General features: G+C 36.0%; 48 protein-coding genes (1 of these 48 only partly in view). 30 read left to right on the forward strand and 18 right to left on the reverse strand.

Annotated elements, in window-relative coordinates:
- Window positions 1–394 (forward strand): M20/M25/M40 family metallo-hydrolase (locus A5819_RS06875; protein WP_139843553.1); only part of this gene is annotated, 394 nt, incomplete at its 5' end.
- Between the two features lie 269 nt (window positions 395–663).
- Here A5819_RS06875 and A5819_RS06880 read toward each other — a convergent pair.
- The 3 genes from A5819_RS06880 to amaP are packed head-to-tail and all read right to left on the reverse strand — an operon-like array spanning window position 664 to window position 1,998.
- On the reverse strand, window positions 664–1,200 hold the full coding sequence (locus A5819_RS06880) for an Asp23/Gls24 family envelope stress response protein (protein ID WP_086282443.1): 537 nt from the start codon (window positions 1,198–1,200) through the stop codon (window positions 664–666).
- A gap of 38 nt (window positions 1,201–1,238) precedes the next feature.
- Window positions 1,239–1,436 carry a DUF2273 domain-containing protein gene (locus A5819_RS06885; RefSeq protein ID WP_086282445.1) on the reverse strand — a complete coding sequence of 66 codons (198 nt, stop codon included), beginning with the start codon at window positions 1,434–1,436 and terminating at the stop codon, window positions 1,239–1,241.
- Window positions 1,437–1,446: 10 nt separating this feature from the next.
- Window positions 1,447–1,998 carry an alkaline shock response membrane anchor protein AmaP gene (gene amaP, locus A5819_RS06890; RefSeq protein ID WP_086282447.1) on the reverse strand — a complete coding sequence of 184 codons (552 nt, stop codon included), beginning with the start codon at window positions 1,996–1,998 and terminating at the stop codon, window positions 1,447–1,449.
- A gap of 450 nt (window positions 1,999–2,448) precedes the next feature.
- On the opposite strand from amaP, the gene A5819_RS19990 reads away from it, so the two are divergent.
- Window positions 2,449–7,713 (forward strand): S8 family serine peptidase, encoded by a 5,265-nt coding sequence (locus A5819_RS19990; RefSeq protein ID WP_176271379.1) that lies wholly within the window; start codon window positions 2,449–2,451, stop codon window positions 7,711–7,713.
- Between the two features lie 836 nt (window positions 7,714–8,549).
- Here the strand turns inward: A5819_RS19990 and A5819_RS06900 are convergent.
- Window positions 8,550–8,912 carry a helix-turn-helix domain-containing protein gene (locus A5819_RS06900; RefSeq protein ID WP_086277854.1) on the reverse strand — a complete coding sequence of 121 codons (363 nt, stop codon included), beginning with the start codon at window positions 8,910–8,912 and terminating at the stop codon, window positions 8,550–8,552.
- 97 nt (window positions 8,913–9,009) lie between these two features.
- On the opposite strand from A5819_RS06900, the gene A5819_RS06905 reads away from it, so the two are divergent.
- The 3 genes from A5819_RS06905 (at window position 9,010) to A5819_RS20070 (ending at window position 10,494) form a co-directional block, all read left to right on the forward strand.
- Window positions 9,010–9,393 carry a hypothetical protein gene (locus A5819_RS06905; RefSeq protein WP_086277856.1) on the forward strand — a complete coding sequence of 128 codons (384 nt, stop codon included), beginning with the start codon at window positions 9,010–9,012 and terminating at the stop codon, window positions 9,391–9,393.
- Window positions 9,394–9,433: 40 nt separating this feature from the next.
- On the forward strand, window positions 9,434–9,775 hold the full coding sequence (locus A5819_RS06910; protein ID WP_086277858.1) for a YrdB family protein: 342 nt from the start codon (window positions 9,434–9,436) through the stop codon (window positions 9,773–9,775).
- A 635-nt stretch (window positions 9,776–10,410) separates the two neighbouring features.
- Window positions 10,411–10,494, forward strand: coding sequence for a putative holin-like toxin (locus tag A5819_RS20070; RefSeq protein WP_369596910.1), 84 nt, complete (start codon window positions 10,411–10,413; stop codon window positions 10,492–10,494).
- Window positions 10,495–10,716: 222 nt separating this feature from the next.
- On the opposite strand, the gene A5819_RS06915 is transcribed toward A5819_RS20070, so the two are convergent.
- From A5819_RS06915 to A5819_RS06930, 4 genes are all read right to left on the reverse strand, one after another.
- Window positions 10,717–11,091: a type II toxin-antitoxin system PemK/MazF family toxin gene (locus A5819_RS06915; protein WP_086277860.1), complete on the reverse strand. Its 375-nt coding sequence runs from the start codon at window positions 11,089–11,091 to the stop codon at window positions 10,717–10,719.
- The gene (locus A5819_RS06920) at window positions 11,091–11,309 is read right to left on the reverse strand and encodes a type II toxin-antitoxin system PemI/MazE family antitoxin (RefSeq protein ID WP_086277862.1); all 219 of its coding nucleotides are present in this window, start codon (window positions 11,307–11,309) and stop codon (window positions 11,091–11,093) included. The genes A5819_RS06915 and A5819_RS06920 overlap by 1 nt, the downstream gene beginning before the upstream one ends.
- A gap of 237 nt (window positions 11,310–11,546) precedes the next feature.
- Entirely contained in the window at window positions 11,547–11,933 is a 387-nt protein-coding gene (locus A5819_RS06925; protein WP_086277863.1) for a type II toxin-antitoxin system HicB family antitoxin, read from the reverse strand.
- 175 nt (window positions 11,934–12,108) lie between these two features.
- The gene (locus A5819_RS06930) at window positions 12,109–12,756 is read right to left on the reverse strand and encodes a FusB/FusC family EF-G-binding protein (protein WP_086277865.1); all 648 of its coding nucleotides are present in this window, start codon (window positions 12,754–12,756) and stop codon (window positions 12,109–12,111) included.
- Between the two features lie 486 nt (window positions 12,757–13,242).
- Here A5819_RS06930 and glmU point away from each other — a divergent pair, with 486 nt between their 5' ends.
- Entirely contained in the window at window positions 13,243–14,625 is a 1,383-nt protein-coding gene (glmU, locus tag A5819_RS06935) for a bifunctional UDP-N-acetylglucosamine diphosphorylase/glucosamine-1-phosphate N-acetyltransferase GlmU (RefSeq protein ID WP_086277867.1), read from the forward strand.
- A gap of 42 nt (window positions 14,626–14,667) precedes the next feature.
- On the opposite strand, the gene A5819_RS06940 is transcribed toward glmU, so the two are convergent.
- Window positions 14,668–18,426, reverse strand: coding sequence for a 5'-nucleotidase C-terminal domain-containing protein (locus tag A5819_RS06940; protein WP_086277869.1), 3,759 nt, complete (start codon window positions 18,424–18,426; stop codon window positions 14,668–14,670).
- 437 nt (window positions 18,427–18,863) lie between these two features.
- On the opposite strand from A5819_RS06940, the gene A5819_RS06945 reads away from it, so the two are divergent.
- From A5819_RS06945 to A5819_RS06955, 3 genes are all read left to right on the forward strand, one after another.
- Window positions 18,864–19,835, forward strand: a complete 972-nt coding sequence (locus A5819_RS06945; RefSeq protein WP_086277870.1) for a ribose-phosphate diphosphokinase — start codon at window positions 18,864–18,866, stop codon at window positions 19,833–19,835.
- A 420-nt stretch (window positions 19,836–20,255) separates the two neighbouring features.
- A complete protein-coding gene (rsxC, locus tag A5819_RS06950) occupies window positions 20,256–21,545 on the forward strand; it encodes an electron transport complex subunit RsxC (RefSeq protein WP_086277872.1) in 1,290 nt (429 codons plus the stop codon).
- Window positions 21,545–22,501 (forward strand): RnfABCDGE type electron transport complex subunit D, encoded by a 957-nt coding sequence (locus tag A5819_RS06955; RefSeq protein ID WP_254907233.1) that lies wholly within the window; start codon window positions 21,545–21,547, stop codon window positions 22,499–22,501. The genes rsxC and A5819_RS06955 overlap by 1 nt, the downstream gene beginning before the upstream one ends.
- Before the next feature lie 209 nt (window positions 22,502–22,710).
- Here the strand turns inward: A5819_RS06955 and A5819_RS18925 are convergent, their stop codons facing one another.
- The 3 genes from A5819_RS18925 to A5819_RS06965 form a co-directional block, all read right to left on the reverse strand.
- Window positions 22,711–22,809, reverse strand: coding sequence for a type I toxin-antitoxin system Fst family toxin (locus tag A5819_RS18925; protein WP_369596903.1), 99 nt, complete (start codon window positions 22,807–22,809; stop codon window positions 22,711–22,713).
- Window positions 22,810–22,988: 179 nt separating this feature from the next.
- Entirely contained in the window at window positions 22,989–24,335 is a 1,347-nt protein-coding gene (gene celB, locus A5819_RS06960; RefSeq protein WP_086277876.1) for a PTS cellobiose transporter subunit IIC, read from the reverse strand.
- 15 nt (window positions 24,336–24,350) lie between these two features.
- Window positions 24,351–25,742: a glycoside hydrolase family 1 protein gene (locus tag A5819_RS06965; RefSeq protein WP_086277878.1), complete on the reverse strand. Its 1,392-nt coding sequence runs from the start codon at window positions 25,740–25,742 to the stop codon at window positions 24,351–24,353.
- Window positions 25,743–26,384: 642 nt separating this feature from the next.
- Between A5819_RS06965 and A5819_RS06970 the strand changes: the two genes are divergently transcribed.
- Window positions 26,385–27,848 (forward strand): MucBP domain-containing protein, encoded by a 1,464-nt coding sequence (locus A5819_RS06970; RefSeq protein WP_086277881.1) that lies wholly within the window; start codon window positions 26,385–26,387, stop codon window positions 27,846–27,848.
- A gap of 1,120 nt (window positions 27,849–28,968) precedes the next feature.
- The gene (locus A5819_RS06975) at window positions 28,969–30,327 is read left to right on the forward strand and encodes a MucBP domain-containing protein (RefSeq protein ID WP_086277883.1); all 1,359 of its coding nucleotides are present in this window, start codon (window positions 28,969–28,971) and stop codon (window positions 30,325–30,327) included.
- A gap of 1,237 nt (window positions 30,328–31,564) precedes the next feature.
- Here the strand turns inward: A5819_RS06975 and A5819_RS06980 are convergent.
- Window positions 31,565–32,338: a DeoR family transcriptional regulator gene (locus A5819_RS06980; RefSeq protein WP_086277884.1), complete on the reverse strand. Its 774-nt coding sequence runs from the start codon at window positions 32,336–32,338 to the stop codon at window positions 31,565–31,567.
- A gap of 183 nt (window positions 32,339–32,521) precedes the next feature.
- On the opposite strand from A5819_RS06980, the gene A5819_RS06985 reads away from it, so the two are divergent.
- The 10 genes from A5819_RS06985 (at window position 32,522) to nagA (ending at window position 42,443) form a co-directional block, all read left to right on the forward strand.
- Complete coding sequence (locus A5819_RS06985) at window positions 32,522–34,876, forward strand: helix-turn-helix domain-containing protein (RefSeq protein ID WP_086277886.1); 2,355 nt, start codon at window positions 32,522–32,524, stop codon at window positions 34,874–34,876.
- Window positions 34,877–34,903: 27 nt separating this feature from the next.
- On the forward strand, window positions 34,904–35,167 hold the full coding sequence (locus A5819_RS06990; protein WP_086277888.1) for a hypothetical protein: 264 nt from the start codon (window positions 34,904–34,906) through the stop codon (window positions 35,165–35,167).
- A 189-nt stretch (window positions 35,168–35,356) separates the two neighbouring features.
- Window positions 35,357–36,559, forward strand: coding sequence for an MFS transporter (locus A5819_RS06995; RefSeq protein ID WP_086277890.1), 1,203 nt, complete (start codon window positions 35,357–35,359; stop codon window positions 36,557–36,559).
- Window positions 36,559–37,218: an L-serine ammonia-lyase, iron-sulfur-dependent subunit beta gene (sdaAB, locus tag A5819_RS07000; RefSeq protein WP_086277891.1), complete on the forward strand. Its 660-nt coding sequence runs from the start codon at window positions 36,559–36,561 to the stop codon at window positions 37,216–37,218. The genes A5819_RS06995 and sdaAB overlap by 1 nt, the downstream gene beginning before the upstream one ends.
- A 19-nt stretch (window positions 37,219–37,237) precedes the next feature.
- The gene (gene sdaAA, locus A5819_RS07005) at window positions 37,238–38,113 is read left to right on the forward strand and encodes an L-serine ammonia-lyase, iron-sulfur-dependent, subunit alpha (protein ID WP_086277893.1); all 876 of its coding nucleotides are present in this window, start codon (window positions 37,238–37,240) and stop codon (window positions 38,111–38,113) included.
- Between the two features lie 47 nt (window positions 38,114–38,160).
- Entirely contained in the window at window positions 38,161–39,591 is a 1,431-nt protein-coding gene (locus A5819_RS07010; protein WP_086277895.1) for an amidohydrolase, read from the forward strand.
- Window positions 39,592–39,732: 141 nt separating this feature from the next.
- Window positions 39,733–40,221, forward strand: coding sequence for a hypothetical protein (locus A5819_RS07015; protein ID WP_254907234.1), 489 nt, complete (start codon window positions 39,733–39,735; stop codon window positions 40,219–40,221).
- A gap of 316 nt (window positions 40,222–40,537) precedes the next feature.
- Window positions 40,538–41,308, forward strand: coding sequence for a DeoR/GlpR family DNA-binding transcription regulator (locus tag A5819_RS07020; RefSeq protein WP_086277897.1), 771 nt, complete (start codon window positions 40,538–40,540; stop codon window positions 41,306–41,308).
- Window positions 41,305–41,751, forward strand: a complete 447-nt coding sequence (locus A5819_RS19720) for an amidohydrolase family protein (RefSeq protein WP_254907235.1) — start codon at window positions 41,305–41,307, stop codon at window positions 41,749–41,751. The genes A5819_RS07020 and A5819_RS19720 overlap by 4 nt, the downstream gene beginning before the upstream one ends.
- A complete protein-coding gene (gene nagA, locus A5819_RS19725) occupies window positions 41,730–42,443 on the forward strand; it encodes an N-acetylglucosamine-6-phosphate deacetylase (protein WP_254907236.1) in 714 nt (237 codons plus the stop codon). Before A5819_RS19720 ends, nagA begins: the two co-directional genes overlap by 22 nt.
- A 353-nt stretch (window positions 42,444–42,796) precedes the next feature.
- Here the strand turns inward: nagA and A5819_RS07030 are convergent, their stop codons facing one another.
- A complete protein-coding gene (locus A5819_RS07030; protein ID WP_086277899.1) occupies window positions 42,797–43,600 on the reverse strand; it encodes a MerR family transcriptional regulator in 804 nt (267 codons plus the stop codon).
- A 131-nt stretch (window positions 43,601–43,731) separates the two neighbouring features.
- On the opposite strand from A5819_RS07030, the gene A5819_RS07035 reads away from it, so the two are divergent.
- Window positions 43,732–44,250: a ClbS/DfsB family four-helix bundle protein gene (locus A5819_RS07035; protein WP_086277901.1), complete on the forward strand. Its 519-nt coding sequence runs from the start codon at window positions 43,732–43,734 to the stop codon at window positions 44,248–44,250.
- Between the two features lie 177 nt (window positions 44,251–44,427).
- Here the strand turns inward: A5819_RS07035 and pgmB are convergent, their stop codons facing one another.
- Together pgmB and A5819_RS07045 are read right to left on the reverse strand one after the other, a co-directional pair.
- The gene (gene pgmB / locus A5819_RS07040) at window positions 44,428–45,078 is read right to left on the reverse strand and encodes a beta-phosphoglucomutase (RefSeq protein ID WP_086277903.1); all 651 of its coding nucleotides are present in this window, start codon (window positions 45,076–45,078) and stop codon (window positions 44,428–44,430) included.
- Window positions 45,079–45,099: 21 nt separating this feature from the next.
- Window positions 45,100–47,808 carry a glycoside hydrolase family 65 protein gene (locus tag A5819_RS07045; protein ID WP_086277905.1) on the reverse strand — a complete coding sequence of 903 codons (2,709 nt, stop codon included), beginning with the start codon at window positions 47,806–47,808 and terminating at the stop codon, window positions 45,100–45,102.
- Window positions 47,809–48,014: 206 nt separating this feature from the next.
- Between A5819_RS07045 and treR the strand changes: the two genes are divergently transcribed.
- The 3 genes from treR to A5819_RS07060 are packed head-to-tail and all read left to right on the forward strand — an operon-like array spanning window position 48,015 to window position 49,996.
- Complete coding sequence (gene treR, locus A5819_RS07050) at window positions 48,015–48,728, forward strand: trehalose operon repressor (RefSeq protein ID WP_086277907.1); 714 nt, start codon at window positions 48,015–48,017, stop codon at window positions 48,726–48,728.
- Window positions 48,729–48,762: 34 nt separating this feature from the next.
- Window positions 48,763–49,548, forward strand: a complete 786-nt coding sequence (locus tag A5819_RS07055; protein WP_086277908.1) for a sulfite exporter TauE/SafE family protein — start codon at window positions 48,763–48,765, stop codon at window positions 49,546–49,548.
- Window positions 49,549–49,564: 16 nt separating this feature from the next.
- Window positions 49,565–49,996 (forward strand): GNAT family N-acetyltransferase, encoded by a 432-nt coding sequence (locus A5819_RS07060; protein WP_086277910.1) that lies wholly within the window; start codon window positions 49,565–49,567, stop codon window positions 49,994–49,996.
- 499 nt (window positions 49,997–50,495) lie between these two features.
- Here the strand turns inward: A5819_RS07060 and mscL are convergent, their stop codons facing one another.
- On the reverse strand, window positions 50,496–50,945 hold the full coding sequence (gene mscL, locus A5819_RS07070; RefSeq protein WP_086277914.1) for a large conductance mechanosensitive channel protein MscL: 450 nt from the start codon (window positions 50,943–50,945) through the stop codon (window positions 50,496–50,498).
- Window positions 50,946–51,149: 204 nt separating this feature from the next.
- Between mscL and A5819_RS07075 the strand changes: the two genes are divergently transcribed.
- The 5 genes from A5819_RS07075 (at window position 51,150) to A5819_RS07095 (ending at window position 56,533) form a co-directional block, all read left to right on the forward strand.
- Window positions 51,150–52,418: a pitrilysin family protein gene (locus tag A5819_RS07075; RefSeq protein ID WP_086279664.1), complete on the forward strand. Its 1,269-nt coding sequence runs from the start codon at window positions 51,150–51,152 to the stop codon at window positions 52,416–52,418.
- Entirely contained in the window at window positions 52,411–53,703 is a 1,293-nt protein-coding gene (locus A5819_RS07080) for a pitrilysin family protein (protein ID WP_086277917.1), read from the forward strand. The genes A5819_RS07075 and A5819_RS07080 overlap by 8 nt, the downstream gene beginning before the upstream one ends.
- A 365-nt stretch (window positions 53,704–54,068) precedes the next feature.
- Window positions 54,069–55,004: a helix-turn-helix domain-containing protein gene (locus A5819_RS07085; protein ID WP_086277920.1), complete on the forward strand. Its 936-nt coding sequence runs from the start codon at window positions 54,069–54,071 to the stop codon at window positions 55,002–55,004.
- Window positions 55,005–55,201: 197 nt separating this feature from the next.
- The gene (gene pgsA / locus A5819_RS07090) at window positions 55,202–55,780 is read left to right on the forward strand and encodes a CDP-diacylglycerol--glycerol-3-phosphate 3-phosphatidyltransferase (protein ID WP_086279665.1); all 579 of its coding nucleotides are present in this window, start codon (window positions 55,202–55,204) and stop codon (window positions 55,778–55,780) included.
- A 288-nt stretch (window positions 55,781–56,068) separates the two neighbouring features.
- A complete protein-coding gene (locus tag A5819_RS07095; RefSeq protein WP_086277923.1) occupies window positions 56,069–56,533 on the forward strand; it encodes a hypothetical protein in 465 nt (154 codons plus the stop codon).
- A 293-nt stretch (window positions 56,534–56,826) separates the two neighbouring features.
- Here the strand turns inward: A5819_RS07095 and A5819_RS07100 are convergent, their stop codons facing one another.
- Window positions 56,827–57,671 carry the 3' portion of a DUF1958 domain-containing protein gene (locus A5819_RS07100; protein WP_086277925.1) on the reverse strand. 580 nt of this gene lie beyond the right edge of the window, so only the last 845 of its 1,425 coding nucleotides appear in the window; its start codon lies off the right edge, out of view — the gene reads right to left on this strand; it ends in the stop codon at window positions 56,827–56,829.

Below are 57,671 nucleotides of genomic sequence, written 5' to 3' on the forward strand. Positions count from 1 at the left end.
ACAAGGAAATATCAGAACGATTCCTGGCTATGATAATGATGTTGTAATCAAAAAAATGAACGAACTGATCGATGAATTAAACCAAAAAGACACCTACCATTTAACGTTAAGTATCGAAGCAAATAAAATTTCTGTGAAAAGCGAAAAAGATTCTGATATCGCAAAAATCGCCCAACAAGTAGCGAAAAAACGAGTGAACGTGGATATTCCAATGGTCGGTGTTTCTGGTACAACAGATGCTGCTGAATTTACCAAAGGCAAACAAGCTTTCCCAGTAATTATCTTTGGACCAGGTAATGAAACGCCTCACCAAGTAGATGAGTATGTGGATGTGGATAATTATTTGGAAATGGTGGATATTTATAAAGAAATGGCTACGAGTTATTTAGTGTAATGGATATTTGAATCGTATTAAAAGTATCGTAGTTCCCCTTTTTTCAGTGGTAAATTGAATTTTAAAATCAGAAATTAACTAATGTTGTATTAATAAATATAAATTTCTTGAGTTTTAAATGAATTAGATAATAGATAGCTTCTGCTTTGGAATTAAGTAATTAAACTAAAACCCGTACAATGCATTTTATGCATTATACGGGTTTTAGAAATTTATCAAAGGCTCTGCCTTTTTTTACTGATTAGTAGTATTATTTAAGTTTTGCAAACTTATTGAACCCTTGCTTCTGTTGCATCTTTTGCTTTTGCTACACCGTTATTTGCCATTTTTTTTGCTTTTTCTGTTTGTTCACTTGTGAAATTGCTTATTGATTCTGTCGCATCACTTAATCGATCTTGAACAGTTGTTGAATCTTCTTCATATTGTTCTTTTGATTTTACGTCTGTTACAGTTACATTCACTTCTACTACTTTAAGAGAAGTCATTTTTTCAACTTCTCTAGAAATAACCTCTTTAATTTTTTCATACAACGCTGCGATATCTCTACCGTATTCAGTTACAACATCTAAATCAACTGCCACTTGTTTTTTCCCTACTTCAACATCGATCCCAGTAGTGACGTCTTCTCTATTAACAAGCTTGTTAGCAACGTTTGAGAAAAAACCGCCTTCCACTGTCAATAATCCATCGACTGATTCTAACGCAATCCCGATTATTTTTTGGATTACTTTATCATCATAAGTAAGTTCACCCTTAATACCATTTACACTTGCTTCTTCTTTTTTTGGTAGATTTTTGTTATCCATATCTTCAAATCCCTTCTTTTAGTTAATTATTTATAGTTTTACTTTCTTTTATTAGAAAGAAAGATATCTATCCATCCATGCGCAGTAGCATACCATCCCACAAAACCGCCAAGAATAACAAACACGATAATTAGAACGGTTTTAAAGAAACCTAAAGTCAACATTAATAGTGCAATCAATAAACCTGCTAGTGCACCGATTATAGGTCCTTTATGTGTTTCCCATACCTCATTCATATATTTCCTCCTATTTTACACGTTGAACATTTTCTGCTCGAGGCTTTTCAAATTTAATTTTGATTGAAATTTTTACGCCTGTTCCAATCAAATCATGTAGTTGATTTTCTAACTTTTTACTCCATTCGTCAGTTTTACCATATAAATCTGAAACTATTTGAAAATCACCTTTAACTTTTATCTTTATCTTTTTTTGACTCATTGTTGCTTTCACATTTGGATTTTTCATCAATTTCTCTGCTGTCAATGACTCAGAGACGAATCCTTCTACCGCTTTTTGACTGATTTTTAAATGACCATCTGATTTTGTAAATGAAAATTGACTCATTCTTTTTGGATAAAATAATGTAATTAATACTAAAACGAAAAAGATAATCAAAGTAGCTACTGCAAGATAGAATGCAATTATAGGTAACCAAGTACCAACTAATGGGTAGTCATCCAGACTTAAAAAGTAAAATGGTATAGATATATATGTTTGATAAGAAACGACGGCTGAAAAAGATAAATACATAAGTAGCAAAAGTAAAAACGTAATAAATGTTTTTTTTAATTTACTCAAAGTGAACCTCCTGTCAGTTATTGTATGAATTCAACTATACATTTAAAATAACAGCTTTGTTTCTATTTTGTCAAAGACTATGCACTTAAGTTACCATATATCTAATTAGTCTAGTTAAGTTAGATGTAGATTAGCTTAGTTTAAATAAGCAAACTTATGATGAAGGCCCATATTTAATTTGATAATAAGATAAGATGTGCATAATAGATTTATCATTTCAATCATAATTCAATCATCAATTTTGTCTAGTTACATGAAAATATTGATTTTACGTTGTAAGCAATAATAGTTCGTTACGAATGTCTTTTTTATTTCTCCTAAAAACTGCTGAATAAAATGAAGCTTCAAGTTTTTATAAAAAAAGTCTTTATAAAGTTGAAAATAAATGACATTTGAATTAGAATTGAATTGTATTATTATTTGAAAATGATGAAAAAGGAGGGGTTAGGAATGATGAAGTTTGGTTATGTTAGAAAAAGGAAAAGTAGTAGCCTGTTTTTACTAACTATTTTATTATTATCTATCGGGCTGAATATCTATGGAACAATTGCTTTTGCTGATAAAGATACACCCGCACAGCAAAATATTGGTTATGATAAGTTAATAGAGGCTCATAAAAAAAGTGAAGCGACTGTAAATGATCTAAGTAAAAAAGCGTTTGAAGAGAATGTCAAAGCCCAATTAACAAGTAGAGGATTTGACACAACTGGATTTGAAGAAAATACTTTTGACGGAAATCAAGAAATTCGGTTAATTGTGCAACTTGAAAAAGCTGCGGCAGTTGAAGAACTACCTGATCCCACAGGAAGCAAAGCGTCCGTTCAATCAATTGAACAAGCGACAGAGGATGTTATTGAAAATCAATCGACAGTAAAAAAGAAAATCGAAGCTTTAACGGGGAATAAAAGTGATCGAGCTTTTGGTTACTTGATCAATGGTTTTTCAATTGATGCGAAATATAAAGATGTTGATACGATAAAATCTATTCATGGAGTTGCCTCTGTTTCGGCTGCAAAGGTCTATCATCCAACCTCAATCGATTCAAATCAGCTGGCAAACGTTCAGCAAGTATGGGAAAACTACAAATTAAAAGGGGAAGGAATGGTTATCTCTATCATTGACTCAGGTGTTGATCCTACACATAAAGACTTACGTTTATCCGAAGAAACTAAAGAAAAAATTTCCCTACAAGTAGGAGGACAAAGCGCAAAAAAATTGGGGTATGGACAAGCCTTTACTAGAAAAGTTCCTTATGGTCACAATTATGCCGATAATAATGAGGATATTATTGATACAAATCCTGGAACGGGCATGCATGGGATGCACGTTGCAGGGATTGTTGCCGCAAATGGTATTGGAGAGGATCCTGCTAAAGCAGTATTAGGTGTTGCACCAGAAGCACAAATACTTGCAATGAAAGTCTTTCCAAATAATACGAGGGTTGCAACAGCCTTAGACGATGATGTAATTGCGGCGATTGAGGATTCAGTAAAACTAGGAGCTGATGTCTTAAACATGAGTTTAGGTTCTGTTTCAGGTGCCGTGGACCCAGATTCTCCAGAACAATTAGTCATACGACAGGCTGCTGAAGCAGGTGTGTTGTCTGTGATTTCGGCAGGGAATAGTAGTATTAGTACTACGGACAATACGAATGTTGATCCACAAAATAAATTAGGAACAATAGACACAGGAACACTTGGTTCACCAGGTGTTACGAAAGAAGCTTTAACTGTTGCTTCTGCAGAAAATACGTATATTACAAGTGGTGGCTTGCTGGTTCAACTAGTTGATACAAACGGGACGAAGCAGCCCTATCACATGGAGACCTCAACATCACCTTCTGGTGCAATCGTCTTTTCTAATCCAACAACTGAAAGTACAGACCTACTAAAACAAACAACCGACTTAATCGATGTTGGAATCGGAGCAGAAAGTGACTATCAATCGAAAGATGTTCAAGGAAAAATAGCATTAATTCAACGTGGGGCAATCAATTTTTCAGAAAAACAACGTAAAGCCAAGGAACATGGAGCAATTGCTGCATTTATTTATAACAACGTTTCAAATAGTCCTCCTATGGGAATGCAAATCGAGGATCTTAACTATTTAACTTTAAGTTTAACAAAAGAAGATGGGGAAGCACTTGTTAAACTAGCGAAAGATAATAAGAATCAACGATTTAGTTTTGATAGCGGTGAGTTTCAATTTGCAAATCCCAAAACAGGTAAAATGTCTGATTTTTCTTCATGGGGATTAACACCCAATTTGGAATTTAAGCCAGAAATATCAGCTCCTGGAGGGAATATTTACTCGACAGTTAATAACAATCAATATAAAACGATGAGTGGAACGTCAATGTCTGCTCCATTTGTTGCTGGTTCCCAAGCACTTATTTATCAGGCCTTGAAAAATGGAAAAACCTCGCTGTCTGGAACAGACTTAACCCGTTTTGCAAAATTATCTGTGATGAATACTGCATTACCAATGTTGGATAAAAATCATAATGAAGTGATTATTTCACCACGTCGCCAAGGTGCTGGGCAAATAAAAGTGGACAAAGCAATCGAAAATACGACGTCCTTGACTGATGCAGTTGATGGTGATGGTGCACTGGCACTAAAACAAGTTGGTCAGGAAACCACGATTTCTGTTAAACTGAAAAATAATGGAAATAAAGAAGCCACATACCAATTTACGGACTTTGGCGGTGTTTATACAGAAGCACAAACCAGTACTGCTGAGGTCTATGAAACCAAAATAAAAGATGCGAAAATGCTAGCGAGTCAGAATAAAGTAACGATACAACCAGGTCAAACACAAACGATTCAGCTCAAATTAAGCTTACCCAATTCGTTGTCGAAACAACAATTTGTAGAAGGCTACATCGGATTTACAAGTGATACTCAACCAGATTTAACCATGCCATTTGTTGGATTTTATGGGGATTATAGTTTAGCATCTGTGATTGATGCACCAATCTATGATGCAGCGTCAATTCAAGGATTTGGTTTTTTTACAGATAAGAACAATACTTTCTTAGGTTTGAAAAATAATACGATTAATCCTGATTTAGTTGCTATTTCTCCTAATAAAGATGGTCGTAAAGATGAAGCAAAACCAACCTTAAACTTTTTACGAAATGCTAAAAGTGTTACGTATGAAATTGTAGATGCCGATAAAAAAGTAATTCGACGTTTGGCTGAGGAAAAAGGAATTCGTAAAGACACATTTAATTCTAGCATGGGGCGTTTTACGTCTCATACGATTACAAGTGCTAATTGGGATGGCACCACATTTAATTTGAAAACTGGAAAAAATGAAGTCGTACCAGATGGACAATATCAAATGAAAGTAGTCGCTAAGGCCGATATTGCTGATGCGAAACCTCAAGAAATGTATCTGCCAATAAAAGTCGATACTGTCGAACCAACGATTGAGCAAATAGCCTTCGATAATGCTAATCCAACACCAAAATTAAATGTAAATCTGACTGATGAATTAAGTGGTGTAGATTTAAGAGCAGTCACTGTTTCTGTTAACGGAAGAATCGAAACGTATGATCTTAGCAATCAAACATCAGGACCTATTTCGATTCCGCTAGTCGCATCTCAGCAACCGAGCGAAGGTCAGAATCAAGTCGAACTGCTGATTACGGATTATGCAGGAAATTATGCTTATCGAAATCAGTTGATACAACAAGGGACAAAGGCTGGGTTAGTCCTTTTCAATCTATTTGAAGATCAAGTGATTACAAGCAATACCGCTAATTTTTCAATCACGAATCAAACCTTGTTGATCAATGGTTCATATCCTCAGGAATTATTCGTTAACGGAGTTAAAGCGACAAAAAATGAACAGTTATTTGAAGTAGTTGTTCCTGTGACAAATGACACTAAAACGATTGTCTTTTCTACGGATAGTGAGGGTCAAACTATTATTAAAGAAGTTCCAATCACTGTATATAGCAAATTGCCTGAGTTATCCATTACGGATCCCATAGAAGAAAATAGTATAACGAATCAATCGATATATACCTTGAATGGAACAACAGGTAAAACAACGAAAAAACTAGAAATAGAGCAAACAAGTAGCAGTCAAAAAGTTGATTTGACATCTCTAATTCAAGCAGATGGTCACTTTAAAACAGATATAGAATTGGTTCATGGTCAAAATTTAATTTCGATTTATGCGACAGATGAGTATGGGAATCAAACCGTAGAAGAACGAATTATTACAACCTCAAGCTACCAGCAAAGAGAGATTCTTGTATTAGAAAATATTAATATAAGTAATATCACTATCGTTGGTGTGGGCAACCCTGATTATGATTCAGCGGCAGAAACTTATACAATCAAAGGTCGTTTGCGTGAAAAGGTCGATCATTTTACAATCAACAAACAAGAGGTTTCTTATGATCCCGATACATTGACCTTTAGTTTCCCTATCAAGCTAAAACAAGGAAAGCAAAGTCTAGCCTTTTATGTCCAATCAGACCAAAAAAATAATGGAAATCCTTTTGTCAATGAAGGATACTATGTGGTCGTTGATACAGTTTTGCCAACCTTGCAGATGGATAACTTGACAATAGATGAAAAAGGGAACTATTCAGTCTATACGAATGAAAATCCGTTTCATTTAAAAGGCTCAATTTCAGATAATTTTTCAGGGTACAAACTCTTTGTAAACAATGAAAACATTTATTCGGATGTCAATTACAATACGTTTGATGAGAAATTTTTTGAGGGTAAACCAGCAGCTGCATTTGATTATGAAGTCCCTGTAACAGAGGGAGAGAATCACCTACAAGTTGGATTAACAGATAGTATTGGAAATACAACAAGTAAAGCTGTTTCAGTCTTTTATAGCAATCAAGCACCAAAAGTACCCATTGTCACGGCAAATAATCAAACTGTAACAAATCAATCCGTTAAACTAAAAGCTACTGCCGAACCGAAGACCACAATCTATTATAGTTTTGATACTGAACGTTATGAGCGTTATACAGATGAAATAGCTGTTGTAACAAATCAAAAAGTATACTTTTATGCAGTAGACCAGTATGGCAACAAGTCCGACATAACAACTTATGAAGTAAATAATATTCAAAGTAGTATTGCGGCGAAACCGATTATAACCATTAATGCTAAAACACGGAGTCAGAACGCGACACTTCCTGTACAAGTTACAATTACGTATGACAAAGAATTGACAGAAGAACAAAATCGTTATACCCATCTTCGTTATAGTCTGGATAAAGGTGTCAGTTATCAATCGTATACAGTGCCATTTGAGCAAGCAAAAGCAACCGAAATCTGGGCTCAAAGCTACGATGATGCTGGGAATGAGAGCGAGATCGTCAAAGCAGTTATATCATTTCCAAAACCAGAAGAACCAACAGATTCTACAGAAAATACTCAACCAGATAAGTCGTCGACAGAGACATCGGGTAGTACTAAGCAATCTGATGGAAGCAACAGCTCGGAGCAATTACAACAAACGGGAACATCATCAGGGAATCCGTCAGCTGTTCAAGGTGAGATAAACTCTTCAGTTAAAAGCTATGGAATAACAGATCAAACTAAAAAAGAACGTAGTACTTATCCTAAAACAGGAGAAGCTCAGAAGAATGCAATAAGGCTCATTGGCTTTGCACTTGTTCTTCTAGTATGTGGATATTACTTCAGAAGAAAATTGAAGAATAACAAAATTTATTAAGAGTATAGGAGGAGAAATCAGAAACTTGAAGCGATGATTAAAGTAACATTTTTAGTGCTTATATATCACAGAGACTAAAACGTTATTTATTTTATGAACAAGAAAAAACAAACAGCTGTTTATCATGTGATAGTAGAAAAATGGTTGGAAGTTTCTGAACGATAAACAGCTATTTGAAATCTGCAGGTTCTGCAGGCCTGCGGATTTTTTACACAACGACCCTATATCCGCCATATGGATCATTGTTAATAATGATGAATTCAAAATCGAATACGATAGTTGCCATTCAAATGAATGAAAATGTAGAGACATATTGCTCGGTTTTTGCACGCATTGACTGGGCTGCCTGTTTGAATGAATGACAACTAGCTGGTAGGATTCGACTCTAAACCCATCAACTAGCAAGCACAATTGGTAGAATGTAAATACGCAAAAAACGTATTTATAAAGGAGAACAAAGTACTTGCTAGTTATAAAAAGAGCGAAAAAATACGGCATTAGCGACTAAACTAATACCGTGCAAAAGTGCAATAAATAACCACCAACTGCTTCAACCCACTCAAATCTGTAAAAAGTACTAGTATTTCTTACAAAAATTGAGTAAAATGAAAGAGTCGATATGAAAATATTGACTAGGGCAACTTATATTATTAGTTTACGCTGATAATATGAGGCTCTGTATGAGGATGTCCGTCCTTTTGCAGAGTGCCTTTTTATTTTGTTTTTCGCTCTAATAAGCAACTTCCATAAAACAACTTTTAATAATAAAAATTTAAACTTGGTGAAAATGAGCTTTTACAAGAAAGATAGCCTCCCGGGATAAGAAGGCTATCTTTTTATTTTCGTATTATTTCAAAAACATCTCTATTTTCCTCACACCAATTTCCAAATACTTCATAAACAGGCAGAAGACTTCTTCCGAGACCTGTAAGTAAATATTCTACTCTAGGCACATTTTCATTGTATTCTATTCTTGAAATTAGCCTGTCCTTCTCTAGGTGTTTAAGTTGGGCTGATAATGTCTTATGGCTAACCTCAGGCATTTTTCTTTTCAGCTGTCCATATCTAATGTTAGGATTTCCGCTCAAGTGATAAATAATTTGTATTTTCCATTTACCACCTATCATGGTTAATAATTTTTCTATATTTTTAAAACCATAATCTTCAACAGTGCATCTATTTTCTTTTTCTGATTTCAAATCTCAACCTCCACTGGGTACTTACTTTTTTGTGCGTAATTGTGCTATCCATCTTAATATTATATACTCAAACTAGTTAATAATGAAGGAGAATACGATGACAGAAGTACTTAGTATAATAATTGCAATCAGTTTTTTTCTCAATGCTTTGCTTCATCTACTATTAATATTTGGTTTTCCTTTTGGTGAATATGTACTAGGTGGAAAAAATATTGTGCTACCATTCAAAATGAGAATTATCAGCTTTATATTTTTGGTTATCTGGACGATTGTCGGTATTAGTTATCTTAACTATAGTCAATTAATTTATATCCAGGTATTTAATCGATTTGACAGAAGCTTAATTATCTTAACGACTGTATTCCTTTTCTTCACCATTTTTTCTAATGGGTTATTAACGAAAAGTAAGAAAGAACGTAAAATAATGACACCATTTAGTCTTGTGGCTTTTGTGCTTAGCTGTATAATATTGTTCTTGTAGTTTCTAATGATGAAATACATAATCAAAAAAGGAGAACGTAATGTATTTAATTAAATATACTAATATAGCAATTGCTTTTCTAATAGAAGTAGCTGCTATATTTATTTTAGGATATTGGGGGTTCACTCTTCAGTCTAGTAAAATTATTCGTGTTACAGTTGTTTTACTAGCACCAATATTGATGATTATTATTTGGAGTATTTGGTGCGCACCATCTTCAAACTATCGCCTTGAGGGATTATGGCTCGTGATATTAAAATGTTTGCTCTTTGGAATTGTAGCATGCTGCTTATTTACTATGAAACAATCTTCTATAGCAATCATTTTTGTTACTATCGTTGCCATTAACCTTGTGCTTAGTAGCTATTTTGGAACGCTTTGATATTACTATTGTATATGAATTATGCTCAATCAGATATTTTGTTTTAGCAAATATGTTATAATTACCTGATGTTAAACACAAAAAAATGATATTAGTCAGCTACTAATACCATGAAGCGTTCGTTAAATAACCATTCACTATTATTATTGAGTAAGCAAAAAAGAATGGAAATCCATTTTTACTTTTAGTAGAATAAAGATAGTCAGTAAGATATTATTGACGAGGCAACTTGTATTATTAGTTTACGCTGATAATACAGGGCTCTGTTTGGAAGATTACCGTCTTCTGGCAGGGCGCCTTTTTTTATTTTATGTTGTAAATTTATTCTAACTTAAAGCAGTTAGAATAGTCAATAGAATTTTTTTGAACAATTTAAACAGTCAAATTTTGGCTAAAAAAATGGACAAGTTTGACAAAAGTAGTGGAATTTTGAACATTTTACTTGTATTAATGACTGTCTGAATTATCGCCCAATAATGGTTCATTTTGCCATCGAAAATCACGATTAAGTATTATAAATACTTGCTATTATGATATAATAATTAATGCAGAGAAGTGAAAAGATGATTGGCTAAATCTCTTGGAAAATGGTGATGCCTGATGATTAATGGCTGTGTCTCTGGAAAGGAATAGAGTTGTCAGGATATGAAGCATTAACACTTGCGATTAGTTTTGCAATGTTAGAAGTTGCCATATTGAAATTTAATCAAAAAAAATAAACCATTTCTTTAACTTTAGCAGGTTAAAATGGTTTACTTTTACCGTTTAATCTATAGCCGCCAGCTTTTTACTGGTACTATCTACACCAGAGAGGTATGTTAGCGCATATCTCTCTTTTCATTGTCATTATAACACGATTTTTTTATACGCTAACAAAGTTAAGGAATGAATGTTGTCAGTACTTTTTTATATTTGAGATGAACTATATCCAACTAAGTTTTTTATTCTGTCATCAAATTTGAAAAATCAAAGATCATGCTGACAATCTGTGCCGTTTCACCAATTTCTTTCAACGTCGCTTTTTCTATGAACCGAACATTTCTTTCTGGAGCAGTAAAATCAAATGTTTTAACTTGAAGAGGATTGATGTGTCCAGTTATTTGATGATTGGTATCCAAAGAAATAAAATGATTTTTTGTGTTTTTCGTAGACGTTATTGGACAAACTGCAATCATTCCAGTTACGGCATTATATTCATCACTGCTAATAACAATGCCTGGCCGTTTCTTTTGAATTTCACGCCCAACGCTAGGGTCAAAGTAGATTACCACGATATCTCCGCGTTTTGGGGTATATCCGTGAACACTAAAAACCATTACATTAATTCCCTTCCAGCAGAATCTTCAGGGAACCCTTCTCCAACTTCTATCTCTTGATTGTTCTCGAAAGCTTCTTTGAATAAGTTAGACTGTTTTTTAATGAACGTTATACTCTCGTCTTCACCTTTGACGGCGACATAATCAATATTTTCTTCAATACCAAATTTAGCGGGTATTGTTAACACAATTGCATTTCCTTGTCGTCTTGTTTTCATGTTAGATCCCTCCGTATCATTTCTTTTATTATATAGTAAAAACAAAGTGAATACAATGTGATTACTTTTCTTACGAGAGAAGACTAGGCTGATTTGAAAAAAAATAATACTTTTTAGTGTGAAAATAAAATGAGCATAATCAAACCAATTGAAGCTTGGTTGTGCTCGCTTCAGGTAGAAATATTGTATCAACAAGAATTTATTCCCACAATAACTTTAAACAGCCTGCAGAAATTTTCAGACATTCAACTTATTTTTAAGTGCTTCTGTCAAAGTCTGAGAAAAATTTATATTTTCTTTTTCGGCTAAGTCATTGATCCATTCTGGAATTGATGTATTTTTTCTTACAGATTTTGAATGGAATTTCCTTCTATATTCATCTAGATCCAAAGTAACCATTAAAACGAAATCAGTTTTATTGTCTAATTTTATTTTTCTTGGATCAGATGTGGTAGGCAATTCTGTTTTATTATAGATTGCCAAACCTAACGCTTCTTGAGCCATTTCTACGGCATGCTCGATACCGTTACCAAATGTAATTACTTCTGGGAGGTCAGGAAATGTAACGTTATAGTTATTTCCTTCTTGATTAAAAATTGCTGGATATACAACTAGACTGCTCACTATAGTATTCCTCCTTTGTTAGCTCAGTTTTTTTTAGATCTTTTTGATAGAGTAAATCATTTTAGTTTAAAGAGAAATAGCCAGTCAATCTAATAATGCCAACTAGTAAAATAATTCGAAAAAGTAGGAGATCAAAAAAATAAAAACCTAGAGGCGATTTCCTCTAGGTAATGTTTTACTTCGTAAATTTCACATTCTGAACAAACGCTTCTAACTCTTCTCTGCGCTCGATATTATGGTTACATTTCTCACTATCATAGCAAATATAATTCCCACGCTTTGTGTACATCCCATCACCAGATTCTTTCACTTTAGACAGAAACATCGCAACTTCTGACGTTTCATGGCAAATCGGGCAGATGCCCTTCTGAGTCGTAGGAGCAATTGTTCCGGAAACACCGACGAGCTGTCCGTCGATTGAAGCGATAATAAATTTCTGCTGTTTCCCACTGTCATTCCAGCTGTAAAAGGTATAATCACGCAAATCCATCATTTCCCACTCGGGGATTTTTAATTTCTTCGTCTTTTTAAAAAGCTTTGTTAGTTGTTGTTTTGAAGGCGGATCAAACGGAATCACCGCTTCTTTTAACTCTTCCAAATAGTGTTCCAGTCTAGGCTTAGAAGTCGCAGCTTCTAAAAATCCTTCTAATAAAGGCTGTAACTGATCTTTATCTGCACCAAACTGTTCATTGATTTTCTCAAGAACGATCGCTTGCAGTGTTTTGATTGTATTTTTATCATTTACAGATAAATGAGCTTGTAGCAAAATATTGGCTTGTTTTCTAATAAAATTAAATTGATATGGTTGTATTTGTTTATTCATAATGGATTTCCTCTCTATCATTCAAGTGATAAAGTACTTTGCGTAAAGGCAATCCTTCAACAACCAAAGCACTTTATTATGTCAAACCTGAATGGGCTTTTGAATGAGATACGTGTGTTTGTTTAAGTATCATATTATCACCCCCAAAATAAAAGCGAAACGAGCTCGTTCAACCTTGACAGAAAAATAGGAAACATTGAATGTGATGTTTTTTGTCACAATCCATTTTTTTTCCGAGACCTTCAATCCTTAGAGCTTTAGCTCTTAGGAATTGTTGAGATCGAAGCGGAGCGAAGTGGTTAGCTCGTGTAGCTAGATAACATATAAGCATATATATTATAACGCAAATCCTCAAAATTATAAATTGGTATAGCAAAAAAGCAATTGGTTCAGTTGAAAAACCATAAAGAGTAAGCTAAACTAAAACATGGTGCATAAATTGAAAATAAACGATTGAAAATAAAACAATTCTTAGGAGTGAAGCAATTGGAAAACAGATATGTCATTATCCTCGCTGCCGGTAAAGGAACACGTATGAAATCAACACTTTATAAAGTATTGCATCCTGTCGCTGGAAAACCAATGGTAGAGCACATCATGGATCAAGTCGAAAAAACGAATCCAAGTGAAGTTGTCACGATCGTAGGTCATGGTGCAGAAGCAATCAAAAGCCATTTAGGCGAGCGTAGCCAATATGCTTTACAAGCAGAACAATTAGGAACAGGACATGCTGTGTTGCAAGCAGAATCGCATTTAGCAGGCAAAAAAGGAACAACGCTGGTTATTACAGGAGATACACCGCTTTTGACTTCTGAAACATTAGCGAACCTTTTTGATTACCATCAAGGTAAAAACGCCAGTGCGACGATTTTAACAGCGCATGCGGAAGATCCAACGGGATATGGTCGTATCATTCGTGATCATGTAGGCATCGTTGAAAAAATCGTGGAGCAAAAAGATGCATCTGAACAAGAAGCTCGTGTTCAAGAAATCAATACTGGGACATTTTGTTTTGATAACGAGGCGTTATTCAATGCTTTATCTAAAATCAATACCAACAATGCCCAAGGCGAATATTATTTAACAGATATTATTGAGATCCTTAAAAAAGAAGGCAAAACTGTCGCGGCCTATCAAATGGCTGACTTTGAAGAAGCGATGGGAATCAATGATCGTGTAGCTTTAGCTGAAGCGAATAAAATCATGCACCGTCGTTTAAATACGATGCATATGAGAAATGGTGTATCCTTTATCGATCCTGATTCAACTTATATCGATGAAGGTGTCGTGATTGGTTCAGATACAGTAATTGAAGCAGGGGTACATTTAAAAGGGAAAACAGTGATTGGGGATGATTGTTTCATCGGTGCACATTCTGAAATCGTTGATAGTGTAATTGAAGATAATGTGAAAATCACCCAATCAATTGTCGAGGAAAGTATTATTCGCAAAGATGCAGACGTAGGCCCATTTGCTCATATTCGTCCAAAAGCTGAAATCGGCGAACGTGTTCACGTTGGTAACTTTGTGGAAATCAAAAATGCAACGGTGGCAGAAGATACTAAAGTCGGACATCTGACTTATGTTGGGGATGCTGATTTAGGTAAAAATATCAATGTTGGCTGTGGTGTAGTTTTTGTGAACTACGATGGTAAAGACAAACATCGGACGAGCATTGGCGATCATGCGTTTATTGGATCAGCGACAAATTTGATCGCACCTGTGAATGTTGCAGCGAATTCAGTTATCGCAGCAGGTTCAACCATTACAGATGATGTAGCCGAGTTTGACTTAGCGATTGCTCGTGCAAGACAAGTGAATAAAGAAGGCTATGGGAAAAACATGCCTTATATGAATAACGAGAAATAAGAAAAAAGATGACTGCACTTGTTTGGCAGCCATCTTTTTTAGTTATCCTATTTTCCGTTTACGATTATATTCATAGAAACTATAACCAGAAAGACCAATGATAAGGATACCTAAACCACCATAGGTAACAATTTTTTCACCCATTTTCGGGTAATTCACTGTTTTATCACTAGGTTTTGCTGGTTTTAGCTCATTCGGTTTTGTTTTATCTGGATCTTTTGGATCAGGATTTGGTACAGGTTCGGGTTTGTTTTTCTTATTGAACTCAGCTTCTGAAATGGAGACGATCCGTTCACCTGGAAAGGCTTCTTTGTATTGTGATAAGTCAATATTTGTAGCAGCATCATATAAACGAAGGTTTGCACCTTGTTTTAGATGATTGATCAAGACTGTGTCTAAAGAAGGGCCTTCTTCACGCTCGCCGCCTAGCATATCATAGCCATCGCCGCCAGCTGCCAAGAAGTCGTTTGTCGCCATATGATAGGTTGCTTTTTCATCGATTGGCGCGAATTTTCCGGTCGTGCGGTCTTGAACTTCAATTTGCAATACTCGTTCTCCAACAATGGTTTTATCTGTCCCGTTGCCTTCGTCTGCTGGCAGTAAAGAACCTTTTTTAGTTGAATCATAGTGTACACGAATCGTGCTGGAAACATGAAGGAAACCGCCATTTGCACCAAGTTTAGGCTGATTAAAGTCATCTAATATGATCTTACCATTTTTGTCTTTTTGAGCCATAGAGCGAAGGGATAATTCAAACATATCTTTGACTTGGCTACCTGTAACACTGATTTGAGAGATACTATTTCCAAACGGCATGACGGCAATAACATCACCTAACGTTACTTTGCCAGGTTCAATATTTGCTCGGATACCGCCACCATTTGTAACAGCGAAATCGGTTTGGCTTTTAAAGCCGTGTTGTCCATAAGTCCACATGGCATCTCCAATCAAATTCCCTAAATTGGTTTCTCTAGTTCGTACATTATCGCGTTCTCCATTGAATTGATAAGGATTGTTTTCAATTACAACCTCTGAGCCCCACTCTTCAAAATTAGCTTTAGCTTGATCAACTAATGCTTTGACTGCAGGATTTTCCTCTAAGCTAGCTAAAGATTCTGCTGGTGTTAAGGAAGCTGTTTTTTTGCTAAGGTCTGTTAAGTCAACATCTACTAAACCGACATTGTTCAAGTAATTCCCTGTTTGGGTATACATGACGTTTCCAAACTGTTTGCCGCCATCTACAGCTGTATGTGAATGGCCATCTAAAACAGTGATATTCAAATCAGGATATTCTTTACTTAATGTTTCAGCCAATGTATCGCCACGCCATTCATGTGGTGTGGTTTCGTCGATGCCTAAATGACCTGTTACAACATAAGCAGTAACCGCTTCGCCAGAATCTTTGATTGTGTTGATTGCTTTTTTCGTTTCAGCGATTGGATCGGCAAACGTCACACCTTTTACATTGTTTGGGTGAGTTTTCGTTGCTGTTTCTGGTGTCGTTACCCCAATAATTGCGTATTTCTTCCCAGTTTTTTCAACGATTGTGTAAGGTTCAAAGACCAGTTTTCCATCTTTAAATGTGTTGTTGGATAAGATTGGAAAGTTCAGTTTGTTCTTATATTCCATGGCCGTATCAAATCCAAAGTCAAATTCATGGTTACCAACAGCCATCGCATCGTAGCCCACTTCATTCATGACAGCTGCCATATCCATTCCTTTAGAGAAATTGGAGATCGGCAAACCTTGGAAAACATCTCCTGCATCAATCAAAAGGTCAGGTTGTACTAAATCTTTGTACGTTTTTAATCGAGCCATGCCTAAAACATCCTTGCCGTTACCTTCTAAACGTCCGTGAACATCGTTTGTATGCATGATCGTGATTGATTCAGGTGAGAAGCCAGCATTGAGAATATCTTGTTTTGTGATTGGTTTGACGTTAGGCGTCCGACCATCGGCAGCAGGTTGTGTTTGTAAGGTACCATCATTCACTAGTTTAACAGCTAGATCACGCCAGTTTTTATTGAAATGATAGCCAATCACTTCCCAGTTATTTTCAATTTCAACTACGGGATCAAGAGTTTGTTTTTCACGTATATAATCAGCGATCAAACCACGAAGTGTTTCTGGATCAGTGGATTTGATGGGTTCTTCCGTCACGAGACCTTGTGTTAATAATCCTTCATAACGATAATTGTTCATAGCAATGCTATAATTTGCAGCCGGGTCAACTGGTTTTTCGTCGATCGTTGGATTGATTATACGCTGTCCATGTGGTTTAGAGATATCGATTTTATAAGAAATTCCAGAAAAAACATCATAGTTGTATACACGGATTTTTTCGTTAAAACTAATAGTTAAATCATCTGGACTAGGCGTATTGTAATAATCCGCTTGATTTTCCATGTATGTTAAAAGATTTTCCCCAGTGATATTGACACTGACTAATGTATTAGGATATTTATAAATATCAAAGATGTTTGAGTATGAGATATCTCCTGCGTTTAATTTACTATCTGCTTTAAAGAGAGCAGAGGCAGCAAGCTGTGAACCAGTTGCTTTTCGTTGAACATTGTTGATCAGAGAAATCATGGCAGTCGGACGCAGTTGCGCTTCTGGAATTCCTTTTATTTCTTCAGGCGGTAAAAAGTCGCCAGTCGCTGTTCCAATTTTTTCTGAGATAAATTCTCTCGTTTTATCATGGTATTCTTTCGTTTCTGCTTTTAATGTTTCATCTGCTGGGACAGTTTTAGTACTTATGATGGCGGGAACACTGTTTTTGACGTGCCATTTGTCTCCAGTTTTTTCGAGATCAAGGTCGATCTTGATCATTTCGGTTCCGGTATCTTTAGGTCCAGCGACAGGAACAGGGCCATTTGGTCCTTGGATTTTTTCTGCGAAAGAACGGTGATCATGGCCTAAAATATACGCATCGATACCAGAGACATTCGTGATGACTTGATCGGCACTTGCAGCCGGATCAGAGTTTTCACGTCCAGCATGGATCGAAGCAACAATGATATCCGTATCGTTTTTTAGCTCAGCGACGGCTTTTTCTGCTTCTTCTTTCAAAGGATTAAAGTAAAGGCTGTCAACTTTCGCACCATCCCACAAAGGAATTTGCGGTGTGGTTAAACCTATGATACCAACGGTTAAGTCTGTGGTACCATCACCATCTAGATCAACGGCTTTTTTCGTGGTTCCGCCAACAAAGCGGTTGCCCGAGGCTTTGACATAGGTGTTTGCAGATAAGATTGGAAATGCGGCTTCAGTATTAAGTTTTGTGATTAAATCCAAGCCAAAATTGAATTCATGGTTCCCCAAAACCATGGCATCATATTTCATATAGTTCATTGCTTTGATCATTGGATTTGGTTTCGCTATTAAAGGCGTTTTATTGTAAAGGTCATCCGTTAAAATCGTTCCTTGGTTCATATCGCCATTATCGATCAGAATCGTGCCGTTAGGATTTTCTGCACGAATGTTATTCACGACAGAGCTGACCTGAGACAATCCAACAGGTGTTTGCTTATCATCTTCATATGACCAGTTCCATAGCTGGCCGTGGACATCTGAGGTACCTAAAATGGTAAGTCTCTGTGCTGTTCCTTCTTTATTGGTTGGAGTAGTGGTCTCTTGTTCATCCGGTGTTGTACTTGAAACAGTAGATTCTGGTTGTGTTGTTTCTGAGGTTTGTTGCTCGATTGCGAATGCAGTTGTGGCGCTAGTGCTTGCTAATAAGGTGGAAACCATCAATACTTGTAACCCAAGTTGTACTTTTTTCAAAACAGACTTTTTCACAAAATTCCTCCTCAAATTATAAGCTGAATGAGCTGTTTAGTATCGGTGGAAAATAATGGAAACTGATTGAAGTGTGTTTTGTTCAGTCAGTTTTTATCTTTTCCACGAGACCGCAGCTCATGAAGCTAGATAATACGTACTTTTAGTTCCTTAGCGGTTTATAAAAGGATGATAATACGCTTTCATTTTTATCAACCTCCTAAATAGTAATATATATTTTTAACCTTGTCATTAGAAAATACGCTATTTTTTTAAAAGAAAATGGCAAAATCACTATATTTTAATGTTACTCATTTTTTTCGTGTCCAGAGTTGTGCATTTTTATTAGAAAATTGTATTATTTTGGAGGAATGCCCCAAAATCACTTGATTTATTTTGAAAAAGTGACTACTATTTATAAGGAAACTATTGTTCAGTACAAGAAAGTGGAGGTCCTCATGTCAAAACATTATTTTGATCCTAGATTGAAAATCTTTTCTCTTAACTCGAATCGTCCATTAGCAGAAAAAATCGCTGCAGCTGTCGGTGTCGAATTAGGAAAATCTTCTGTCACTCAATTCAGTGATGGTGAAATTCAAGTAAATATTGAAGAAAGTATTCGTGGTTCTCACGTCTATATCATCCAATCAACAAGCAGTCCAGTCAATGATAATTTGATGGAATTATTGATTATGATCGATGCCTTAAAACGTGCGAGTGCAAAAACAATCAACGTTGTGATGCCTTATTATGGTTATGCACGTCAAGATCGTAAAGCGCGCGCTCGTGAACCGATCACAGCGAAACTTGTAGCAAATATGCTTGAAAAAGCAGGAGCAACTAGAATGTTGACATTGGATTTACATGCCGTTCAAATTCAAGGATTCTTCGATATTCCAGTCGATCACTTGATGGGCGCTCCATTAATCGCAGATTACTTTATGGAACATGGCATTCAAGGCGATGACGTTGTCGTTGTATCTCCTGACCATGGTGGTGTGACACGTGCCCGTAAACTTGCGGAATACTTGAAATCACCAATCGCAATCATCGACAAACGCCGTCCAAAAGCGAATGTTGCGGAAGTTATGAATATTATTGGACATGTAGAAGGAAAGATCTGTGTCTTGATTGATGATATGATCGACACGGCTGGAACGATTTCATTAGCAGCTAATGCGTTACAAGAAGCTGGAGCAAAAGAAGTATATGCGTCATGTACACACCCAGTTTTATCAGGACCAGCATTACAACGTATTGAAGACTCTGCTATCAAACGCTTAGTTGTGACAGATTCTATCTATCTTTCTGATGATCGTAAAATCGACAAAATCGATGAAATCAGTGTTGGCGAATTAATTGGTGATGCCATCAAACGTATCCATGAAAATAAACCAGTTAGTCCATTGTTTGAAACGAAACGTAAATAGTATTAAATAAAAAACATTATTTTGTCTATCAAAATAGTGTTTTTTTCATTTATTACTTATCAAAATAGGCAGATAACAGGAGAAGATTGGATTTGAGAGTAGTTGGATCAAACCAATATGCAATGAATTGACTAAGAAAACGGTTTACTCTGTTTATTTGTTAAGAGAAAGAGAATCATTGATTTGTCTGAGAAATAGCAAGTTCAACTTTAGACAATTAGTGGAAAAAAATAGTGATTCAAAAGGAAAGCCACTTGATAAACTGAACTTATTAGAAAAAAGTCAGGAGAAAAAATGAAAAGAGAAAAATATGAGATTTGGGGTTTAACGCTCCAATTAGTCGTTGTAGCAATTGCACTAGTCTATTACTTTTTTATATACAGATAGACGGAAAATTTAGAGTAGAGGGAAGGTAAGTAAATGATTTTGAACATCAAAAGAAAACTTGGTGGTGTGATGGTTCCAAAAAATAAATGGTCAACCAAGCTGGAAACAATCAAAGTTTTACAAGCACCTAAACAAATCATTTTACCAATGAATATGCACATCGGTAAACCGGCAAAAATCGTTGTATCCATTGGGCAAAAAGTGAAAATCGGGACACTGATTGGAGAAAAAGACGGTTTGATTTCAGCCAATATACATAGTTCAGTTTCTGGAACCGTTGAAAAAATCGAAGAAAGAACCATTGGAAATAGTGAAGTATCCGTTGTGATCATCAAAAATGATTTTCAAGATACATATGAAGTACCTCGTTTAATTAGCGAAAACATAGTAGAAATAATCAAAAATAACGGAATCGTCGGTATGGGTGGAGCTGGTTTTCCGACCGATGTAAAATTTCTTTTAAAAGAACACCAACAAATAGAAACATTGATCATAAATGCAGCGGAGTGCGAACCTTTTGTCACGGCTGATCGACGAATCATTATTGAAGAACTTAATGAGTTTATCGAAGGAATCCGTCTCATTCAAACAAGCTGTTCCATCAAGCAATGTGTGGTTGCAATCGAACGTTCATCAGAAGAGGCGATTCAAAAACTAAAAGAAAAAATCGATGATAAGCACATCAAGTTAGCCATTTTACCGAATCATTATCCTCAAGGAGGGGAAAAGATTGTGATCAAAGCTGTCTTGGGAAGAGAACTGCCAGTTGGGAAATTACCGATTGATTTAAATGCAGGGATCATGAATGTTTCTACGGTGTTAGCAACGTTACATGCATTGAAAGAAAATCGCCCATTAATCGATCGCGTAGTAACTGTTTCTGGTACCCCAATCAAGCACCCTCAAAATCTACGTATCAGAATTGGTACGCCAATCGAGCACGTAATTGAAGCGTGTGGCGGTTTTATTGAAAGCCCGATGAAAATGATCAATGGTGGTCCAATGATGGGGAAAGTAATCCAAAGTCTAGACGAACCAGTAATCAAAACAACTTCTTTGATCCTTGGATTGACTCGAGAAGAAGCGAAAATACCAGAAGAACAAAATTGTATTCGCTGTTCAGAATGTATCAACGCTTGCCCCGTTAATTTACAGCCTATTTCGATCAGTAACGCTTATCGAGCAGGAGATATCGAGGAAACGAAACGATTAGGTGTGTTGAATTGTATCGATTGTGGCGCCTGTTCTTATATTTGTCCGTCAAAAATCGATATTTTAGGTGATATTCGAGCAGCAAAGCAGAAAGTATTGGGGAGTCGCTGATGATAAACACAGAATATACAAGTACAGGGCCATTTATGGGGCCTCATATTAGAGAAAAATGGACATCTCAGTGGATCATGCAACAAGTGATGATTGCTTTGGTATTTCCAACTATTGCCGCAACTTACTTTTTTGGTTGGTGGTCGCTCATCATGGTGTTGGCGAGCATCGTTGCGTGTGTCGGACTTGAGTTTATTTTTCAAAAAGTCGTTTGGAAGAAAGGAACGATCAATGATTATAGTGCCGTGATCACAGGTTGGCTATTAGCGTTGACATTACCTGTTACCGCACCTTTATGGACGTTACTTATTGGCGATTTTATTGCGATCATTGTAGTAAAACAATTGACAGGTGGAATTGGTCGGAACTGGTTGAATCCAGCTGTAGCAGCCCGAGTGTTGTTGAAATTATTCTTTTCACCATGGATCACGAATTGGGTTACACCGCAACCGGATGTTGTGGCAACTGCGACACCATTAGTTGATTTAGGGAATTTTGCGAGAGAGATTTCACCGACAACGCCTGATTTAGTTGATTTGTTTATGGGGTTTGGGTTAGGTGGCCCAATTGGTGAGACGTGCAAGTTCGCTTTGCTTTTATCAGCGAGTTATTTGATTGCGCGAAAGATTATCAATCCGTTGGTACCAGTTATTACAATGGCTTCATTTTATGGGGCAATTTTATTATATAGTTCATTTAATTTTGCCTTTACGAGTGCTCATTTGTTAAGTGGAGCGTTGATTTTTGCGGCGGTCTTTATGGTGACGGATTATACGACTTCACCGTTGACGGATAAAGGGAAGTATATATTTGCGCTTGGCTGCGGTGTACTAGCAGCAATTTTGCGGATCAGTATGGATTTACCTGGGGGAATCGGGGTCGCGATTTTAGTAATGAATTTGTTGGTACCTGTAATCAATAAGTACACGGTTTCACGGATTTATGGTGAAAGCTAGTAAAATAAGATATGACATATGATAGCCCTGCTTATAAATAAATCGTATACCCAATCAGATTGATTTTTACGATGATTTTTGCTCTAATTATGTTACAAAACGATACCAGTTTTTCCAACGATACACAAAAATCATTCTATTCTTGGTAGAGTGGTTTTTCTTTACATTTGTTATGATTTCAAATGTGTGGGTTAGATAGGCAACTTGTTTTAGTCATTGTCTTTTTCATCTAACCTATGAGAAATTAGTTGAATCACTAAACCTACAAAAATAGGCGCAATAACTAATGATACCAATTTATCCAACAACCCTCACCCCCTTTTGGGGCAAGTTGGCGACAAAATTATAGCATGTGAAGTAAAAACGACGGAATAGACTTATGTTTTTTTAGAAAGTAAATTCGATTATTGTCCATCTTACTGGAACAATTTGAACGTACAGAAAAAAAGCTAGTGGATCTCTTGACAGATCCACTAGCTTTTTTCTATTAATCCTTCTCCAATGCGGCCATCTGTTCACCGTACAATTTTCCATCATACATCTTGAAAAATGGATAGTAACAAATAATCGAAACAGCTAAATTAATCAGGGCAATCAATACAGCTCTAAAATCGCCACCAGTTCCAAGAAACGCCCCAATTCCCACAGGCGAAATCCAAGGAATCCCAGTAATCACCTTATTCACTAACCCAAGAGAAGAAGCAAAATAGGCAATCGTCACATTGATCAAAGGCGTTATAATAAACGGAATGATCAAATAAGGATTATAAACGATCGGTGCTCCGAAAATCACAGGCTCGTTGATATTAAACAAACCAGGTAATACAGCTGCTTTACCCAGAACTTTTAGCTGATCAGATTTTGCCGCAAAAATCATCAGCAAAACCAACCCCAACGTACTGCCTGCACCCCCAATAAAGATATACATATTGACAAAGTCGCCAGCGAAAATATTTGATCCGCCATCAATATTTTCTGTTAAAGCCACTAATAAAATCGGATTGATAAAACTATTCTTGATCACGGCTGTTCCATGAACCCCAACAGCCCATAGCAGATGGATCAATAGCATGATCACAATGATTCCCAACCAAGAACCTGTTAGATCTTTAACGAACTCAAATGGTTTTGACAATAATCCATGTAAATCGGTATGGAACACCGCTAAAATTGTATTGATAAATAACATCACAAATGCAATAAAGATGGCAGGAATCAATGAAGCAAAAGCTTTACTTACACCATCAGGAACCCCTTCAGGCATTCGGATCGTAATATTTTTTTTCACACACCAACGATAAATTTGAGTAGCAATCACAGCTGTAATGATCCCAATAAAAATCCCAACGCCACTAAAGCGAGTGACCCAACCACCAAGTGCAATTCCATTATAAACAATCGATGTTTCACTTTCCGCTTGAATCAGCTGGGCACCGCCATCGACGATATCTGTTTGCACAATAGTCATCAAAAAAGCAAATAACCCCAATATCGCTCCAACAAAACTACTCAGCCCATCACTTTCTTCTTTCCGGTAGATATCGGTTAAATAATAAGCCGTCGCTAAACAGTAAAAAATGGCGATCGACCCAATCGACATCGTGGTAGCCACACTATAAATTGGCGCAAATTTCAAAATCGTATTCTCAAAAAACGGAGCTAGTGGCGGAATGATTTGCGGCAAATTATTGATGATCAGAAAAATCGAGCCAACAATTGTAAAAGGCACCGTAATGATCCCAGCTTGCATAATCGCTCGAATAAAGCGTAAATTCGCAACTTTATTCAAAGGCGGCATCAATTTTGTTTCTAAAAAAGTAAATACTTTATTCATTTTTTTCTCCTTTCTTTATGAGGGCAGTTGATTGGTTTTGATCAAGGATTTGTACCAATAAAAACTATCTTTTTTATAACGAGTGAGTTCTTTTTCATCTTGCTCTGTACGATATACATAAATAAATCCATAACGCTTGCTGATACCTTCATGAACACTGATTAAGTCGATTGCCGACCATGGGCTATACCCAATCAAGTCAACACCTGCCTCAATAGCTTGTAAACATTGGGCAATATGTTGCTCTAGATAGTTGACACGGTAAGAATCGTGAATTTTACCATCTGCTGTTAATTCATCTTTGGCTCCTAAACCATTTTCGGTAATGATGATTGGTAAATGATAGCGGTCATAAAGAGTTTGCAAAGTAGTTTTTAACCCATCAGGATCGATCGTCCAATTGAATTCATTTTTCTGCAAATAGGGATTGGTAAAGCCTTTATAGAAGCCCCATTCCATAATGTCTTCACTTTGCTGATCACTGATACCATTGGCCATATCATCTTTTTCGGTTGGTTTTTCTACAGTGACAGTGGTGTAGAAATTCATTGCCACAAAATCTGGAAAGTGATGTTCCATCAAATCTTGATCTTCAGCAGCGAATTCAATTGTGATATCGTTACGGTTTAAATAGTCTTTAAACACAGCGTTGTAACGACCAAAGCAAGAGAAATCAAGATAAGCCCAGTTCCGAACGCTATTAAAATAAAGTGATGCTTGGTTATCCATCGGTTTACTCGTTGCTGGATAGACTAGGGAAATGTTTGGTACGGGACCAATTTGTCCGCCTTCGATCAATTCATGGCATCGTTTGAATGCATATTTTTCAGCAATCATTAAATGATGGAATTGTTGGTATTTTTCTTGTAGCGGAATTTCTTTCCCTAGAATCTTTTTATCGACTAGCAACATGATGTTTGGCTCGTTGATCGTTAGCCAGTGTTTCACTCGGTCACCATAAGCTTCAAACAGTGTTTCAGCATAAACTTTGAAGGCCTCTACGGTACTGCGATTACTCCAACCACCTTCGTCTTCTAAGGCTTGGGGTAAATCAAAATGATTTAACGTGATATATGGCTGAATGTTATATTTTAATAATTCATCGATCACATCGCTATAATGTTGTACTCCTAGTTGATTAACTTCGCCCCGTCCTTTTGGGAAAATTCTAGTCCAAGCAATGGAAAAGCGGAAGATCTTGATTCCCATCTCAGCTAATAAACGAATGTCCTCTTTATAGTGGTGATAATGATCCACAGCAATAGTAAAATCTGCAATTTCATGGTTATCTCTTTGGCGAGTATCTTGTACGCTTAAGCCTTTACCGTCAGCCTGATATGCTCCTTCTGTTTGGTGGGCAGAAATAGATGCGCCCCATAGGAAATTTTCTGGAAATGTAAGTGTCATGTAGGTTTCTCCAATCAATATTTTTTGTAAAGCGTTTTCTTGATTTTAGAATAAGCGATTGTTTCACTAAATTCAATGCAATCTAAAGAACTGTTCATGAAAGAATTTATATGAACAGTTCGAGTAATACGGTTAAGATGAGTTCAGGACTTAATACTTTGATCCATATCCCAGTCAGTCAAAACCCAAACGTCAATTTCCTTTTTAAATGGTGGTGTACTCGCCTCGATAATTTGCGGTTTATAATTTAAGCCGATTTATTCAAATCATTTAAAATGTAAAAAAGAATTGGAATCTTTACTTTCTAGTTCTTTCTTTATTTTATAAATAGTTACTCAATATGCTCCAGTCATATTTTGAATGAGCGTTATTGGTGTCCGTTTTATTGTATCATATCTTTAATATGAACGATTAACTGAACATAGATTTCGTTATGATTATTTGAACACTATATAGCTAAAAATGGTGGGAGAAAGTGCAGAAAAGGAAGTGTAAAAAAATAGATAGTTACTGTAAACTTCACCATGCCCAATTTAAATATATTACATTTAAATAGATTTTGTTGTAAAATAAAATAATTTATTTTGAATTTCTCCATACTTGTGTTTAAATGAAATAATAATATCTTTAAGGGGGATTTATATGCATAAGAAAAAGACTCTATGTTTGTTAGCAGGCTTTGTTTTTTTTCTCTCTTTTTTAAGTAGCTCAATAGTACTGGCAGCTGAAGACGATTCAACCAGTAGTATTGTGTATAATTATGCTTCAATTGATACGCTGACGGATGAACAAAGAAATAACATCATACAAGGGAACCCCAGTGAAACCAATCTACATGATAGTGAAAACTATTTATTTGTTTATCAAAAAGAAGATTTAAAAACTGAACAGAATAAAAACAGTAATGTTTCTGGAAATAAAATGCTACTGAAAACAGGAGATACTGGCTCTAATAAAGGATTAGTTACTTTGGGTTCTGCTTTTATTTTGGGAAGCATTGTCTTTTTTAGTTGGAAAAAGAAACAAAGAAAGCATTTTTTATTAATCTTTATTTTCTTAGGCGGAAGTGGATTCACAAGTTCGTTTGCTTATGCAATAGAACAAGAGTATTTGAGAGAACCTGTATCTGTAATTGCGCCTAAAGGAACGAAAGAGACAAAAAAACCAGAAGTTATATCAGGCTACACTTATATAGGGTATATTCATACGTTTGATAACAATAATGTTCCCATTCCTGAAAAAAAAGGAACAGTAATCGTTAATTATCAAAATGAGAACGGAGATACACTAATCCCTAGTGAAACCTTAGAGGGAACTCTTGGGAAAACATTTGAAACAACACTCAAAGATATTGAAGGTTATAGTTACAAAAGAGTAGAGGGTAATCCAAAGGGGGTCTTTAGTGAAACAACTCAAGTTGTAACATATGTGTATACAAAAGTGCCTGTTGCGGAAGGAAACATTCTTATTAATTATGTGGATCAAGAAGGAAATGAGATACATGAATCACAAATAATTAGTGGGAATATAGGCGACCTCTACGACGCATCCACAGACAATTATCAGTTGAAAATTGAAGGATATACATTAGATACAACAAAATTACCAAGCAATATTAAAGGGGTAATCAAACAGCAAAAGCAAGAAGTAAGATTTGTTTACAATAAAGAAGTACAGGACGCTACAATTACCATTAAGTTTATTGATAGTGATGGGAATCCGTTTACTCTGTATAATTTAATGACGTATAAAAATGGTTCTCTTATCCCTAGATACCCTAATCTGGATAAATATCATATGCAGTTAGACTATAATAAACAACTATACAACCAAGGAGAACAAGTACCTAACATTGTTTTACAAAGTAAAATAGATGAAACATATTCTTTACCAGAGAAAATGACATTCAAGATATTAGATGCAGAAGGAAATGAAGTGTCACAAGTTGGTTCTGTAAATGAAGATACAAGTTACAGTGGAATAAGGTATTGGCAAAATTATAACCAAATACCAGATAATCGAGAAGGAATTGTTGATTCTGAAAATATAGTAATAACCTATAGAATATTAGCTTATGTATTCTCGACTCCACCTGATGAGGAATAATCCCTTAAAAATCCTCATTGTAAAATTGAAATATATGTTGTTTGTCGGAATAAGCATTGCGTAATTTAAAAAAAACAGACAAATGTAAGACTATTTATCGAATAAAGAAAGAACTGGAAAATTAGAATGCCAGTTCTTTTTTACATTTTTAGATAATAGAATCAGTTTTAGCTATATAGTGTTCAAAAAGTCATAACGAAATCTATGTTCAGTTAAACGTTCGTATTAAAGATATAATACTGTAAAGCGGAAGCCAATAACGCCCATTCAAAATATGACTGGAGCAAATCGAGTAACTATACCAGAATACTTAATCTTGATGAGATAGCAGAACTGAGTAAAAACTGATTTAAATTCTAAAGAACGTATAATACTTGAAAGCTCTAAGAAAATACTATTAGTTTCTTTAAATCCTAATCTAAGTCAAAAAGAGTGAGATGATCAGTCTTTAGGTGATTGGGTAACTAGTAAAGATAAGAAAGATAATATACAATATATTATTAAAGTAAATTCTTATAACAAGAAATTAGTTATAATGAAGGTGGCTAACCCGTCTCTAATGGTAAATAATCGAATTAGATTTGATAAAATGAAAGTAATTTATTTATTCCCAAAAGCGAAGTTGCAGAGCCAACGTATCTGTTAAAGGAAGCTCAAGATTGGAATAATCAAAATCCTATAAAATATCTATAGCCAGTTAATAAAAATATTTAGACCTGTAAACAATTTCTGTAAAGCTATATTCCTGAAGCGATAAAATTTTAATAGAGGAACCACAATAAGGTATAGGTAATGGATCATTTTGTGAAACTTGCTGTTGTAAGGTTTTTAGTGTTCAACAGAGTTACTCAAAATAAAGAGTCATGATAAATAATTTCTTTGTCCTATTTTGTTCATTCAGGTATCTATGCTAAAAGTATTTGTTACTTATAAGTTTTTTTCGTTACAAAAATACTGAAAATATAGATTCTTTATACAAAAATGTCGATATCCTTTCAGAACCAGAATTTGAGAGAGCTTTCATTGTTCAAATCAAACTGCTTGTCATTATGGATGTTTCTTGCTATTATTAGTGAAATTATACGCAAGCGAAACTATATGCATTATTTGGAGGGAAATTATGAGAAGAAAAATATTGTTATTTATGTTATCAGTTATCTTAATATTTGGTTTGGGGTTTACTAATGTTTCTGCTGATTCATCTGATATTGTTAACATTCCAGATGTTAATCTTAGAGATACTGTGAAGAAAAGTTTAGGATTAACTTCAGATTCTGATTTAACCAAAGAAAACTTGTTAAAATTAACTGAAATTAGTTCAAACAATAATAATATATCTTCGGTGGAGGGGCTTCAATATGCTTTAAATCTGAGGAGTATAAATCTTGCTCATAATTCTATTGTTGATTTAGATCCTTTAAAGCCTATTTTTATGAATTGGCAGGAATATGATACTTCATCTTATTTTGTTGTTAATTTAGCTAATAATGAAATTTCAAGTTTAGAAGTTTTTCAAGATATTTCTTCTCTACCTACTTATTCTGTTTTTCATTTTGAATCTAATCAGATTCGCGATTTTTCTCCTATGTCACATTTTCCAGATAATACTTTTTATGCTTCTTATCCTAATGATCAAACAATAATTCTTCCTACAATTCATTTGATGTCTAGTTCATATTCTTTTAATATTCCATATTTAAATACTGGCTTTCCAGAATCTAATCAACAAATTGAAATTTCTTATGGTGGAACAGTAAATAATGGTACTGCTCAATGGAACAATTTAACAAAAGATGGTGAATTGAGCGTTAGTCATTCTAATTATAGAGATGGTCCGTTCGGATATAAAGTGACATATATACAACCTTATGTTATGGAAAAAGCTAAGGTTGTAGCCAAATATGTAGATAATAAAGGGAATGTCATTTCTGGCGATGTTGTATTAACTGATAATGTTGGTGAAAAATATACAACCGAACAAAAGAAAATTGTAGGTTATACATTCAAAGAAGTACAAGGTAATGCTAGTGGTATATTTACTGATCAAGAACAAACAGTAACATATGTATACACGAAGAATTCAGTAGCTGGAGGAACCGTTACAACCAGATATGTCGACGAAAGTGGGAATCCTATCTCTGAAAATACAGTCTTTACTGGAAATATTGGGGAAAGTTATACAACAGAACAAAAAATAATTGCGGATTACACCTTTAAAGAAGTGCAAGGCAATCCGACAGGTACATTTACTGAAGAAGAACAAACCATCAATTATGTTTATAAGGAAAATAAGAAAGAAACAAACAATACCACAGGCCCTTCGGATAATGATCAATTACCAAAGAAAAATGAAACAAGTAACCAAAAAATGTTACCGAAAACGGGTGAGAAAGAGAACCGTCTCCTAATTATAGTAGGCATATTATTATCAAGTTCATTGCTTCTAGTTTTTTTCTATGGGAAAGAAACAATCAGGTAAGTGGATTTAGGTATAGAATAAATCAACGTCAGCAAAATAGATAGAGAAGACAATAATCAATACCTATTTTTTAGATAGGCACAATGATAGTAGAGAGCAATCAAATGATGATTGCTCTCTTTTTATATGGGTAGGTAACTATTAAAAAATTACTCAAGAACATTAAAAGTGGATCTCTGTTTAGTTGTCTTTCTATCAAAAAGCTATTAGAAAAAATTATATTCTCATTTGTATAAAATATGAGTGGATTTAAATTTCCAATTAAAAAGATATAAAACCTTAGAAGTATCGATTGAATATAATCAGGCAACAATAATCAGGATATTAGAGTATCAAAAGTTACAACCATAATTTGAACAAAAATTGAGCTGACGTAAAAAAGTGTGTCAGTTTTTTTAAAATGAGCCTATATCAAAAACGGTTGTTTCTAGATGAGGTGTAAAGTGACTATTTGTGTGCCAAATCAGTGAGTAGTTAAAAGTGATCTTACTTGGATGTAGCGAGACCACTTTTTCTAATATATGTGTATGTTACTGATGAGTATTTGACAAAAATACGTTGAATCGGCAGTAGTTAATTGGAAAATTCTTGAAAATAGTCATTTTTGATTGATTACTATGATATTAAGTCCAATTTTTAGATTTTGAGTAAAAAGATACTGATCTTTTGATATAGTATAACGTAAGTAAAAAATTTGTGGGGTGCCACTATGTGAATTGTTATTGGAACTTGTATATCAGCTATTGTATTACTATTGGGTATTTAGCCTTCATCTCATTGGAAAAAATTATTAATCCTTTTATTAGAAGCATGTTAAAAGTAGTTGTTATAATAGTTTTCTTTGTATTTAACTCAGGGGAATAGTTTATAAATTTCAAGCACGATATACGAAAAGGCTAGTTACTGCTACCGCTAAAATCATACTCCCAAAAATTTTTTTCATTTTTTTCCTCTTTTTTTAAATTATTTTTAGTAATCAGATTAAAAATCACTAAAAATAATAATGACTAAGTAATTGACCTTGCTTAACGTGCTTGTTTCATGTACTAAACAGTTACTTATATAATTTACAACAATGTCTTTCGAGTTATTTGGCACAAGATAAGAATGCATTTCAATAAATAGCTATTCTTATCAATATGATATGAGTCTGTGCTATTTATCAATTGATATATAAGAAGAAAAATGCAGATGGTATAGCAGCTACTGCATAATATCAATTTTGGCTATAATTTTTTTAACCAGTTAACACTTCAATCGGGATTCCTTGAGCTTGATATTGACTTAAAATAGCCGATGAAATTGTTGCGTCTGTATAAAGTTTATCGAATAAAAATGTTCGATCGATCATAAACTGGCTGACTGTTTCTAGATTGGCGGCTGAGGTGTAAACAATTTTTGGACCTTTCGTATGTTGAAGCATGGTGCGATAAATAAAAGATTCACTCAAATGTTTTGTTGTCACTTCATGAGAGTTGAACCCAGAGGCCTCAATAATACATAGATCAGCTTGGACTTTATGAAAGGAATGGGTCGCAAAATCACCTACAAGTGCGTGAGACTCACGTTCCAACTCTCCACCACAAATGGAAATGAGGGCTTTTTTCTGCGGATGCTCAATAGTAAGGGCAGCAGCATCATTTGTTAAAATACTAATATCAAGAAAGGCTAATGCTTGGATGATCTCTGTAGAAAAAAGTCCTGCTCCAACAAAAATCTGAGCTTGTATCGGTAAAGAAACGGTGAGCGCATCTACGAAAGCAGTGACTGGAAAGGGGACTTGTTCTTGTGAAATCCTCTGTACGGACAGGGGCGTTTGAATTAATTTTACGCCGCCGTAAAAGCGTTCGATCATTTTTTTCTTTTCTAAAAAGAGCAGATCACGTCGAATGGTTACAGCCGAAACGTTAAAAAGTGTGGCCAATTCCTTCACTGTTAACTGTTGTTCTTGTAGCAACTGTTCAATTATATTCTCTCTGCGTCTAAAGACATCGCCTTGACTTGTTTTCATTTTTTCCTCCAATCATATTAACCGATTATTTTTAAATTATCCATAGTATGACAATTTTCCATCCGAAAGACAACTTGTTTGAACATTGATTTGATGATATATTTTGTTAAACAAACACAGTAGGAATTAGTCTAGCTGGATAGGCTAGCCCGTTCTGCTTTTACAGTAAGGAAGGTCACATTTATGGGAGAATCGAAACAATTTCCCTTTCACTTAGCATTGATGAAAGTCAGCTACGCACCACCCCAAATAAGCGATTATTTAACGTTGTTCTTAATGCTTAATGGCAGTATGGTGGTCACAGTAGGGGAAAAAGAATATCAGTTGAATCAAGATGATCTATTTGTCATCAATCCGCGCCAGCAGTTTCAAGTTAAAAGCACGGATAAGAATTTGTTGTTATCGTTGCGGATTGCTAAAAAACCAATTACACCGCAATTTAAAGAAAACTGGTTGCCGTTTATTGAGTGTTCGACAATAGGTTCAGAAGCAGAGAGTTCTGAAAAATTTCAACAATTACGTGCAGCACTGGCACATTTAATGGCGGCATATTTTAAACAAAATGAAGAAACTGAGCTGGAGATCTATCAGCATTTCTTTACAGTCTTGTCACTATTAGTTAAAAATTTTAAAAAAGAGCGATTTCAAACTCCACAAATTACAGAAGACTTAGCAGATGATCGGATGAATCAATTATTGGAGCAGATTCAAAAGAATTATGACCAGCCGATTTCTCTAGAGTCATTAGCAGAAACGAGTGGGATCTCTTACTATCATTTATCCCGTTCGTTTAAAAAACAAGTTGGGGTCAATTTTACTGAATATCTAAATCAAATTCGGTTGATGCATGCTGCTGAAGCATTAGTTTTAACAGCACAATCGGTAATCAAAGTAGCGTTGAATAGTGGTTTTTCTAATGCTAAGACATTTCATCAAGTCTTTAAAAAGCAATACGGATTGACACCTGCAAATTATCGAAAAAAATATGCTCTTGCAAATGATCAAAACGAGCGAGGGGGAGAAGCGGCAGATTATCAAGAAATAACTGGAGCTGCGGCTTTACAAGAATTAGCAAGATATTTGGTAGAGCAGGATATTGAAGATGAAAATGCTGCGATTGAGCAACGTTTGCAGTTGGCTTTACCTAAAGAGGTGCAGCCAAATTATCACAGCAATAAAAAAATTATCAAGATCGGCCCTGCAGGTGAAGGTTTAGCCAATGGTGTGCAACGGGAATTGTGTATTTTGCAAAAAGATTTAGCGTTTGATTTAGTTCAATTTGAAGGTTTTTGCGAAGAAACCAATTTTGAAAATGATGTTTTATTAGTATCAGAGTATATTTTAAATAATCAATGGGTTGATTTTTTAGTGAAAATTCAGTTAAAACCAATGATTCAATTGTATTTACCTGAAAACTATACTGAAAAAGCAGATGTACAGTTATGGTGTGATAAGCAATTGAAAATTATTCGTCATTTTCTAAATCGCTATGGTAAAGATGAAGTAGAACAATGGTATATTCAATGGTCCTTGCCGAAAGTCAATAGTGTTTGGAGCGAGGGAAGTCGCTGGGGATATCATTATTTTTACCGTAAGTTGAAGCAGTTGGTACAAGGTTGTAAAATGGGCTTGATGTCCTTACGATCGCTAGATGAAAAAGAGTATCAACAGTATCAAGCCTTTATTCAGGAGCAAGAATCACAACGCTGTTTGCCGGATTTCATTAGTTTTCATGCAGACCCCTATGCATCAACTTCAATCAAAGATCAACATGCGTTACGTTTTAAGGAGTATCAGCAAGCAATCTTGAATAGAGTGAAATCAGTTATTACTGCAAGTCAACCTGGACAAGAAACGGTTCATTCAGAGTGGGAGCCAGAATTATTTTTAACTGACTGGAATACGTTGGTTGGGGAAGGCAATACTTTTTCGGGTACTTTTTTTCGTTCAGCATTGATTTTAGAATCAATTATTGAATTGTCTAAAGAAGTGACAGGAATTGCTTTTTGGCTAAATATCAAAGTCAAAGAACGGCAAACTTACACAAGAGAAGATAGCAGTCTGTCTGTTTTTCTATATGAAGAGCTACGGCGTCCATTATTTTTTTCACTACGATTTTTGAATCATTTAAAAGGTGAGCTGGTTGCTAGTGGTGACGGTTATCTGTTGACCCGTAATCAAGGACAGTATCAATTATTGCTGTACAACTCTAGTTACCTAGATCCATTGTATTCAGTGGATACTTTTCAAGTTCAGTATCAGACCAAAAAAGTAAAGATTCACCTGAGAGATCTGCCAGTAGGAAACTATTTGATTCGAGAATATGTGCTAGATAAAGATCATGGTGGAATCTACAATGATTGGATCAGAGTTGGTGGACAAGCGGAGTTGGATCATGAGTTGCAGAAATATCTCGAACAGAAAATCGTGCCAAAATTTGAGTTAAAAAAAGAATTGATTGATTCATTTGGGTATGAGTTAGAAACGACATTGACGTTGAATGCTTGTCAGTTGTATTTGTTTCAACCGTTGTATTAAATAGGCCAAACAAGGGAGGAGAGCATTTTGAAGATAGTAGACCAAATATCAGATTTTTTGGATGATCGACGAAGAAAAAAGCATCAGAAAATTCGGCAAAAAAATGAACGATTGCGTGCGAATGGTCAAGTAACGACCAAAAAAGGCTGGGGGAAAATGGTAAATACTGGAACTGGCGGTATTAATCAAGATCCGAGCACAAGAGTTTATGATGTTGCTCAACAACAAAAGAACCTCTCTGAAGAGCATGAAATCAAAGAGCGGCGTTCTGGAGAGGTTAAAAGAAAGTAAGTCACTTGAAGATGAGCAGAAGAAAGAGCAAAAAAGACCTAGTCTTTTTTGCTCTTTCTTCTCTCTTTTTTCTAAAATTAAAAATATTGATACTGTATCAAGCAAGTAAAGTAATTTCTGTTTGTGAATTGTTTCGTATAATGAATTTATGGAAAACGTTTTCTTATATTTGAACATTGGAGGAATAAAATGGAAACACAAGTTGAAAAAACAGTAACGAACAAAAGTAGTGCTGGGTTGATCTTTGCACTAATGGCTGGGTACTCGATGATTTACATGGATAAGAGTATGATTTCTACAGCTGTTTTACCAATGGCTAAAGAGTTTAATTTGGATGCCGGACAAACGGGTATGATCATGTCATTCTTCTTCCTAGGCTATTCACTAATGCAAATACCTGGTGGTTGGTTAGCAGATAAAATTGGTGCCAAAAAAGTATTAATGTTGTCACTTGCAATTATTTCAATTTTTTCATTCGCATTTGGGGCCGTTAGTAGTTTGATGTTATTCATGGTCATTCGCTTTTTTGCGGGTCTTGGGCACGGTGGTTATCCACCTAGTTGTTCAAAATCGATTGCGGATAATTTTCCACAAGAACGCAGAACGTTTATTCAATCATTGATTCTTTCAACATCTGGGATTGGTGGAATTTTAGCCTTTACCTTAGGAACGAACTTGATCAATGCCAATTGGCGTTATGGGTATTTAGCATTGGGGACAATGTTTGCAGTAGCGTTGGTACTTGTCGCAATTTTTGTACCGAATAAAACTGTTAGTACCAATGCTGGAAAAGGCAATAAGCCGGCAATCAAATTTAGTCAAGTTATCACAAATCGCAATGTCTTAGTATTGTTTGTTGCGATGTTGTTGTTGAACTTCCTACTGTATGGAAATATGTCTTGGTTGCCAAGTTTCTTAGCACAAAAATTTACACTAGATATTAAAACGATTGGTTACTTACTTGCAGTGAATGCCATCTTCCAAACAGCAGCAACGATGTTTGCAGGGGCGTTATTATCTAAGCTATTTTTAGGAAAAGAACGCATGTTTATTCTTAGTGCTACAGTCTTAGCAGCGATTCTAGTGGCAGCGTTTGTCGCTTCAAATAATTTAGTATTATCAATGATCTGTCTAATTGCAGTAAGTATGGTTTCAGTTAGTGCCTTTACAGCGATCTTCACATGGCCACACAAAATCATGGATCCATCGATCATTGGTTCTTCTATCGGTATCATCAACACTGGTGGAACCTTAGGCGGATTCTTAGCACCGATGATTTTAGGACAACTGATTAAAGCTGCAGGTGGTTCATTTACGTTAGCATTCGGCTTTATGGCAGTAGCCAGTCTACTATGCGGACTTTGTGTATTAGGAGTGAAAAAAGAAGCGTAATGTCAGACAAAAAATTTAAATACAAAAGTGCCTTTGATATTATCGGTCCAATCATGGTCGGTCCCTCCAGCTCTCACACAGCTGGAGCGGTCAGGATCGGAAATATGGCAAGAGAGCTATACAAACACACGCCTAAAAAATTGATCGTAACATTTTTTGGCTCATTTGCTGAAACGTATAAAGGACATGGTACGGCTGTTGCGATCGTTGCAGGTGTTTTAGGCTTTGAAACCCATGATGAGCGTATCCCAGATGCAATCGGAATTGCGGAAAAACAAGGGGTTGTGATTGAATTTTTAGTTAGCACCAAGGAAACAGAGCATGCGAATACGGTCAATTTAGAGCTGAGTGATGAACAAGAACAATTAAATTTGACGGCTATTTCAATTGGTGGGGGCAGTATCCAATTAACTGAAATCAATCATTATTCCACTTTACTGAATCAAGATCAAGGGAATGGCTTAGTCTTTACCATCAATCAAAAGTCAGCCCTTCCATGTGTGGAGGATGCATTGGAAAGTCCTGCTTTTGTAGAAGTTCAGCAATTAAATAAAGAAACAGTTTTCTTTGTTGAAACACTTAGTGATATCAGTCAAAAGCTAGTAGCAAAAATTAGAGAAATACCGGGAATAACAGCAGTAATGCCTACGACCGGCTAAAATAGAGGACGTGAATTTTTTGTTTGAATCAATTAAAGAGCTCGTACAAAGAGCACAAGACAATCAGTGCACCATATCTGAGATCATGATCGCTCAGGAAATAGAAACATCTGGCCGAACTAGAACTGAGATCATGAATCAGATGAGGTTGAACTTAGAAACAATGGAAGCCGCTAGTGCTAAGGGGATTCAAGGGGTTCGTTCACATTCCGGTTTAACAGGTTACGATGCAAAAAAACTACAAGCATATATAGAGAAGAAAAATGTGTTGACCGATGATATTTTTGTTAAAGCGTTATGTTATGCGGTGGCGACTAATGAAGTGAATGCAGCAATGGGGATGATTTGTGCCACGCCCACAGCAGGTTCAGCAGGAGTTGTTCCTGGTGTTTTACTAGCCTTTAGTGAGAAATTTGGCTCGACACGTGAAGAGATGCTGCACTTTTTATTTACAGCGGCAGCTTTTGGTTTTGTGACAGCGAATAATGCGATGATTTCAGGAGCAGAGGGTGGTTGTCAAGCTGAGATCGGTTCGGCCTCAGGAATGGCAGCTGCGGCTTTAGTCGAAATGGCTGGCGGCACTCCTGAACAAGCCAGTCAAGCTTTTGCAATTGCGTTGAACAATCTGATTGGTTTGGCTTGTGATCCTGTTGCAGGTTTAGTCGAAATCCCCTGTATCAAACGAAATGCTGGTGGCACTTCTAATGCAATCAGTGCAGCAGAAATGGCATTAGCAGGGATCGTAAGTGAGATACCTGCAGATGAAGTAGTTGAAACAATGTATCGTGTTGGTCGCAGTATGCCAGCAGATATTCGAGAAACTGGTATTGGCGGACTAGCAGGAACTAAAACAGGGAAACGTATCGCGAAAGAATTATTTGGAATCGATCGCTAATTAAAATAATAAAAATCAAGGAAAATAAAGAAAGGAAGAACATAAGAATGGATGCAAAACAACAAATTTCACAATTAATCGATGCAAAGAAAGACCAATTTATCACAGCGGCAGATCAGATTTGGGGCACACCGGAGACGAGATTTGCGACAACTGAATCTGTAAAACCCTTTTTAGAAATTTTAGAAAAAGAAGGTTTTTCAATTGAGAAAGGCGTTGCCAATATGGAACATTCTTTTGTTGCAACGTATGGCAGTGGCAATCCTGTTATTGGGATTCTAGCAGAATATGACGCGCTAGGAAATCTAAGTCAAGTCGCTGACCTAGGCGAGCAAAAAGCAGAAAATGACGGGGGCAATGGACATGGCTGTGGTCATAATTTACTAGGGACAGGTGCTTTAGCGGGGGCTGTCGGTGTCAAAGATTTGATGGAACAAGAAAAATTAACGGGCACAATTAAATTATTTGGTTGTCCAGCTGAAGAAAGTGGCTACGGTAAAGCTTTCATGGCTCGAGATGGCGTATTTGATTGTTTGGACGTTGCACTTTCATGGCATCCAATGGATACAAGTATGGCTTGGGGCTTGAGTAGTTTAGCTGTTTATCAAATCTATTATAACTTTAAAGGGATATCCGCTCATGCCGCCGCCGCTCCTGAACAAGGCCGCAGCGCATTAGATGCAGCAGAATTGATGAATATTGGCGTACAATTTTTACGTGAACATATCATTGATGAAGGTCGTGTTCACTACGCATTTATGGATGCTGGCGGTGAGTCTGCCAATGTGGTTCAGCCAACTTCAAGCTTATACTACTTTATCCGCGCACCAAAAATAGAGCAAGCAGAAGAAATCTACAAACGTGTGAATAAAATTGCCGAAGGTGCAGCTTTAATGACAGAAACAGAGCTTGAAATCGTATTTGATTCAGCTTGTGCCAACTATTTACCAAATCAAGCAGTAACAACTGCTATGTATGAAAACTTAACAGAATTTGGAAACATGAACTTAACATCAGAAGATCAAGAATATAGCCAAAGATATTACGATAGCTTAAATGATGCAACTAAAGCAGGTTTAGTAGCCAGAGCAAGACAAAGTAATCCAACAGCTAGCGAAGAAGAGATCAAGCGCCTTGGAACGATGCCAGTCTTAGATCAAATCGCACCATTGTTCTTTACAGATGCGACTTCTGGTTCTACAGATGTGGGTGATGTTAGCTGGGTTTGTCCAACAGCTCAAGTGTTGATTGGATGTGAGCCTCAAGGAACGCCACCTCATTCATGGCAATGGGTTGCGAATGGCAAATCATCAGTAGCCCATAAAGGATTGTTGGCAGCTGGTAAAACGATTGCCACAACTGCGTATGACCTGTTGACTAATCCTGAGCTAGTTGCAAAAGCAAAAGCAGAACACTTTGCCACAGTTGGTGGTAAAAAGTATCAATCAGCGATTCCGGCTGATGTAATGCCTAAATAAAAATACTTGATTAGAGAGGTTAGAGGAGAAATTCATCAATGGATGTATTTTTTCTTTAATCTTTTTGTCGTTCCATAGCCATTTTTTATTGCGAAATATAGTATGCTGTGTTTATAAATTGTCACAGACAGGAGCAACCACATGACGAAAATGGAACGTCCAGATGAACGTAAAGCGCTGGAAATTCTTAGAGAAGTAGACCCTGAAAAATACCAAGCAGCAATTCTTCTAGGTAAACCAGATATTCAAAATCCTAAGCAAAACATTGGTGTAGAAGTCACCCAATCATTAAAAGAAAGTGTTTTGAAAGCATTAAAACTTGATGGAACCAATGTACATAACGATGGACAAATCCTTGAAAGTATTAAAGAAAGATATGGGAATGATGTCCTTAGAATCAGTTTGCCATTACCAGATAGTACTAAAAAAGCAATCGCTATTTCAATCGCAAATTGGCACTCATTGTTCAACTTGATCGAAGCTTACGATAATAAAGTGGAAAAATTGCAAAGTGGTAACTATAAGCTATATCAAGAAAATAACTTATTTATTTTTGTATTTGGGGAAGATGAAAAAAGTATCGAGCAACTCGCAAAACATATCTATCGAAATCAGACGGGTAGACAATAAGATTTTGTGTATGTTTATAGTCAACCCAATTTTTATAGGATCGATCGCCAAATGAATATAGAGATGAAAAGACTGTCTGTTTAGAGGTCTTTTTTTATTTAAACTTACAATAACTTAAAAAATAACACGAAAAACTTATTAATATGCAAAAATGATTTTATTTGCTATACTCAAAATAAAGTTATCTAGCTTTGTGAGCTGTTCTCTTGGGAAAAAGATGAAAATATAATGAGGCAAAAAGCACCTCAATTAGAATTTCCTATTTTTCTGTCAGAGTTGAACGAGCCCGCTACGCTTTTAAATTAGGAGGTAGCTTATGAATCAAAAAGAACGTATCGCTAAAATTTTAGAGTTACTGCAAGAAAAAGAAAAGCTAGATGCAGCTGAATTAGCTGATTATTTCCAAATCTCTAAAGACAGCATTCGCCGAGATATCTTATTGATCGTCAATGATGGATTAGCTGATCGATATCGTGGCGGTATTACATTGCCAATTATCAAAACGAAAATCGAAGATTATTCTAAGCGTTTAGTAATCAATAGCCAAGAAAAACAACTAATTGCTCGTGAAGCAGCTCAGCAAGTTTTGACGGATCAAACGATTTGGTTAGATGTTTCAACAACTGTGCAATTTATTGCAAAAGAGCTCACCAAAGAAAATGTGCTGATTGTTACAAATTCGATCGACAATGCAATATCGGCAACGCAAGTAAATGCCCAACAAGAGGTTTATTTGCTTGGGGGTTATTTCAATGCTAACTCTCATTTACTGCATGGGACATCGCTCATTACGCAATTAGCTAATTTCTACTTTGATATTGCGTTTATTGGCGCATCAGGTATCAATGAAACAGGACTGTTTTATTCAGAATTAGAAGATATTGAATTAAAACAAACAATCATCAAAAATGCTAAACGGACATGCGTTTTGCTCGACAGTTCTAAAGTTAGAAATACATCCAATTTTAAATTAGATTTCTCAGATATCGATTTGATCATTACAGACAAACCATTACCAGAAACGATCACCGCACAGTTAAGTGAAGCTGATGTCCAAATTATGCTTGTAAAAGGTGGAAAAAAATGAAAACATTAATCCAAAATGTAACGATAAGCAAGGAAACAGGCTTAGAAGTGGTTGATATTCTAATTGAAAATGAAACAATTACAGAGATAGAACGCTCTGACAAACAAGCCTTTTCTAAAGAAGTCACGGACCAACAGCTGGATGGACAAAGTCAGCTACTGATTCCAGGAATGATCGATGTCCATATTCATGGTGCGAATAATTTTGATATGATGGATGGTACGACAAAAAGTATTCAAGAAGTATCAAAAAAATGCTTAGAAACGGGCTGTACAGGCTTTTTAGTTACTTCAGTTACGTCTTCTTTAGAAGCTTTGTTGACCATGATCGACCGTACTAAAGAAGTGATTGGACATGAAGTGGGCGCAAAAATTTTGGGAATTCACTTAGAAGGACCCTATTTAAATGTTAAAGAAAAGGAATGCAGGATCCAAACTATTTAAGAAACCCTGATTTAAACGAAATGGCGACTATTTTTGAACGGGCTGGCAACTTGATCAAAATGGTTACAATAGCACCAGAATTACCTGGTTGTTTGGAACTGATTACTTATTTAAAAAAGAAAAATGTTGTAATCGCAATTGCTCATTCTGATGCAACCTATGAAGAGGCTCAAACAGCTTTTCAACATGGTGCAACACATATCACCCATTGCTTTAATGCAATGCCACCAATCCATCACCGGGCACCAGGTTTGGTTACGGCAGCTCTTGAAAATGATGCAGTTAGTGTTCAGGCAATCATTGACAGAATTCATCTACATCCAGGAATCGTCCGACTGTTGCATAAAATAAAAGGTGCGGACGGTATGGTGTTGATCACGGATGCGTTACAGGCGATGGGCGTGGGAGATGGTCTGTATGAATTTGGAGGTCATCAGGTCACTGTTGAAAAGGGCGTTGCACGTTTAAAGGATGGCACGTTAGCATCCAGCACAGTCACAATGAATGAAGCACTTAAACTAAGTGTAGAGATGGGGATCCCGTTAGATGATGCAATCAAAATGGGTGCAACGACTGCGGCGACTATTTTAAATGAGCAAAAGCTTGGGAAGATTGCTGTAGGCTATGATGCTGATTTAATTCTTTTGGATGAAGACTTTAGAGTAGTAAGGACCGTCTTGAAAGGAGGTTGAGACAGAAGTGTTTAATTCCGAGAAATAAGAAGGAATTCACGAAAATTGCCAAGAATCACAGTAAGTTTACGAATTGATGATGATTGGTACCTACTTGGTGTTTTTCAAATTTTTGTGACCAGGTAGGTACTGTGCAACATCAACTCGTTCCTCATTCTGTTTTACAGCAATCTCAGCTTATTTCCGAAGGAGTTGCTTTTGCATCTACGGTTCTCGTTTCACTATGATCCTCGAAGCATGGAGGACCGTTTACTCCCACCGTTTATTCAGACACATTATTTTTATAACAAAGAAGCGCATGAGAAAGCTTAAGCTCATGCGCTTCTAGTCAGTCGATAGGTCACTGATTTAATTTATTTTTCTAGTCTATTTATCGGGTAACAAACTTCGGTTATATAAAGTTCTTCCTGTTCTTCAGTCGCTGGGCTAGAATGATAAATAGTAAAGATAGTTCCAGTAAGTTCATACTCATTTACTTTCAGCCAATTCTCCATATCCGCATGAACCGTTGGCATAGTAGCATAAGAACCATTGGTCACGACAGAAGCAATCAAACCAGGTGAGAAGATTTTAGTCTTTGGGTAGACGTGTTTAAGCATTTCGGGAATGCTGATCATGACTTCGATTTCTATATTACCAGAAGCACTGTTATGAAAGACTGCAATCGATTGACCCAGTTTAGATAGGTCTTCTGTCCGTATTGTAGAAAAGAGTTGTTGCCAAAGCTGTTCCTCTTCGTAATAAGAGGTAACTTTTTGACGATAAGTAAGTACGCGTAAATCATTCATTTTTTTTGTTTCTACGGGATAATTCATCCCCACTTTTTCAGAGGATTTCTTTTTTTCTTCTAGCCAATCTAAATAAGTAAGTTGCAGCTTTTTTTCCGCTAATTCAGTTTCAAGTTTTTTTCGATGATTGGCTAAGTAGTCTGTTTGATCGTCCTCATTCTCTAGAAGTGTTTTGATTTCTTTTAGTGGAATACCAACATTTTTTAGTGAAAGAATTCGATTAGCCTGATTGATTTGTCCAGCTGTATAATAGCGATAATTATTTTCTTGGTGGATGATCTCGGGTTTTAACAAGTCCAGTTTGTCGTAATGTCTGAGCATACGTGGACTAATAGTTGTTAGTTGAGAGAACTCGCTGATTTTAAACATATTTTTGCTCCTTAGAAGAGTGAGTCAGTTTTTATTAGTATACTATTTTTTATTTGCGTCTGCATGCTTGACTTTAACATTATGGTAAGGTTTAAAATAGAACCAGAGGATGACATGAAAGGAGTGCAATTATGCGTACATACGAAAATAAACAGGAATTGATCGCTGAAATCAAAAAAAGATATGAGAAATATGATGCGGAGTTTGAACAAGTCTCTGAAACGTTAAAAAATAAACGAATTGAAGAGGTAGATAAAACACCTTCTGAAAATTTATCTTATCAGCTTGGTTGGGTGAATTTGATTTTGCAATGGGAAAAAGAGGAACAGGCTGGAAAAATAGTAGAGACGCCCGCACCAGGTTATAAATGGAATAATCTTGGTGGGCTGTATCAGTCTTTCTATGAAAAATATGGTCAGTACAGTATTGCTGAACAAAGAGTCATGCTGAGTGAGTCTGTCAATGAGCTTTGCATATGGTTGGAGTCACTTTCTGATGAGGAGTTATTTGAGCCAGGTCAACGAAATTGGGCGACAACAAAAGCTATGTGGCCAGTTTATAAATGGGTTCATATCAATACGGTGGCACCATTTACCAACTTTCGGACAAAGATTCGCAAATGGAAAAAAGTGGTTTTAACAGCATCGTAAAAAAACGAGTTTAGGATAAAAGTTGGTTCTCTATTTGCTAAGCACGTTAATCCCGAATAAACGGTGGGAGCAGAAACAGCCCCTTCGGAAATAAGCCAGCATTCACAAAAATTTGAAAAGCAATTTTCGTGAATGCTGGCTTATTTCTCGGGCCTGAACACTTCTGTCCCAACCTCTTTATTGGTCAATCAATTGTTCTACATCTAATTCAGTCATTGAAGCAACTTGCAAATCAGCACCAATTAAAGTTTCTGTCGCAGAAAGCCCAACTGCATACATTCCGGCGGCTTTGATTCCTTCGATACCTGCTTGGGCGTCTTCAAAACCGACGGCATCTTTTGGTTTGACGCCTATACTTTTAGCAGCCTTGACAAATATTTCCGGATCGGGTTTTCCTTTTATCAGTGTTTCGGGGTCAACAATATGTCCGAAGAACTTAAGAACACCTAATTTATCTAAAATCATCGGAGCATTTTTAGAGGCTGAAGCAATCGAACAAGGAATAGCATGCTCTTTTGCTTGGACCAGAAAATCGTGAACACCTGGCAGTAAGTCTGCCTCAGAAAGATCGGCCAAGAGTGTAACATACTTATCATTTTTCTTTTGAGCCAACACTTCTTTCTCTGTAGTAGTAAATTCGTTTTCCTTGTGTCCATAAGCTAGAATTTTATCCAAAGAATCCATCCGGCTGATGCCTTTTAATGTTTCGTTGAAGGTTTCATCGATCGTGATACCTAATGTTGCGGCTAAGTTTTTCCAAGCAATATAGTGGAATTTTGCAGTATCTGTAATGACACCATCTAAGTCAAAAATAAATCCTTTTTTCATGTGTATGCTCCTGTCTGATCGTTAATAAGTAATCACTTTTTCTTTATCTGCTGTTAATTGGTAAGAATGATTTTTAACCATTACCGTTGTGTCCTGTGAGGAACAAATTTGAACGGTGTTTTTTGAAATAGTTAGCTGATAGTGAATCCCTTTGTGGTCAAGATTAAAGCGCATGTCAGTCCATTTTTTTGGTAAGTTAGGTTGGATCGTTAGTTGTTTCTTTTTAATATCGACCCCAGCATAAGTAGTTAAGGTAACATAAATTGTTGCAGCCATTACACCAGTATGGATTCCTTCCGCGGTTGTCCCACCTTGAATATCCTGATAATCAGAGTACAAAGCTTCTTGATATAAAGTCCAAGACAAATCGTGAAAGGCAACTTCTTCGGCTAATTGGGCATGAACGATTCTTGAGAGGGTTGAACCATGAGACGTTCTATTTAAGTAGTATAATAGATTTTTCTCAAGATAATCTGTAGGTAGATCATAGCCAAGTTCCTCTAAGATTTCATCTATTTTGTCTTTATTTAAATTATAGAACAACATTAAAGTGTCGGCTTGCTTTGAAACTTTATAATCATCAGGTGACAGACCTTCGGCTTTTAAAATACGGTCCATTCGGTAAATGTTGCCATACTTTTCTCTTGCTTGCTCCCAATCGATTTCTTTTAAATCAAAGTATCCTTCATATTGAGCAATAATCCCGTCTTCATTGACTTCGATGGATAAACGTTTGCGAATATCTTCCATTTTTTTTAAATTTTCTTGCGTAGTTTCTGTTTTAGAAAATAATTCTGTTTTTTCTTGCGTATTTAATAGTGAAAGGATGTTTTCCAATTCTTCAAATAACCAAACAACCATCAAGTTTGTATAAGCGTTGTTTTTTAAGCCGCTTTCAGTGCTGTTAGGATATGCTTCGTGAAATTCATCTGGACCCATGACGTTAGCGATTGAGTAACGCTGCGTAGTTTCGTCCCAAGTTGCTGCACTACGCCAGAAATTAGCGATCTCTAACAACATTTCTGCACCGTACTGTTTGATAAAGCAATCATCACCAGAATTATTCCAGTACATCCAGACATTGTAAGCAATTGCTAATGAGACGTGGCGCTGAAGAACACTATGATCTTCACCCCATTCACCATTTAATGGATTCAAGTGTAGTTTTTGTGTATCTTCACTACCATCCAAGCCGGACTGCCAAGGATACATAGCTCCCTCGTAATGATTGTCACGAGCATTTTCTTTCGCTTTCCCTAAACGGTTATAGCGATACATTAAAAGCTGCTTCGCTGTTTCTGGGAAATGAAGGATATAAAAGGGCAAGATAAAAATCTCATCCCAGAAGATATGACCGCGATAAGCTTCGCCGTGCAAGCCGCGAGCTGTTACAGAAACATCTAAATCATTGTTATTAAACGGAGAGGCAGAGACTAATAAATGATAGGCGTGGATTCGTAATAATTTCTGTGACATTAGATCCTCTGAAATTTGAATATCTGATTTTTTCCATAAGGTTTCCCAAGCACTCTTACTTTCAGCAAATTCTCTGTCAAAAGAAGTCGCAAGTGAAGGGGGATTTTCCCAACTTTGTTCGGCTATTGAAGCTGTGACCTGAACATGCTTTTCAAGCGTGTAGATGTTATTTTCTTTGGCAGTAAAAGGAATCGTTTGCTCGATGCTTTCTTTGCAAATAGTATTTTTGATAGCAGCTGTATCAAAAAAATCACCTGTAATAGTAGCAATTTGTCGAACGTTTATTTTTGATTGATTGGTTTCGATCTCAATCATTGATTTATTTTTTTCTGCAAGTAACTGTGTAATGTGGAAGTGCTTTGCGGTTAAATTACGATAGCGTTCTACGTTGTAATTGTAGACTGAGCCATCAGTTGTTGTTTTGACTATGATTTTTTTAGAAAAGTTCAATGGTTGAATCGAATAGCGGATACTATAATGATTTTTTTGAGCCATATTGACAATTTTCTGTGCAGTAATTTTTAATTGATGTTGATGTGAGTCTTCAATGATCATATGAGAAGTGAACAAACCTGTTTTTAGGTCCAAATTTCGGTGTAAATAGTGTAAAGTGGCATTTTCTAAATGTAGCCATTCGTCTGTTCCAGCTATCTGAATACTAAAATATTGATTATTCGGTGTGTTGACAAAATCTTCATTTTCAACGAGTTGACCTGCGACTTCGGATGTTTCTTCATTATAGAGTCCTGCGATGTAAGTAGCGGGGTAATGGTCTTTGGAAAGAGTCATCTCAGGTATTGTGCCGCGCAAACCCATAAAACCATTACCGATAGTCAATAATGATTCAACAGAATATTCTTCTTTGCCTGGTGTATAACCAAAATAGTCTAGATTCCAGGTTAAATAATCGGATTTCTTTTTGAATGCTGCGGCTAAATCAGTCTCTTGGCTCACTTGTGAGGCTGTTAGGATCGGGATATTTAATAATTCTGAAAATTGTTTAGTAAGATTCTCAAGGCCAGCATTTAATAATGATACTTGTTTATTTTTAGTATAAAATTCAGGTGTGATAGCGTTAAAAATAGCTCCTGCCACAGTTGGAAATTGCTCTTTGATTTGTGCAGCTAAGACTTCTCCCGTTTGGGGAAATTCAAAATCAGAAAAGGCGAGTGTTTGCTCTAAGAGTAAATGTTGCTGATCTTTTGCTTGAACATGTAAAGCGTTTGGTCTAAGTGTAAGGGATAAAAAATTCATTTTAATACTCCTAACTAAAATTTATTTCAACTTGTATAGACATGTTTGTGTTTTCGTTTACATTATAGTATGGATTGCTTGTAAATACAAGTGCTGAGGTCAAAAAGAATTGGTGGGGATTCACTGCTTACTTAGTGAGAATGCTATTTTTTTAGGCGAGAATATGCTATCATTTTCTTTGAGTATCCTAGGGTGGAGGGATGGACATGAATAAGTTTCATGATATATTTTTAGAGCTTGAAAAAGGGATTTTAGAAGGTAAGTATCAACCAGGAACATTACTTCCAAGTGAAAATCAATTGGTTGAACAATATTCAGTTTCACGTGAAACTATACGTAAAGCCTTGAATTTACTGATCAATGCTGGTTATATTCAAAAGAAACAAGGCAAAGGTTCGATTGTTTTGAATGTTCGTAAGTTTGATTTGCCGATTTCTGGTGTGATCAGCTATAAAGAATTACAAAATGCACAGCAAATCCATAGTGTAACGAGAGTTGTGGAACTACAAGAAGCGCAGGTCAGTGAAGCTTTAGCACGTTTGACAGGTTGGAAAAAAGGCGCTGCTGTTTGGCGATTAGTTAGGCAACGGGAAATCGATGGAGAAGTGGTTATTATTGATATCGATTATTTATTAAAAGAAATCATTGAAATCTTGCCTAAAGAGCGTGCGGCGGATTCAATTTATGACTATTTTGAAAACGATTTAGGTTTAGCAATCAGCTATGCTCAAAAAGAGATCACAGTCGAAGCTGTGACAGAAGCGGACCAAAATTTGATGGATATCCATGGTGATACCCATGTAGTGGTTGTACGTAGTGTGGTAAGTCTAGAAGATACACGTTGTTTTGAATACACAGAATCCAGACATAGATTAGATAAATTTAAATTTGTCGATTTTGCTAGACGAAGAAAAGCTTAAGGAAAAACTGATTATTTCTAGGAGATGAAAAACTGTGTATATAGGAATCATTTATTTTATTGTCATTATTTTAGCGAATACGGTTGGCGCGATTTCAGGAATGGGCGGCGGTGTCATTATCAAGCCTGTGTTGGATACACTGCATTTTCATTCGCTCGCAGCAATTTCTTTTTATTCCAGTGTGGCTGTTTTTACGATGTCGATCGTTTCAACAATGAGGCAGCTGAAAAATGGGTTGAAGTTGCAAATTCCAATTGCGATATTTGTATCTTTAGGCTCTGTAGTTGGTGGGATTTCAGGAAATACAGTGTTTGAGTCATTATTGCGGCTATTTTCAGATGAAAAATATGTTCAGTTAGTTCAAATCATACTGACGATTGTGACGTTGTTGTTTGCGTATTTCTATACAAAAATAGGTAATGAATGGTCATTAGAACTATCACGCCCTGTTTGGTACGTGATAGTTGGGTTGTTTTTAGGATTCATTTCCACCTTATTAGGAATCGGTGGCGGACCGATCAATGTGGCTTTATTGATGCTGTGTTTTGGCATCCCAATCAAAGAAGCCACTGTTTATTCGATCGTAACGATTTTCTTTTCACAGGCAGCAAAATTAGTAACGATCGCGCAAGTTACTGGTTTTGAACGCTTTGATCTATCAATTTTGTTGTATGTGATACCTGCGGCTATTGTGGGTGGTTTTGTGGGAGCATTGATCAGTGGGGAAATTTCATCTGAACGTGTAACGCAAGTTTACCAAGTAGTGATTCTGCTAGTATTGTTATTAAATTTATGGAATGGAATTCAATTATTTGTTTAATTAGGGAGGGTTCAGGATGGATTATCACGCGAAAAAGTTTACAGAACTAACAACGAAAGAATTTTTTGAAATAGTGAAACTGAGAATTGCTGTTTTTGTAGTTGAACAAAATTGTCCTTATCAAGAGGTGGATGATGCGGATGAACAAGCATGGCATACTTGGCTACAAGAAGGATCAGAAATTGTTGGTTATACCCGGATCATAGATAAAGGTGATACAGTGACCTTTGGCAGAGTATTGATCAATCCAGTTTATCGTGGGAAAAAATTAGGAAATAAGCTTCTAGAAGAAACATTAAAAGTAATAAAAGATAATTATCCAGAGCGACCAATAATCATTGGGGCTCAAGCGCATCTTACAGATTTTTATGGTGCTTTTGGGTTTGAAGAGGTTTCTGAAGTATACCTAGAAGATGATATTCCTCATGTAGAAATGAGGAGAAGCTAAATAAAAAAAGTTGATCTTCATGAAATTGAAGATCAACTTTTTTTATTAAAATAGCAACTAAAACTGTGGGTCATTAAACGCAGTTACATAATGTAGAAATAAATATCCAAGCCAAAGTACACCTAATAAAAATACAACTCGAGCGAGCCAACTTACCTTTAAGTTCAATTGCCAACCCCCTTTTAGGAGTGCAAAACCGATAGCGCAATTAAAAATAAGAGTTCCCACACGTGGGTAGCTACTTTTCAAAATTACTTCTCCAACGAAAAAACCAAAAATCAATACGTAGATAGAATAACTATCTTTAGCCCAACTTTCCCCCGTACCATTTTCCCTCCTAATTGTAATGTATAAATTTGGTATACAATAATGACTGCGTAAGGGTATACGTTTCAAAGCAAGATAATCCAATCTTTTCGTTATTTCATATCAAAAAAACTCTTCCTAACAATGCGAAAGCATTTATAGGAAGAGTTAAGTTTGTTTGTGTTGATCAATGTTACTCTTTAGTGTTTTCAGTAGTTTCTTTCATGACACCAGTTGCTTGCGCAGTATTTTGCGCCGCTAACAAATCACGGATTTGTCCTAATAAGTCATCTGTTGTAGGACCACTGACTTCCTCTTCTGCAGCTTCTGGTGTTTTCTTCATTTTGTTAACAGCTTTGACAATCAGGAACAAAACAAAAGCGGTAATTAAAAATGTAATAAGTGCACTAATGACATCGCCAATGTTGAACGCTACGCCTTTCACATGAAAAACTAATGCACCGAGTGCATCATCTGCGCTTTTTTCTCCAGTAGTCAATACGAAGACTAAGCTAACGAGTGGTGTAATCAAACCATTAACGATTTGTGTCACGATCGCTGTAAAAGCAGAACCAATCACAACCCCAACTGCTAAATCAAGCACATTTCCACGCATAATAAATTCTTTAAATTCTTTGATCATAAGTCTAACCTCCCTTTCTCAAATCCAGTATACAGAAAAAGTAAAAAAAATTGAAATGAAAGACTCTTACCACAAGGAAAGACAGTTGAGCTGTGCTATAATTAAATGGATGTAGAAAACCTTAAAAAAACATTTAAAAATGGCCGGATGATTGTATTTTATATCAGGCTTTATTATGATGAAGAGCAAAGAGGAGCTGACAAGATGCCGATCACATTAGCACAAGGAGTCAACTTACATGTTGTTCCAACAGAAAAATATAAAACGGTGCGTATTTTGGTTCGTTTCAATACGCGTTTGAATAAAGAAACGATTACGAAACGGACGCTTTTGTCCAGTTTACTGGAAACAAATAGCTTAAATTACCCAGATCAAGTGAAGCTTAGTGAAAAATTAGCTGAATTGTACGGAGCTAGCTTTGGGATCAATGTCAACAAAAAAGGCAATTTACACTGGTTAAACCTTTCAATGAACTTGGTCAATGATAAGTATTTAGACAACAGTCATGTTTTAGCAGACGCTGCTGACTTTGTGAAAGAAATTTTATTTTACCCTAACATTATTGACGGGAAGTTTGAAGCTGAAACGTTTCAACGGGAGAAAGAAAATTTAAAAGCTTATTATGAAAGCATTTCAGAGGATAAGCAAGTCTATTCTTCATTAGCCTTACAAAATCTATATTTTGGTCGTTCTGAAGATCAAAAAGTCCCGAGTTTTGGAATTATTGCTGATTTAGAAGCTGAAACGGCTGAAACGATTGCTGCTTATCATCAACAAATGCTACAAGAAGATCAAGTAGATATTTTTGTTCTTGGTGATGTGGATGAAGCACAAGTTACAGCACTATTCAGCAAGTTACCATTTGAGGACCGTGCTTCTGGTATTGCAGATATTTTCTATACGCAGCCATCACGAAATGTGATCGAAGAACGTTCAGAACAAGAAACGTTAGCGCAGTCCAAATTAAACTTAGGCTATCATACCGACGTATATTATGGAGACGAGAACTATTTTGCCTTGCAGATTTTCAATGGTGTATTTGGCGGATTTCCTCATTCTAAATTATTTATGAATGTCCGTGAAAAAGAAAATTTAGCTTATTATACATCAAGCAGTATTGACACTTTCCGAGGGTTTTTAAGTGTTCAAACAGGTATTGATGGCAAAAATCGTAACCAAGTTTTACGCTTGATTTCTGTAGAACTAGAAAATATCCGACAAGGAAACGTGACAGATTTAGAGATTGAACAAACGAAAGCTATGCTGAAAAATCAATATTTACTGTCTTTAGATAATGCGGGAGCTGTTTTAGAGAATGAATATTTGAACGATTTGATTCCGCACCTTCGTTTAAAAGATGATGAATGGATCCGCCGAATGGAAGCTGTCACATTAGCTGATGTTCAGCGAGTTGCCAAGTTAGTGCAACTACAAGCCATTTTCTTTTTGGAAGGAGAAAAAGCCGATGCATAAAAAAGAATATCCGCAAATCAACGAAGTCCTATATACAGAAGTCCTAGAAAACGGCTTAACTGTTTATTTGTTGCCTAAAGCAGAATACAACAAAACGTATGGCTTGTTTACGACTAATTATGGTTCGATCGACAATGAATTTGTGCCGATCGGTGCAAAAGATTTTGTGAAAGTCCCAGATGGGATTGCTCATTTTTTAGAACATAAAATGTTTGAAAAAGAAGATGGTGATGTTTTTCAACAATTTGGTCGCCAAGGAGCTTCGGCGAACGCATTTACAAGTTTTACTAAAACGAGCTATCTCTTTTCAACGACTGACCAAGTAGAAAAAAATTTGGAAACCTTGATTAATTTTGTTCAAGAACCTTACTTTACAAAAGAAACAGTAGATAAAGAAAAAGGAATCATCGGACAAGAAATCCAAATGTATTTAGATGATTCTAACTGGCGCTTATTTTTTGGGACACTAGGCAATTTATATCCCAAACACCCGTTGCATATTGATATTGCAGGAACGGTGGAAAGTATTGGTGAAATCACTGCAGAAGATTTGTATACTTGCTACAATACCTTTTACCATCCTAGCAACATGACTTTATTTGTTGTCGGCAAGATGGATCCGGAAGCTATGATGACCTTTATTCGTGATAATCAAGCGGCTAAAACCTTTACGAAAGCTGAACCGATCAAACGTCATTTTCCTAAAGAAACAGCTGCAGATATCATTAAAGAAAGCTCTTTGGAAATGGCCATAAGCCGTTCTAAAGTCATTGTAGGCTTAAAAGGCTTGGACGAAGTTCCAACAGATGGAAAAGAATTACTTAAATATAAAACAACCGCTAATTTATTGTTCCAATTGTTATTTGGCAATACGTCACAAAATTACTTAAATTTATATAACGAAGGTTTATTGGATGATAGTTTCGGCTATGAATTTAATTTGGACCGTAGTTTCCACTTTGCGGATTTTGGTGGCGATAGCGATCAACCAGAAGTGTTAGCTGAACGGATCGAAGAGATTTTATTGACAGCCAATGAGAGTTTGGAAGTAACCGAAGAAAACTTGTCATTATTGAAGAAAAAGATGATTGGAAAATATTTCCAATCGTTAAATTCACTAGAATATATCGCAAATCAATTTTCACAATCGCTCTATGGAGAAACAACCTTGTTTGACACACCTGAAGTGATTGAAAGTGTCCAGTTATCTGATGTGAAAAATTTGGCACAAACCTTGATCAATCAAGCTGGGTTAAGCCGCTTTTATATGTATCCTAAAAAGTAGATTGAATAGTAGTATGAGAGCAAGTAGTTGAACGATTGGTACTACGTTTTAGCTAAGTATTCAAGACTTGCTCAAGCTACTATTATCAGAATCAAAAAAAGTCCGATATTTAGTGACAAACTTTCAAAAATGTTATCCTCTTTGGGAATTTTTTATGGTATGCTTAGATGAGTTAAGTAAAGTAAATCTTCCAGTATTTTGAGTAATTGTCTATTAGAAGATCGGTTATTTTTTACTCAAAGGTTTTACATAAACTAATGATAGCTAGAGAATACTAGATTAAGAGAGAAACATGATTACTGCAATAACAGCTTGATTCAATCAAGCTAAACTTATAAATTAGAAAGACTGGAGAAGATGGACGAGTGGCCAGCGTAAATATAGGAAAAAAATTAAGAGATGCACGACTGCAACGCAATATGTCATTAGACGAACTGCAGCAAATTACTAAAACACAAAAGCGCTATTTGATAGCCATCGAAGAGAATGATTTTGATTCTATGCCAGGAACATTTTATGTACGTGCGTTTATTCGTCAATATGCAAGTGCAGTTGGATTAGACGGCAACGAGTTAGTAGAGATTTATGATGGAATAGAAGAACCAGAAGACATAGAGACAGCAATACAATATCAAACCTTGGATGAATCAAGAACCCAAATGTATGATGAAAACAACCAAACGAAACGTTTTATGCGTAGTTTGCCTGCGATTATTTTTTCTTTGATTGGATTAGCAATTGCAATTGTTGTTTTTTATATTACATGGCAAGATCGGCAAACAAGCCCGATGATTCAGCCGCCAGCTTCTGAAATCATTAGAGAATCTGAGTCAACATCGAGTTCTGCGTCAAGCCAAGCTCCTGCATCAAGTACAACGGAGTCTTCAAGCTCAAGTTCTTCATCAGAACCGAAAGCACCTGCAGAAGTCAGTTTTGTTAGTGAGTCTGGTCCAACGGTGAATATGAACGCGACTAATTTAGCTTCTCCTGCTAAGCTTGAATTTAATGCTGTGACGGGACCTTGTTGGGTGGGTGTTTATATTGCAACAGCTGCTAATAATGACAACGGCTATTTTTATCAAGAAACGATTCAGCCTGGACAACCTAAATCTGTTGAAATTCCAGCAGGAACGGCGCAAGTTGTTGTTAGTTTAGGTGCTTCTGAGTACATGGAATTCAAATTAGACGGTCAAAAAGCGGAGTTTAATCCTAACAATACAGGAATTGGATTAAGAAATATCAATATGGCTCTTGCATATGCACAATCAGAACAATCAACACAGTCTCAACAACCACAATAAAACTACGTTTATAGATAGAGATGAGTGAGAAAAATAGGTGATGAACAATGAATGGTCGTTCCCTGTGTTTTTCTCACTTATTTATTGAGAGTTTCTTTCATTTACTTAAACATCATTTAGGTGCAAAAAAATCTTTTTTCGTGACACCTTCTATGAGATAACGTAAAATGAGTAGGAAAAGAGAGGGGCAACAGGCATTGAACTTACCAAATAAATTAACCGTTATTAGAATATTCATGATCCCGATTTTTATTGCTGTCGTTAGCATTCCAATGGACTGGGGCACACTAACCATAGCAGGGACATCACTAGCAGTCACTCAACTAGTTGGCGCAATTATTTTCGCAGTTGCAAGTCTTACTGACTGGTTAGATGGAAAAATCGCACGTGCACGAGGGCTAGTGACAAACTTCGGTAAATTTGCAGATCCATTAGCAGATAAAATGTTGGTAATGACAGCATTTATCGTTTTAGTAGGGCAACAAAAAGTGCCAACTTGGGTAGTGGCAATCATTGTATGTAGAGAGCTTGCTGTTACTGGGTTGCGTTTACTATTAGTTGAAGGCGGCGAAGTAATGGCCGCAGCTTGGCCAGGTAAAGTCAAAACGGCAACACAAATGGTTGCGATCATTTTATTATTTATCAACAATATTCCGTTTGCAGCTATTGGTTTTCCTGTAGATCAAATTATGCTTTATATTTGCTTACTGTTCACAATTTATTCAGGTGTTGACTATTTTGTGAAAAATGCTGATGTATTTAAAGGATCAATGTAAAGAGTAATTAGACAAAATTTAGAGAAAAAATCTAACTTTTCTACTCACTTATGAGTAAAAAAGTTAGATTTTTTTATTTTCTATAAATTATTTTTGAGAAAATAAGCAGCTGTATCCCTTGATAAATCAATCTTTTTCATAAATTTCGACAGGTGTATAAAATTTTGATTCTACTATTTATAAAATAATAGTTTGCTTTATAGAGAACTGTGGGTATAATTTGTGTATCGGAACTATTGTTATATAAACAGTAGTATTCGAACAAAAAATAAATTGGAAGAATTTATAATGAACAAATTTGTAAAAGGTGCAGTAGTTTCTGGTTTAGCTTTATCAATCGGAGGAACAGGATTTTTAGCAACCGCTACGCAAGTACATGCTAACTCAGCTCAACTTGTAGATAACACTGCAAAAATCAACGCATTGATCCAAGAAAAACAAGAAGTGATCAACAAGAAAAAAGTTAGACGTAATCCACAAGAACAAAAAGCTTTAGGCATTCGTATCGGTGAAATCGAAAGCGAAATCCAAGCATTGAAAAAAGGTGGATCAACAGGTGGTTCAACTGGTAACACAACAACACCATCAATTCCAGGTGAAGATACAGCATCAAAAATCGCTGCATTGATCCAAGAAAAACAAGAATTGATTAACAAGAAAAAAGTATCTCGCGATAAAAATGAACAAAAGGCTTTAGGCAAACAAATCGATCAAATCGAAAAAGAAATCAAACAACTAAAGAAAAATAAATAATTACCCCAAATACTAAAGACTAATACTAAATTTTCTTACCCAAATTTGTGTGAACTTCATAAAAATATGCTTTTTTATGCATTCATCACTTAAAGGTCTAGTTCTAACTAATATTCTTCGTTCAAAGTCTCAGCTAATGTTGTTTCAAGAGTAACAATTTTTGATAAGACCTTACTTTATCTGGAAGTCAAATCAAGCACTGGTTACTCAAAGAGTTAACCACAAAAAGTTGAACGGGGGGAGCCAAAAAAACAGCCGCCTACGAGCAGGGGCTGTTTATCTTTGTTATTCAATTAAAACCATGGACCGATGACGATTGTATAGATGCTTAAAGCAATTCCTGCGAGAATCAGTAAGACACCTAGAGCCAAAATAGGGCTGAATTTGGTCGTTCCAGTGGTTTCTTTTTTAAATAGTTTGGATAAGGCTATGACTAAAAGACCTAAGATAATCAGTAAGCCATTAACGAAAAAGGTCGATAAACCGTTCTTTTTCTTAGTATTTTGAAGGAAAGTCCCGTTTTGTAGAGCTCTCAATTTTTTTGCATATTTAAATGAAACACTTGGCACTTTGATGGTTGGAGAAACTTGGGCAAGTCCATTGTCCATCGTTAGTTTGTCAGTTGATAATGTGAAGACAGGTTCGGTATTTTTTTGAATAACGCCATAAAAGTCTTGATCCAAGATCACTTCTTCTTTGTTGATCGTATGATTTCCTGTAGCAAGTAGTTGTTTGTATTCATAAGTAGCAAAAGCACGATCAAAAATAGCATTACCAAATGCGTGGCGCTGAAGTTCGCCTTCTTGGTCTTCCCAATCGCCAACACCTAAGACAATTTCAATCAAGCGTGTATCTTCGCGTTTGGCAGTAGCAGCATAGTTGAAGCCGCCAGTTGGGCTTGAACCAGTTTTTAAGCCATCGGCACCTTCATAACCATAAGCAAGACCAGGCAAGGAATAATTATGATTTTCTAGGACTTCAGCATAAGGCGTATTTTCCATGATCGTGATCTGGACGGGACTTGTATACTTCACGGTATCCGGATAGTTTTTCAATAAATGATAAGATAAAATAGCTAAATCACGAGCAGTGGTTACGTTGTCTGCATTTTGGTCGATTCCTTCTGGTTTATAATAGC

This window comes from Enterococcus sp. 7E2_DIV0204, assembly GCF_002140855.1.
Classification (GTDB): Bacteria; Bacillota; Bacilli; order Lactobacillales; family Enterococcaceae; genus Enterococcus_L; species Enterococcus_L lemimoniae.

Bases quoted from the DNA above. Each gene is read 5' to 3' on its own strand.
- A5819_RS06880 (WP_086282443.1), bottom strand. From the start codon at position 1,200: ATGGATAACAAAAATCTACCAAAAAAAGAAGAAGCAAGTGTAAATGGT.
- A5819_RS06885 (WP_086282445.1), bottom strand. From the start codon at position 1,436: ATGAATGAGGTATGGGAAACACATAAAGGACCTATAATCGGTGCACTA.
- A5819_RS19990 (WP_176271379.1), top strand. From the start codon at position 2,449: ATGATGAAGTTTGGTTATGTTAGAAAAAGGAAAAGTAGTAGCCTGTTT.
- A5819_RS06905 (WP_086277856.1), top strand. From the start codon at position 9,010: ATGACAGAAGTACTTAGTATAATAATTGCAATCAGTTTTTTTCTCAAT.
- A5819_RS06910 (WP_086277858.1), top strand. From the start codon at position 9,434: ATGTATTTAATTAAATATACTAATATAGCAATTGCTTTTCTAATAGAA.
- A5819_RS06915 (WP_086277860.1), bottom strand. From the start codon at position 11,091: ATGGTTTTTAGTGTTCACGGATATACCCCAAAACGCGGAGATATCGTG.
- A5819_RS06920 (WP_086277862.1), bottom strand. From the start codon at position 11,309: ATGAAAACAAGACGACAAGGAAATGCAATTGTGTTAACAATACCCGCT.
- A5819_RS06930 (WP_086277865.1), bottom strand. From the start codon at position 12,756: ATGAATAAACAAATACAACCATATCAATTTAATTTTATTAGAAAACAA.
- A5819_RS06945 (WP_086277870.1), top strand. From the start codon at position 18,864: ATGTCAAAACATTATTTTGATCCTAGATTGAAAATCTTTTCTCTTAAC.
- rsxC (WP_086277872.1), top strand. From the start codon at position 20,256: ATGATTTTGAACATCAAAAGAAAACTTGGTGGTGTGATGGTTCCAAAA.
- A5819_RS06955 (WP_254907233.1), top strand. From the start codon at position 21,545: ATGATAAACACAGAATATACAAGTACAGGGCCATTTATGGGGCCTCAT.
- celB (WP_086277876.1), bottom strand. From the start codon at position 24,335: ATGAATAAAGTATTTACTTTTTTAGAAACAAAATTGATGCCGCCTTTG.
- A5819_RS06965 (WP_086277878.1), bottom strand. From the start codon at position 25,742: ATGACACTTACATTTCCAGAAAATTTCCTATGGGGCGCATCTATTTCT.
- A5819_RS06970 (WP_086277881.1), top strand. From the start codon at position 26,385: ATGCATAAGAAAAAGACTCTATGTTTGTTAGCAGGCTTTGTTTTTTTT.
- A5819_RS06975 (WP_086277883.1), top strand. From the start codon at position 28,969: ATGAGAAGAAAAATATTGTTATTTATGTTATCAGTTATCTTAATATTT.
- A5819_RS06980 (WP_086277884.1), bottom strand. From the start codon at position 32,338: ATGAAAACAAGTCAAGGCGATGTCTTTAGACGCAGAGAGAATATAATT.
- A5819_RS06985 (WP_086277886.1), top strand. From the start codon at position 32,522: ATGGGAGAATCGAAACAATTTCCCTTTCACTTAGCATTGATGAAAGTC.
- A5819_RS06995 (WP_086277890.1), top strand. From the start codon at position 35,357: ATGGAAACACAAGTTGAAAAAACAGTAACGAACAAAAGTAGTGCTGGG.
- sdaAB (WP_086277891.1), top strand. From the start codon at position 36,559: ATGTCAGACAAAAAATTTAAATACAAAAGTGCCTTTGATATTATCGGT.
- A5819_RS07010 (WP_086277895.1), top strand. From the start codon at position 38,161: ATGGATGCAAAACAACAAATTTCACAATTAATCGATGCAAAGAAAGAC.
- A5819_RS07015 (WP_254907234.1), top strand. From the start codon at position 39,733: ATGACGAAAATGGAACGTCCAGATGAACGTAAAGCGCTGGAAATTCTT.
- A5819_RS07020 (WP_086277897.1), top strand. From the start codon at position 40,538: ATGAATCAAAAAGAACGTATCGCTAAAATTTTAGAGTTACTGCAAGAA.
- A5819_RS19720 (WP_254907235.1), top strand. From the start codon at position 41,305: ATGAAAACATTAATCCAAAATGTAACGATAAGCAAGGAAACAGGCTTA.
- nagA (WP_254907236.1), top strand. From the start codon at position 41,730: ATGCAGGATCCAAACTATTTAAGAAACCCTGATTTAAACGAAATGGCG.
- A5819_RS07030 (WP_086277899.1), bottom strand. From the start codon at position 43,600: ATGTTTAAAATCAGCGAGTTCTCTCAACTAACAACTATTAGTCCACGT.
- A5819_RS07035 (WP_086277901.1), top strand. From the start codon at position 43,732: ATGCGTACATACGAAAATAAACAGGAATTGATCGCTGAAATCAAAAAA.
- pgmB (WP_086277903.1), bottom strand. From the start codon at position 45,078: ATGAAAAAAGGATTTATTTTTGACTTAGATGGTGTCATTACAGATACT.
- A5819_RS07045 (WP_086277905.1), bottom strand. From the start codon at position 47,808: ATGAATTTTTTATCCCTTACACTTAGACCAAACGCTTTACATGTTCAA.
- treR (WP_086277907.1), top strand. From the start codon at position 48,015: ATGAATAAGTTTCATGATATATTTTTAGAGCTTGAAAAAGGGATTTTA.
- A5819_RS07060 (WP_086277910.1), top strand. From the start codon at position 49,565: ATGGATTATCACGCGAAAAAGTTTACAGAACTAACAACGAAAGAATTT.
- mscL (WP_086277914.1), bottom strand. From the start codon at position 50,945: ATGATCAAAGAATTTAAAGAATTTATTATGCGTGGAAATGTGCTTGAT.
- A5819_RS07075 (WP_086279664.1), top strand. From the start codon at position 51,150: ATGCCGATCACATTAGCACAAGGAGTCAACTTACATGTTGTTCCAACA.
- A5819_RS07080 (WP_086277917.1), top strand. From the start codon at position 52,411: ATGCATAAAAAAGAATATCCGCAAATCAACGAAGTCCTATATACAGAA.
- A5819_RS07095 (WP_086277923.1), top strand. From the start codon at position 56,069: ATGAACAAATTTGTAAAAGGTGCAGTAGTTTCTGGTTTAGCTTTATCA.